This window comes from Phenylobacterium aquaticum, assembly GCF_022695515.1.
Lineage (GTDB): Bacteria > Pseudomonadota > Alphaproteobacteria > Caulobacterales > Caulobacteraceae > Phenylobacterium > Phenylobacterium aquaticum.
Map to the genome: position 1 here is coordinate 1 of NZ_JALDPT010000020.1, position 56390 is coordinate 56390.

A 56390-nucleotide genomic window follows, 5' to 3' on the forward strand; every position below is an offset into this window, starting at 1 on the left:
CCCGCCCGCGCGCGCGCGCGCGACCCCTGGACCCACCTGGCCGCGCACACGCCGGCCCGCATCGCGCTCGGTCGCGCCGGGCCGGGCCTGCCGACCCGCGAGGTGCTGGGCTTCGCCCTCTCCCACGCCCAGGCCCGCGACGCCGTCCACACCCCCTTCGCCGCCGATGAGGTCGCCCAAAAGATCGAAGCCCTGGGTCTCGCCGCCCTGGCGGTGGAGAGCGCCGCCCCCGACCGGGCGACCTATCTGCGCCGGCCAGACCTTGGCCGCCGGCTGTCCGACCGCGCGCGCGCCGTGCTGGCGGAGCTGAAACCCGCCCCCTGCGATCTCGCCCTCGTCGTCGCCGACGGCCTGTCGAGCGCCGCGGTCCACGCCCATGCCGCCCCCCTGATCGCCGCCCTCCTGCCCAGGCTCGAGGGCCTGTCGGTCGGGCCCGTCGCCATCGCCCGCCAGGGCCGCGTGGCCCTGGGCGACGAGATCGGCGAGGCCCTGGGCGCGCGCCTCGTCGCCGTGCTGATCGGCGAACGGCCGGGCCTGTCCGCGCCGGACAGCCTGGGCGTCTATCTGACCTTCGCCCCGCGGGTCGGTCTGACCGACGCCGCCCGCAACTGCATCTCCAATATCCGCGGCGAGGGGCTCGGCTATGACGAGGCCGCCTTCAAGCTGGCCTGGCTGATTGCGGAGGCCCGCCGCCTCGGCCTGACCGGCGTGGCCCTGAAGGACGAGAGCGATCTGGCCCGCCTGCCGCCCGCCGGCGCGACCCTCCTGCCGAAGCGCTGAGCGTCCGGGCGCCCCGGCGCCACGCAAGGCGGCGGCGCGGGCGCCTGGGACAGGCCCTGCAACTCTCGGTTTGCGCCTTCGCTGTTCCCATCACATCGTTCGTCGACCAGGATCTTTCAGGAGGCGGCGGTGAGCGAGATCAAGGAAGCGGGCGTCAGCTACGAGACCGTGGGCGCCGAATATTTCGAGAAGCGCGGACTGAAGCGCTATGCCGGGGTCTTCTCCTTGTGGGCGCTGGGGGTGGGCGCGGTGATCTCGGGCCAGTTCTCCGGCTGGAACCTCGGCATGGGGACCGGCGGCTGGGGCGGCATGTTCGTCGCCACCCTGATCATCACCGTGATGTATCTGGGCCTGACCTTCTCGATCGCCGAGATGGCGGCGGCCCAGCCCCATACCGGCGGCGCCTATTCCTTCGCCCGCGCGGCCATGGGCCCCTGGGGCGGCTTCATCACCGGCCTGTGCGAGAACGTCGAATACGTCCTGACCGCGGCGGTGGTCTGCTTCTTCATCGGGACCTATCTCAGCGCGATTTTCGGCACGCCGCCCGAGTTCCAGCCGGTCTATTGGATCGGCGCCTATCTGATCTTCGTGGGCGTCAATGTCGCCGGCGTCGCCCTGTCCTTTCAGGTCACCGTTGGGGTGACCCTGCTGGCCCTGGCGAGCCTGGTGGTGTTCTGGGCGAGCGCCCTGCCCCATGCCGACTTCTTCAAATACGCCATGAATGTCGGGCCGGGCGGCACGGAGCTTCCGAACGGCCACGGCCCCTTCCTGCCCGCGGGCGTCGGCGGCGCGCTCGCCCAGCTGCCCTTCGCGGTCTGGCTGTTCCTGGCCATCGAGCAGCTGCCCCTGGCGGCCGAGGAATCCCACACCCCGCAACGCGACCTGCCCAAGGGCATCCTCGCCGGCATATTCACCCTGATCATTTCGGCCCTGCTGGTGCTGTGGCTGAACTCGGCCATCGCGCCGGGGACCTTCCAGCTCGCCAAGTCCGGCCAGCCGATCCTGGACGGCTTCGCCGCCCTCTATGGCGGCGGCCTCGCCAAGGTGCTGTCGGCGGTGGCCGTGGCCGGTCTGGTCGCCAGCTTCCACGCGGTGATCTTCGCCTATGGCCGCCAGGTCTATTCCCTGTCGCGGGCCGGCTACTTCCCGCGGGCCCTGTCCGTGACCCATGGCGCGCGCAAGACCCCCGACATCGCGCTGTTCGCCGGCAGCCTGATCGGCCTCCTGGTCATGCTGGCGGTCTGGTTCGCCCTGGGGTCCGAGAAAGGATCGGCCGCCATCGGCGGGACCCTGCTGAACATGGCGGTCTTCGGGGCGATGTTCTCCTATGTGATGCAGGGCCTGAGCTTCATCCTGCTGCGCCGCAAGCTGCCGGACCTGGAGCGGCCCTATCGCAGCCCCCTGGGCGTGGCCGGCGCGGCGGCCACGGTCGTGATCTCGATCGTCACCATCCTCTACCAGCTGAAGGACCCGATCTACCGCACCGGGGTGCTGGGGGTGGCGATCTGGTTCGCCGTGGGCGCCCTCTATTTCGCGCTCCAGGGACGCCATCGGCTGGTGCTCTCCCCCGAGGAGGAGTTCGCCCTTGGCAAGGGCAAGAGCGGCTATAAGGCGCACTAGGGACGCCACGCCGGCGGTTGGAACAGAGCTAACGGCCTGTTTATCTTACGGACGTCATGAAAGGGGGCGCTTGCGGAGCCGCCCATGTTCACATCTGTGCCGCCCAACATCGAAGGATCTGGCCTCGCCGCCAGACTCGCGGGGTTGGCGCAGCAGGACATGCACGCCCTCATGCTCTGCGATCCCGAAGGGCGGCTGGTCTGGATCAATGAGGGATTCACCCGCCTGACCGGCTTCAGCGCCCAGGAGGCGCTCGGCCACCGGCCCGGCGCCCTGCTGGCCAGTCCGGACACCGACACCGACACCTTGGCGACCCTGCGGGCCCACATGGCGGCCTGCCAGCCCTTCCGGGCGGAGGTCGAGAACCAGGACAAGTCCGGCCGCCGCTTCTGGATCGACCTGCACGTCCGCCCCCTTCTGAACGCCTGCGGCGTGCTGGAGGGATTCAGCGGGCTGATGATCGAATCCGCCCCCCGGATCCACCTGCAGGAGCAGCTGAAGGCCGCCGCCGCCTCCCTGTCCTCCGCCGCGCAGCTGGCGAGACTGGGCGGATGGGAGGCCGACCTGCGCCGTCAGGTCATCCGCTGGAGTCCGGAGCTCAAGACCCTGCTGGGCCGGCCGGAGCCGGTCGAGCCGATCTCGAAGTCCCTGGAGATCTATCCCGACGAGACCCGCGACGGGATCACCGACCTGCTGACCAAGGCGATCGCGGCCGGAGAACGGATCGAGTTCGAGGCGCCGGTCCTCACCGGCTCTGGGGAGCAGATCTGGCTGCGGGTGATCGGCGAGCTCGAACTGGTCAACGGCCGCTGCGTGGCGGTTCGCGGCGCCAGCCAGGACGTCACCGCCCAGCGCCAGGCCAATGCCGAACTGCGCGCCTCGGAGCGCTTCGGCCGCGGGGTCATCGACGGCATCGGCGCCTTCCTGAGCGTGATCGACCAGGACGGCGCGATCGTCGAGGCCAACAAGGCGTTCCGGACCCTCGCCGCCCAGCTGAGCCAGGTCGAGGTCTACCCCATGGGCCGCAACCTGTTCACGATCCTGGCGGGCCTGCCCGGCCGGCATGGCGCGGCCCTGACCCGGGGGATCCGCGCGGTCCTGGCCGGAGAGCGCCCCACCTACAGCCGCGCCTATTCGTCCCGCAGCTGCGAGTGGTTCCGCCTGACCGCCTCGCGTTTCGATGGCGAGGGGCCGGTGCGCTGCGTGGTGATCACCCAGTCGATCGAGGACCTGAAGCGCCAGGAACGGCGGCTGATGGAGATGAACCAGCGGCTGAAGCGCGCCCGCGACGAGGCCCACTCCGCCAGCCAGTCGAAGTCCGCCTTCCTGGCCACCATGAGCCACGAGATCCGCACGCCCCTCAATGGCGTGCTGGGCATGGCCCAGGCCATGGCCCGGGACGAGCTGACCGATGTCCAGCGCGAGCGCCTGGGGGTGATCCGCCAGGCGGGCGAGACCCTGCTCGTCCTGCTCAATGATCTCCTGGACCTGTCCCGCATCGAGGCCGGCAAGCTCGATCTCGAGGACGGCGTCCTGGACATCCGCCAGATGCTGGCCGGGGTTCAGGCCACCTTCACCACCCTGGCCGCCGACAAGGATGTCTCGCTCGCCATCCATATCGCCCCCGAGGCCGAGGGCCGTTGGCGCGGCGATCCGACGCGGGTCCGCCAGATTCTCTACAATCTGGTGTCCAACGCCGTGAAGTTCACCGCCCGCGGCGCCGTCGAGGTGACGGTCAAGCTTGGCGCGCCAGGCCTTGTATTCTCGGTGTCCGACACCGGCCCGGGGATCGCCGACGACCGGATGGCGCGCCTGTTCGAGAAGTTCGTCCAGGCCGACGCCTCGACCACGCGCCGCTATGGCGGATCCGGCCTGGGGCTGGCCATCTGCCGTCAACTGGCCGATATGATGGGCGGAGAAATCGAGGCGCATAGCGAGCTGGACGTGGGTTCGACCTTCACCGTGACACTGCCGCTCGAACGGCTCGAGGGCGAAGGGCCGCCCCCGCTTGTCGAGACGCGGCAGGAGGCGCCGGACGGCCGTCTGGACCTCAGGATCCTCGCCGCCGAGGACAACCCCATGAACCAGATGGTCCTCAAGACCCTGCTGGCCCAGTTGGGGCTCGAGGTCCATTGCGTGGGCGACGGCCGCCAGGCGGTGGAAGCCTGGTCGCAGGGGCAATGGGACGCCATCCTGATGGACGTCCAGATGCCGGTCATGGACGGGCCCGCCGCCACGCGCGAGATCCGCCGCCGCGAGTCCGAGAGCGGCCGCGTCCGCACCCCGATCATCGCGCTCACCGCCAACGCCATGGCCCATCACCAGGCGGAATATCTCGGGGCCGGCATGGACGTCATGGTGCCCAAGCCCCTGGAGCTGGAGCGCCTTCTGCTGGCCATCCAGGACGTGCTCGACGAGGCCGACGCGGGCCAGATCGACATCGTCTGACGATCTGGACGCCGGGCCCGCCGGCCCTCATGCTTCCCCCATTGAATTAGATCATTTGGGAGGACGCACATGGACCTGCGCAATTTGGGACGCAGCGGTCTGAAGGTCAGCGCCATCGGCCTGGGCTGCAACAATTTCGGCATGCGGATCGATCAGGCCCAGACCCAGGCCGTCGTCGACGCCGCCCTCGAGGCCGGGATCAATTTCTTCGACACCGCCGACATCTATGGCGGCGCCCAGTCGGAAGTGTTCCTGGGCCAGGCCCTGGCGGGGAAACGCGACCGGGCGATCGTCGCCACCAAGTTCGCCAATCCCATGGGCGAGGGCGCCTACCGCCGCGGCGGCTCGCGGCGCTATATCGTCAGCGCGGTGGAGGCGAGCCTCAAGCGCCTCAACACCGATCGCATCGATCTCTACCAGATGCATGTCCCCGACGCGGACACGCCGATCGAGGAGACCCTGCGCGCCCTCGACGACCTCGTGCGCGCCGGCAAGGTGCTCTACCTCGGCAATTCCAACTTCTCGGGCTGGCAGATCGCCGACGCCGACTGGATCTCGAAGACCCAGGGCCTTGAGCGCTTCGTCTCGGCCCAGAACAATTACAGCCTGCTGGAACGCAATGTGGAGCGCGAGGTGCTGCCCGCCTGCGAGCGCTTCGGCCTGGGCTTCCTGCCCTTCTTCCCCCTGGCCTCGGGCCTCTTGACCGGCAAGTACCAGCGCGGCGAGGCGCCGCCCGAGGGCACGCGACTGGCGGCCTGGGGCGCCCGCGGCCAGGCGGCGCTCAACGAGCGGAATTTCGACAGGGTGGAGAAGCTGCAGGCCTGGGCGCTGGACCACGGCCACAGCCTGCTGGAGCTGGCCTTCGCCTGGATCCTCGGCCACCCGGTCGTGTCGTCGGTGATCGCCGGGGCCACCTCGCCCGCCCAGATCGCGGCCAACGCCAAGGGGGCCGACTGGAAACTCACCCCCGACCAGGTCGACGAAGTCGCCAAGCTGATCAGTTGAGATCGCGCGCCCTCCGGCCCGCATGGGCCGGAGGGCGCGGCTTCATCTTACGGCTTCTTGACGGCCTGCACCTCGATCTCGGCCAGCATGCCGGACGCCACCAGGGCGGCCACCTGGACCGTCACGCGGGCCGGCTTGTTGGGCTGGTCCTTGGTGCCGAAGTATTGGCTGTAGCCTTCCATCATGCCGGCGAAGTCCATCTTGCCGCCCTTGGCCGGGTCGCCGGCCAGATAGACGCGCATCATCACCACGTCGCCCATGGTCAGGCCCTGGGCGGTGAGGATGTCGGAGATCTTCTTCATGATGCCCAGGGTCTGGGTCTTGGTGTCGCCGAACTCCGGCGCCGTGCCGGCCGGGGCGCCGGCGTTCAGGGCCGGCGGGGTCTGACCCGAGACATAGACCGTGGTGTAGCCCGGCGGCACGACGGTGGCCGAGGCGATCGCCGCGGTCGGCGCGCCCACATGGACCACCTGGGCGGCGGCCGGCGCTGCGGCGGCGAGCAAGGGCAAGAGGGCGGCCAGCATCAGTTTGCGCATCGGGTTCTCCCATGTTCGCGCCGCGCGCCAGATGCGGCGGCGGTCGCGTGACTGCATCATCTCTAGGCGCTGGGGAGCGGCGAGACAGCTCTGCCTCGCTTTCGCCCGCCCAGGCGCCTGCCAAGGAGGCGCTCCGGCGCGCCGCGCCAAGACCGTAAGCCCGGTTACGCGCTGAAACCATGACCGCGGCCGGGCGGCCTGCGAATTGGTCCCTGTCCGGCCTCGGCGCCGCACCGACAGGCACGGTCATGCCAGTGAACACGTTCAGTCAAAGGCGAAATGTTCAATCCCAGGGCGCCAGGCGCTCAAATATTCCTCAAATATTCGAGTCACCGCCCAAGCTATCGTCATTCGGGAAGTTCCCAAGGAATGAACTCATAGCGAAATCAGCCCAAAAGTCGCCCAATCCGTGAGCATACGGCGATCATTTCAGCCACGAAATCGCCACGGCCCGAAGCGCAGCCGGGCTCTGATTGACACCCTACAGGATCCATGACGAGCCTTTATTAGACCTTAAACGCCGATTCAAAACTCGCGTTGGGCTCATAGTATGCGTCAACGATACAAATAAGACATGTCGAGGAAACACACGGGGCGGGCTCACAGTATTGTTGTGAGAATGCGTCTGTATGAGAGTTTCAAATTTTACAATTACCTCGAACGACTCGCAGATGTGGGTCCATTCGGCGTCATTGCTCGCATTCTTTGACACTACGACACGGGTTTCACCTGTCGATCGCGTCTCAAAAGGCGGAACTCATTCCGTCAGAACGCCGATCGGCGGTTCGATTTTCAGGTCCTGACGCCATCGGGACTTGATTCAGCGCGGCCCCAGACGGGCCGCCAATGATGAGGGGCAATAAGCATGACAAAAAAACAACGTATTGGATGGTTCGCGGGCGTCTCCTTGGCGAGCCTCGCAGCCGCCGTCGCCACCAGCGCCGCCGCGGCGGCCGGGCCGGCTGAAGTCGAAGAAGTCATCGTCACCGGCAGCCGGGTCACCGGCATGAAGGCCGCCGACAGCGCCGCGCCGATCCAGGTGCTCGGCGCCGTCGCCATGAAGCAGGTCGCCCAGCCCGACCTGATCCAGGCGATGGCTCAGAACCTGCCGTCCTTCAACGCCCAGGCCTATGGCGGCGACGCCGCCAACCTGACGCTGTCGGCCGCCCTGCGCGGCCTGAGCCCCAACCACACCCTGGTGCTGATCAACGGCAAGCGCCGTCACGCCACCGGCAACCTCGCCGTGCTCGGCGGCAGCCCCTATTCGGGTTCGGCCACCGCCGACCTGGGCCTGATCCCGGTCGGCGCCATCGACCACGTCGAAGTCCTCCAGGACGGCGCCGCGGCCCAGTACGGCTCTGACGCCGTCGCCGGCGTCGTGAACCTGATCCTCAAGAGCGCCTCCAGCGGCGGCGTCGCCACCGTGACCGGCGGCCAGTACTACAAGAATGGCGGCAAGTCGGGCGCCTGGTCGTTCAACAACGGTATGAAGCTGGGCGAGAACGGCTTCATCAACTTCACGGTTGAAGAGCGCTATCACGAGTTCAGCCGCCAGGGCGGCGCGGACCGTCGCCTGTTCAACCGCGACGGCACGCTGAAGTCCACGGTCAGCGCCGTCGACAAGGGCGTGCTGAACATGGCCGGCTCGCCGAACGTCAACAACATCATCGGCGACCCGCAGTACAATATCTACAACGGCTTCTTCAACGCGGGCTACGACCTGGGCGGGGGCGTCGAGCTCTACAGCTCCGGCAGCTACAGCCACCGCAACGCGGACTCCTACGAGAACTACCGCGTGCCCTCGAAGATCTCCGGCAAGACCTCGACCGGCGTGACCTACTACCCGCTGCCCAGCGGCTTCAACCCCACCGAGACCCTGGCCGAGGACGACTATTCGTTCACCGGCGGGATCAAGGGGTCGATGGACACCTTCACCTGGGACCTGTCGAGCACCTACGGCCAGGACGCCGACAAGATCTACACGAACAACTCGGCCAATGCTCAGCTGTTCCCGGTGCTCGCGGCGGTCTCGGCCACCCCGATCATCCCGCAGCGCGACTTCTATGACGGCCAGTTCAAGGCCACGGAGTGGACGACCAACGCCGACTTCGTGAAGACCTTCGAGATCGGCGCCGCCACCCCGCTGAACTTCGCGTTCGGGGCCGAGTATCGCAAGAACACCTACAGCATCGAAGCGGGCGAGCCCTCGTCCTACTACGGCGCCGGGGCCCAGTCCTTCACCGGCTATGACCCGTCCAACGCCGGCGAGCACAGCCGCCATGACTATTCGGGCTATGTCGACTTCGCCGTCGACCCGATCAAGGACCTGCACGTCGACCTGGCCGGCCGCTACTCCAAGTACAGCGACTTCGGCGACGCGACGGTCGGCAAGCTGACCGCCCGCTACGACTTCAGCCCGATGTTCGCCCTGCGCGGCACGATCAGCTCCGGCTTCCGCGCCCCGACCCTGGCGGAGGAATTCTATTCCGGCACCAACGTCTCGCCGTCCTCGGCGGCCGTTCAGCTTCCGGCGAACTCGGCCTCGGCCCTGATCGCCGGCTTCCAGCCGCTGAAGCCTGAAAAGTCCAAGAACTACAGCATCGGCTTCGTCGCTCACCCGATCGAGCGGATGCAGATCACCCTGGACGCCTATCAGATCGACATCACCGACCGCATCCAGACGACCGGCTTCCTCTACGGGTCGATCGTTTCGGGCGGGAAGAACAACGTCATCTCGCAGGCGGTGCTGGACTCCATCACGGCCCACGGCAACACGCTCGACTCCGGCATCTCCTACGCCGGCATCAACGTGTTCACCAACGCCGTCGACACCCGCACCAAGGGCGCCGAGCTGACCGTCACCTATTCCACCGACTTCGGCGAATACGGCCATGTCGATTGGACCGGCGGCTTCAACTACAACGAGACCAAGGTCACCCACCAGAACCCGCTGCCGGCCCAGGACTTCTCGGCCCTGCCGGCGATCATCACCCAGAACACCCTGCTGTCGTCCAGCGCCCTCACCGGCCTGACCACGGCGACGCCGAAGTTCAAGATCGTCGGCGGCGGCTACTGGACCCTCGGCAACTGGAGCGTGAACCTCCGCGAGTCGATCTACGGCAAGTCCTCGACCCTGGTGAGCACCGCCAACATCTTCACCAACCTGGAGATCCCCACGGCGGCCATCACCGACCTGACCGTGGCCTACAAGGTCACCCCGGCCCTCAAGGTCGAAGGCGGCGCCAACAACCTGTTCGACAAGAAGCCGCCGAACGTGCCCTACCTGTCGTCGATCGGCCGTCCGGCCAACGGCAGCAACGTCTATGACGCGCCCATGACCTCGTCGCCGTACGGGATCAACGGCGGCTACTACTACGCCCGTGTGACCGTCACCTTCTAAGGTCGCACGCCTAAGCCAAAGGCCGGGGCGGATCGGGGGAGACCTCGATCCGCCCCTTCCGTTTGCGCCCTATGCAGGCCCGACCTCGGGCGCGTATGGGAAAGACGCCGCAGACGGCCCATCAGGAAGACGACATGGCCTCCATGACCGCAGGCCCGGCCGCCGCGGCCGCCATCATCGAGCGCGCCGCCGCCCTGCTCGCCACCGACCCCGCCCGCGCCGGGCGCGAGGCCGAGTCGGTGCTCAAGGCCGATCCGCGCGACCCCCGCGCCGCCCTGATCCTGGCCTCGGCCCGGCGACGCCTCGGTGATCCCCGCGCGGCCCTGGCCATCCTAATCCCCCTGGCCCGCGCCTTCCCAAAGGCCGCCAACACCCAATACGAACTGGGCGTCGCCCTGGCCGCCGTCGGCGACGTCGCCGCCGCGGTCGCGGCCCTTCGCCAGACGGTCAGCCTCCACCGCGACCACGCCGACGCCTGGCGCGCCCTAGGCGACCTCCTGTTCCGCGACGGCCAGGCCGCGGCCGCCGAGGCCGCCTTCGCCGAGCACCGCCGCGCCGCCGTCACCGATCCCGCCCTGAAGCCGGCGGCCGAGGCCCTGTTCCGCGGCGATGTCGCCACGGCCGAGCAGATGGTCCGCCAGCGCCTCCTGACCCATCTGGACGACGCCGCCGCCACCCGGATGCTGGCCGAGATCTATGCGCGCCAGTCCCGCCACGGCGACGCCGAACTGCTGTTCGCCCGCAGCCTGGAGCTGGACCCCGGCCATGACGGCGCCCGCTTCAGCTACGCCGACGCCCTGTTCAAGCAGCAGAAGGCCACCCAGGCGCTCGCCCAGATCGAGGCCCTGGTCGCCCGCGCCCCCAAGGACCCCGCCTATCTCAACCTCTTGGCGGCCTGCCTGGCCCTGGTGGGCGAGGACGACCGGGTGATCGCCATCTTCGAGGATCTGCTGGGCGACTATCCCAAGCAGCCCCGGCTCTGGCTGAACTACGGCCACACCCTGCGCGCGGTCGGCCGCCGCGATGACGCGGTCGCCGCCTATAAGCGCTGCCTGGCGCTGGCCCCCGACCTCGGCGACGCCTACTGGAGCCTCGCCAATCTCAAGGTCGCCTCCTTCTCCGAGGCCGAGGAGGCGACCATGCGCGCCGCCCTGGCCAGGCCCGACCTGGCGATCGACGACCGGCTGCACCTGCACTATGCGCTGGGCAAGGCGCTCGAGGACCGCAAGGATTTCGAGGCCTCCTTCGGCCACTATGCGCAGGGCGCCGCCCTGCGCCGGACCGCCACGCCCTATGATCCGGAGACCACCACCGCGCTGATGCGGCGGTCAAAGGCGCTGTTCACCGAGGCCTTCCTGGGCGAGCGCCAGGACCTGGGCGCAGCCGACGAGGCCCCGATCTTCATCGTCGGCCTGCCCCGCTCGGGCTCGACCCTGATCGAGCAGATCTTGGCCAGCCACTCCCAGGTCGAGGGCACCATGGAGCTGCCCGACATCGGCCTGATCGCCCGCGGTCTCGGCGCCGACTATCCGGAGGCGCTGGCCCGGCTCGACGGTCCGGCCCTGAGGGCCCTGGGCGAGAGCTACATCGAGACCACCCGGGTGAACCGCAAGCTCGGCCGGCGGTTCTTCATCGACAAGATGCCGAACAATTTCCAGCATGTGGGCCTGATCCGGCTGATCCTGCCCAAGGCCAAGATCATCGACGCGCGCCGCCACCCGATGGGCTCCTGCTTCTCGGCCTTCAAGCAGCACTTCGCCCAGGGCCAGTCCTTCTCCTATGACCTCACCGACCTCGGCCGCTACTATGCCGACTATGTGGAGCTCATGGCCCATTTCGACGCCGTCGCCCCGGGCCGCGTCCACCGGGTGCTCTATGAGGACATGGTCACCGAGACCGAGCGGGAGGTCCGCCGCCTGCTCGCCTATTGCGGCCTCGCCTTCGAAGAGGCCTGCCTGAAGTTCTATGAGAACGACCGCACCGTGCGCACCGTCAGCTCCGAACAGGTGCGCCAGCCGATCTATCGCGGCGGCCTCGACCAATGGCGGGCCTATGAGCCCTGGCTGGGTCCGCTGAAGGACGCCCTCGGCCCGGCCTATGAGGGCTGGCGCGGCTAGAGCGCCTTGCCCATCCGCTTCAGCGGCACGGCCACCCCGGTCGAGGTCACGCTCTCGAACGGCTCGATCACCTCATAGCCGCAGGCGCGATAGAGCGGCTCGCCGGCCAGGGTCGCGGCCATCTCGGCGCGGCGGAAGCCCTCCGATCGGGCCGCGGCCTCGCAGGCGGCGAGGATCAGCCGACCCACCCCGCGCCGGACGAAGTCGGGGCTGGTGTACATGGCCCGGATCCGCGCGGCGTCCTTCGCCGGATCCAGCAGGGCCGCGTCGCGCCCCGCCGAGTGGTCGCCGCCGAACAGGGTCGCCCGCCGGCTCCAGCCGCCGCAGCCGGCCAGGGCGCCCGCTTCCTCCACCACGAAATAGGTGCGGTCGGCGACCAGCTGGGTGTCCAGCCCCATCACCTCGAACGAGGCCGCCAGCTGGGCGGGATCGAGGAAGCGCGTCTGCAGCTCCCCGATCGACCGGGCCATCAGGTCGCGCAGGGCGGGGAGGTCGGCCTCGGTCGCGAGGCGGAGGGTCAGGTCGGACATGGCGCTAGTCTAGACGGCGCCCCGGCGGCTCGGCGATGGTCCATCCGCCGCAAGGGTCGATTTCACCTCGCCTGGCCGCCGGCGAGCATGAGCCGCCCAGCTTGGCGGCGCCGCGACGATAGCCTATGCCAGGGACATGGCAGGCGCCGGCGTTTTCGATCTGTTCAAACTGGGCGTCGGCCCCTCCAGCTCCCACACCATGGGGCCGATGACGGCGGCGGCGCGCTTCGTCGCGCGGCTGGCCGACCTCGACCTCCTGCCCCGCACGGCGCGGGTGACCATCAGCCTGTTCGGCTCGCTCGCCCTCACCGGTCGGGGCCACGCCACCGACCGCGCGGTGATCCAGGGCCTGGCCGGTTTCCGCCCCGCCACCATCGACCCCGACGCCGCCGAGACCGCCCTGGCGCAGATCCGCGCCGAGTGCCGGCTGACCCTGGGCGGCGACGGCCCGGTCATCGGCTTCGACGAGGCCCGCGACATCCTCTGGCGCGGCCGCGAGCGTCGGCCCCAGCATCCCAACGCCCTCAGCTTCCAGGCCCTCGACGCCGACGGGACCGTCCTGGACGAGCGCACCTATTTCTCGGTCGGCGGCGGCTTCGTCCTCGACGAGGCGGAGATCGAGGCCAACGCCGCCCCGGCCCGGACCCTGCCCGAGCCCTATCCCTTCAATTCCGGCGTCGAACTGCTGGACCAGGCCGAGCGCGCCGGCCTGACCCTCGGCGCCTGATGCTCGCCAATGAGACCGCGACGCGGTCCGAGGCCGAGGTGTTCGAGGGGCTCGACGCCATCTGGGCGGCCATGGAGGCCTGCATCGAGCGCGGCCTGCGCCAGGACGGCTGCCTGCCCGGCGGGCTGCAGGTCCGCCGCCGCGCACGCCAGATCCACACCGACCTGACCGGCAAGGCCGAGCGCAATCTCTCCGACCCGTTGGCGGCCCTGGACTGGGTCAATCTCTGGGCCCTGTCGGTCAATGAGGAGAACGCCGCGGGCGGCCGGGTCGTCACGGCCCCCACCAATGGGGCGGCGGGCCTGTTGCCGGCGGTGCTGCGCTATTACGACCGCTTCTATCGCGGCACGGCGGAGGGTCGCCGCACCTTCCTGCTCACCGCCGCGGCCATCGGCGCGCTCTACAAGAAGAACGCCTCGATTTCCGGCGCCGAGGTCGGCTGCCAGGGCGAGGTCGGCGTCGCCTGCTCCATGGCCGCCGCCGGCCTCACCGCCGCGCTCGGCGGGACCAACGCCCAGATCGAGAACGCCGCCGAGATCGCCATGGAGCACAATCTGGGCCTCACCTGCGATCCCATCGGCGGCCTGGTCCAGATCCCCTGCATCGAGCGCAACGCCATGGGGGCGGTCAAGGCGATCGACGCCTCGCGCCTGGCCCTGCTCGGCGACGGCCAGCACACGGTCAGCCTCGACAAGGTCATCGCCACCATGAAGCGCACCGGCGACGACATGAGCGAGATCTACAAGGAAACCTCGCTGGGCGGCCTCGCCGTCAACATGGTCGAGTGCTGACAAGGCGCGCGCCATGGGCCACCCTCCCCCCATGACCCTGCTCCCGCTCCCCGCCCAGGCCGCCGACGTTCCGTTCCCGACCACGGCCTGGCCGCAAGGCGACCTGCCCGCCGGCCTCGACCGCACCCGCTTCGACGCCCTGATGGGCAAGGGCTTCGCCGATTTCGGAGAGACCCACGCCGTGGTCATCGTCCAGGGCGGGCGCCTCATCCATGAGCGCTATGGTCCCGAGCACGGGCCCGACAAGACCTGCATGTCCTGGTCCAAGGCCAAGTCGATCACCCAGGCCCTGGCCGGGATCCTGGTCGGCGACGGCAAGCTGGATATCCACGCCCCCGCCGACGTTCCGGAATGGAAGACGCCGGGCGATCCCCGCGGCGCGCTCACCCTCGACCTCCTGCTGCGCATGTCGAGCGGGCTGGAGTTCTCGGAGGTCTATCTGCCGGACCAGCCGTCCGACACCATCGCCATGCTCTGGGGGCCGGGCAAGGACGACGTCGCCCACTACGCCGCCGACAAGCCCTTGGCCCACGCGCCGGGGACCTTCTTCTCCTATTCCAGCGGCACGACCAATATCGTCGCCCGCACGCTCTCGCGGGCGATCGACGCCTATGGGCCGGACTTCGAGGCCTTCATGCGGGCCCGGCTGTTCGAGCCCCTGGGCATGACCAGCCCGGTCCCGAAGTTCGACGCCGCCGGGACCTTCATCGGCTCGTCCTTCTGCTTCACCACCGCCCGCGACTTCGCCCGCTTCGGCCTGCTCTATCTGCGCGACGGCGTCTGGGACGGCCGCCGCATTCTGCCGCAGGGCTGGGTCGACTACGCCCGCACGCCGACCTTCCAGCAGCCCGATTGCGAAGACGGACCCTATGGCGCCCATTGGTGGCTGGGCCTTGGCGGCCCCGGCAGCTTCTCGGCCAACGGCCACGAGGGCCAGTTCACCGTGGTGGTCCCCGACCTCGACCTGGTCTTCGTCCGCCACGGCCGCACGCCGATGGAGCTGCGCGACGGCCTGAAAGCCTGGGTCGGCGAGATGGTGGACCTGTTCCGCTAGGCGTCAGGCGCCGAAGTCGTCCCGGAACCGATCGATCTGGTGCATCCGCTCGTGCAGAATGGTGACGATGCCGACGGCGCCGTCATCCAGGCGCTTCCAATAGATCAGGTGCTTTTCGTACCGACAGACATAGCCGTCGACGCCGAACGCCGCCGGAATCGGTCGCCAGGGAAAGGCCCGGGCGGCAATGGCGTCGAACCGGGCGAACAGGCCGCCGATATAACGCTCCGCCTGGGCCTCGCCCCAGGTCTCCAGGGTGTAGGCGTAGATCTCGTCCAGGCGATGGGCCGCCGCCGACTGGATCCTGAAACGGCTCACCTCGCCGCGCGCTCACGCCCGCGCCGGATCACGCTCTCGGCGTCCAGCTCCACATAGCTGGCGTCGGGCTGGGCGAAGGCGTGTTGCAGTTCGGCCTTCAAGTGCTCGAAGGCCGCCGCCTCGTTGCGCTCCATGTCGCGCCGGATCAGATCGCGAACATATTCGCTGACGTTCTCGTAGGCCCCGTCCTCGGCGACATTGGCGGCGACGAAGTCGCCAAGCCGGCCACTGACCCGGACATTCAGCGTCATGGTCTTGGACATGAAAGGCCTCCCACAGCAATTGTCCTCAATATAAGGAATATTCTGGACGCCACAACGCCCCGCTACAGGCATCGGGGCCTTGAGCCCTGCCGCACATCCTGCTCCAACTGAGGGGCCGCGACGTGCGCGGCTGGAGCCAGGACGCCCTTCATGACCGCCGCCGTCTCGCCCCGCGTGGAGCTCACCCTTCGGGGCGTGATCCTGGGGATCCTCATCACCCTCGTGTTCACGGCGGCCAATGTCTATCTGGGCCTCAAGGTCGGTCTGACCTTCGCCTCCTCGATTCCGGCGGCGATCATCTCCATGGCCCTGCTGCGGGGCTTCAAGACCTCGACCATCTTCGAGAACAACATCGTCCAGACGGTGGCCTCGGCGGCCGGCGCCATGGCCTCGGTGATCTTCGTCCTGCCCGGCCTCGTCATGATCGGCTGGTGGACCGGCTTCCCGTTCTGGACCGCCTTCGGCATCTGCGCGGCCGGCGGGGTGCTGGGGGTGATGTACACCATCCCCCTTCGCCGGGCGCTCGTCACCCAGTCGCCCCTGCCCTATCCGGAGGGCGTCGCCGCCGCCGAGGTGCTCAAGGTCGGCTCAGGCTCGCGCGGCCAGGAGGGCGAGGCGGCGTCCGAGGGCAAGGCGGGCCTGGCCGCCATCACCCTGGGCTCCGTCGTCTCGGCCCTGTTCGCGCTGGGAACCGCCATCCGGGTCTTCGCGGGCGAGGTCGCGGTCTATTTCCGGGTCGGGACCGGCGGGGCGGCCACCGGCATCGGCGCCTCCATGTCGCTCGCCCTGCTGGGCGCAGGACACCTGATGGGGATCTCGGTCGGCATCGCCATGCTGACCGGCCTCGTCATCGCCTGGGGCGCGGCCGTTCCCATCCTCACCCACATGGCCCCGGCCGCCGGCGCAGCGGCCGACATCGCCACCGGCGTCTGGTCGCACAAGGTCCGCTTCATCGGCGCGGGCGCCATCGCCGTCGCCTCCATCTGGACGCTCGGCAAGCTGATCATCCCCGTGGGCCAGGGCCTGGCCTCGGCCATGGCCGCCCAGAGCCGCCGCAGCGCCGGCGAGGGGGCCGACCTGCCCCTGGTCGAGCGCGACATGCCGATCTTCTGGGTGGGCGCCGTGTCGCTCGCCTGCCTGATCCCCATCGCCCTGGTGGTGGTCAAGTTCATCGGCGGCGGGGCGCTGGCGCCTCTGACGGCGTCCCTGACCGTGGCGTCGCTCGCCTATATCGTGGTCGGCGGCTTCGCCGTCGCCGCGGTCTGCGGCTACATGGCCGGCCTCATCGGCTCGTCCAACAGCCCGGTGTCGGGCCTGGCGATCCTGGCCGTGCTCGGCTCGGCTCTGACCATCGCCGCCATCGCCAAGCCGCTGATCGGCGCCGGCGACCCCAAGCCCATGGTCGCCTTCGCCCTGCTGGTCACCAGCATCCTGCTGGCCGTCGCGGTCAGCGCCAACGACAACCTCCAGGACCTCAAGACCGGCCAACTGGTGGACGCCACGCCCTGGCGCCAGCAGGTCGCCCTGGTCATCGGGGTGATCGCCGGCTCGGCCGTCATCCCGCCGATCCTCGAACTCCTGAACCATGCCTACGGCTTCGCCGGCGCCACCCACGGCATCTCGGCCCAGCCCCTGCCCGCGCCCCAGGCGACCCTGATCTCGACCCTGGCCACCGGGGTGATCGGCGGCAAGCTCGACTGGGGCCTGATCGGGGTCGGCGGCCTGCTCGGCGCCGCCCTGGTGGCCGTGGACGAGATCCTGCGCCTGGCCACCCGCAACCGCCCCGGCGGGGCGCTCAGCCTGCCGCCGCTCGGCGTCGGCATGGCCATCTATCTGCCCGCCACCGTGACCTTCCCGGTGGTGATCGGCGCCACGGCCGGCTGGATTTATGACCGCCTGGTCGAGCGCAGCCCCCACGGCGAGATCGCCAAGCGGCTCGGCGTCCTGACCGTCTCCGGTCTGATCGTCGGGGAGAGCCTGTTCAATGTGGCTCTGGCCGGCCTGATCGTGGTCACCGGCAAGGGAACGCCGCTGGCCCTGGTCGGCGACGCCTTCCAGGACAAGGCCGCCTGGATCGCCGCCGCCGCCTTCCTGGCCACGCCGATCGGGCTTTATCTGTGGAGTTCGAACCGGGCGAAGCGGGTCTGATCCTCCCCCGCAAGGCGGGGGGCTATTTGAGCGATCCTTCTCCCCTTGCGGGAGAAGGTGTCGTCCGGATGGACGACGGATGAGGGGTCTTGCTCCCCTTTCAGCTGACGTCTGCCAGCCTCCATCCGGCGAAGTCTAAGAAACCCCTCATCCGTCAGCTTCGCTGACACCTTCTCCCGCAAGGGGAGAAGGGGAGACGTCGACAAGGGCCGCCCGATCTAGGGGGAAGGCAATGGCCCATGCGCTTTCACCGCCACGGCCAGCTCCTCACGCATCATCGCCTTCAGCCGCTCAGGCGCCAGAATCTCGACCTTGTCGCCCCAGGTGAACAGGTGCCAGGCGAGCTCGCGCATGCCGCCGGCCTGGAAGGTGGCCAGCACCGATCCGTCGGCCTGGCGCTCCAGCGTCTGGGTCGGGTGGAAGCGCCAGCCCAGCGCCTCCTCCGCCCCGTGGGGCAGGATGCGCAACCGCACCTCCTCCACCGCGTCCTGATAGATGCCGAAGCTGCGGGTGACGAAGGCCTGCAAGGTGAAGCCCTCCGGCCGGGTTCCCGGCGTCGGACTGACCTTGATGTCGCGGATGCGGTCTAGCCGCCAGGTGCGCGGCTCCGCGCCGCCGCCCTCCGCCCCCACCAGATAATTGGCGCGGCCGAACAGCAGGCCGAAGGGGGTGACCTCCCGCTCGCGCCCCGGCGTCGAGCCCCCCTCATATTTGAACTTCAGCCTGCGCAGCGACATGATCGCCTCGCGCACCGGGCCCAGCACGGTCTGGTCCTCGAAGGGCCTGGGCCCCGCCTGGAACGACATGATCTCGGCCTCCAGCAGGGCCTCCATGTCCGGCGCCAGCTTGCGCCGCACGCCCGCCCGCACCGCCGACAGCACCTTCTGCTCCAGGCTGGTCAGGGCCGCCGCCCGGGTGGTGGCGCCCAGGGTCTTGAAGTTCTCCGCCGCCGCGCGCAGGGCGGCGAACTCATCGGCGGTGGGGGCCTGGAAGATGCCGTCGAGGCCGGCCGGAATGCGGAACCGGCGGGTCGGCGGATCGTCCACCTCCTCCATCTGCGGAAAGGCCTCGCGCACCGCGTCGCGCATGCGCTCGGCCGTGCGCCGCCCGACCCCCATGGCCTGGGCCATCTCGTCCAGGGTCAGGCCCTCGGCGGACGAGGCCAGCAGGCGGGCCAGCTCCAGCAGCCGTGTCGCCTTCTCGTGCCGCAAGCGCCGATCTCCCCTTCGAGGCCCCGACCCTACCGATCCGCGCGCGCGGCTACCAGCGGGCGCGGGGCTGAGCGGTGATCGCCGCGACGAAGCGCGCCAGCCCGTCCGCCAGGGCGGCCGACAGGTCCGGATCGGCGACAATCCCCCCCGCGTCCAGGCTGCGCCCGCGCAGGTTCAGGATAACGAAAGCCTCCTCCACCAGCCGGGCCGACATGGTGGCCAGGATCTCCTTCAGCTGGGCCGGCGCATGCACCGAGCCCGGCGAGGTGTTGATCAGGATCGTCGGCGTGTCGGCGAACTCCAGGCTGGAGACCAGCCAGTCCAGCCCGTTCTTCAGGGCCCCCGGAACCCCGTGCGCATATTCCGGCGAACAGATCATCAGGCCCTCGCTCGCCCCGATCACGCGGCGCAGGGCCAGGACCGCCTCGGGCGGCGTCTCGGTGTCGAGGTCCGGATTGAAGTGCGGCAGGCCGGCCAGGCCGTCATAGATCACGACCTCCACGCCGGCCGGCGCCAGCCGCGCCGCGGCCTGCAGGGCCGAGCCGTTGGAGGAGACAGCCCGGAGGCTGCCGCAGAGGGCGAGCAGACGCATGGAGGCAACCTCGCGAGTCGACGTCCGTTGTTAAGCCGAGTCGGTTCGCTGTCCCGGACCCCGAAAAACGAGAACATAGCAAAAACCTACGACCGTTTCTGACGCATCACGCCCCTAGGGTGATCCTCGCCGAAACGAAAGGAGCTGCTCATGCCCAACGTCGCTCACCTCCGCCCCGCCCGCTCGATCCGCCCGGAACCGCTGTTCCTGTTCGACGCGCGCCGGCCCCAGGTCGCCGCCGACGCCGGCATGATCTCCAAGGTCATCACCCACGCCGATCTCTGCACCCGCATGGCCGGCGGCCGCATGAAGCTGCGCCTCAGCGCCGAGATGGTCGAGAGCCTGATCGCCCAGGGCCGGCTCTCCGCCGCCGATCATCGCCTCTCCGACCTGACCGTGGTCTGGGACGAGAGCCAGGGCGAGGTGGTCTCGGTCCGCGACGACGCCCGCGTCCGCGACGCCGCCGCCCGCTGGGCCGAATGGGACAATCTCTGGGACGAGGAAAGCTACGCCGCCGAAGAGCCCCGCTCGGTCGCGGCCTGAAAAAACAGAACGGCGCCCGGTCGCCCGGACGCCGCCCCTCCCCGTGCATTGGGCTTTCCCGCCGGTGGGAAGAAAGCCCGGCGGGGTCAGTCCAATCCGATCTAGTACTTCACCGTGAACGACGCCCCGAAGGTGCGGGTCTGGCCGGGGAAGCGGACCACGACGTTCGCGTTCGAGCTGACGGCGGTCCAATAGTACTCGTCGGTCAGGTTGCGGCCCCAGAGCGCGGCCTCCCACTTGTCGTCGAGCGAATGGATGCCGATGCTGGCGTTCAGGGTGCTGTAGTCCGGGATGCCGAACAGCGGATTGCCGTCCAGGTCGGCGTGCGACTTGGTCTGATGGTGGCCGTTGATCGCCACCTGCAGGCCCAGCTTGTCCGTCAGGTCGTGGTTGTACAGCGCCGTCAGGCTGCCCTGGAAGGTCGGGCTGTACAGGAACGGCTTGCCGTCGAAGCTGGTGGTCTTGCCGGCCGCATTGATCCCGACATAGCCCTTCACCTCGGTGTGCAGCCAGGTGCCCGACCCCATCAGGGTGAGCGACGGGGTGACGCGCCAGGTGACGTCGCCGTCGAAGCCGTAGGCCTCGGACTTCGGCACATTGGCGAGGCGGGCCAGCGCCGTATAGATCGGGTCGGCGAAATAGACGCTGAGCTGCTTGTCCTTGTAGTCGTAATAGAAGGCCGAGAGGTTGGCCTGCACCCGGCGCTCGAACAGCGCCGCCTTGATCCCGGTCTCATAGGCCAGCAGCAGTTCCTGGCGGGCCGGCGCGTCCTGGGTCGAGATATTGGCCGCATTGATCGGCGTGGCCCCGGCCTTGGCGCCGCGCGACACCGCCCCGTAGAGCAGCACATTGTCGGCCGGCGTCCAGTCCAGCGACACCCGCCAGGCCACATTGTCCTCGTCCAGCTTGGAGGTGACGATGCCGAAGCTGTGGGTCGTGGGGTTGAAGGTGTTGCACTGGCCCTGGGTGATCGGCGCCACCAGCCCGTTGGCCGCGAAGAACAGGGCGCGGTTGGTGACATTGACGTTGGGCAGCATGTTGCCGTTGAAGTCGCGGCTGCAGCCGGCGAAGTCCTGCTTGTCCTGGGTGTAGCGGATGCCCGCGGTCAGCTTCAGGACGTCGGTCAGCTTGTAGTCGCCATTGGCGAAGACGCTCTGGGTGGTGGTCTTGATGTTGCCGACGTCGCGATAGGTGCGGAACGCCTGGCTGGCCTGCAGCGGGGTGTAGCCGCCGGAATTGAACGGCGTGCCCAGCAGGGTCAGGGTGTAGTAGCGGATGAACGGCACATTGGCGTTCTGGCCGAGCAGGGTGCGGTTGGAGTCGAGGATGGTGTCCTTGCCGTAATAGGCGCCGACCAGCCAGTTGGCCTTGTCGGTGTGGCCCTCGGCGTGCAGCTCCTCGGCGATGGATTCGATGTCGCCTTCGGCGTGCTGGACCAGGATCTCGTAGGGCGCGCGACCAGTCGAACACCGCATCGCGCTTCAGCTTGTTGTAGCTGGTCAGCGAGACGATCTTCACATCGTCGCTCAGGTCATAGCCGACCCGCAGCTTCACCGCGTTGAAGGTGTTGTTTTCGCGCAGGGGCCCGCCGATGCCCAGGCCCGTGCCCACGTCCGTGGCGCGCTGGCTGTAGGGCGCCCAGTCGGCCTGGTCGGCCGAGGTCGGCACGTGGGTCGAGATATAGGTGGCCAGGCCCGGCGCATTGAACAGACTGGTGGTCCCGCCGTTCGCGGGGTCCGTCGCCGGGGTGAAGCCGATGCCCTGGGCCGCCACCGTGTCGGACTGGTTCTTCCACCAAGTGTAGCTCAGGTCGACCTTCAGGGCGTCGGTGGGCTCGAAGGCCAGGGCCCCGCGCACGCCATAGCGATGGACCTCGCCCAGCTTCTCGCCGCGGGTGTTGGACTTCTGCCAACCCTCGTCGCTGTCGTCGGTGCGGAAGGCCAGGCGGCCCTGGACCTTGTCACCCAGCGGGCCGGAGATCATGCCCTCGATATTGTGGGTCTTGTAGTTGCCCACCTCGGCGGAGATCTGCGCCTGGAAGGTGTCGGTCGGCTTGTTGGTGACGAAGTCGATCAGGCCGGCCGTCGTGTTGCGGCCATAGAGCGTGCCCTGCGGGCCCTTCAGCACTTCCACCCGCGCCAGGTCCATGACCGGGCCGGTGTTCATCATCGGATAGGCGTAGGCGACTTCGTCGACATAGGTGCCGACCGTCGAGGTCGCCGACATGTTGATCGTGTTGAAGCCGATTCCGCGCAGGGTGTAGGTCGGCACCCCCTGATAGCTCTGCGACACCGAGAAGCTCGGCACCACGCTGGCCAGGTCCTTCACATTGGTGACGTGCAGCTTTTCCAGCTGGTCGCCGCGGAAGGCCTGGATGGCCATGCCGACGCTGTTGGCGGTCTCTTCGCGGCGCTGGGCGGTGACGACGATGGCGTCGACCGTGGTGGCCTGGTCGGTCTCCGCGGCGGCGGCGGCGTAGGCCGGCGCGACGCTCAACAGCGCCCCGGCGGAGGCGCCAAGCGCCAGCATGGCGCGGAGGGTGCGGGTCTGGATCATCTGTATCTCCCCAATCAAGCCCGGCCGCCTCGCGTGGGCGTCCGTGGTCTGTCGGGGGGAAGCTCCCCAAACCGGGGGCCTGGAACAAGCTATCGAAGCTGATAGGTCCGCAGCGAAACCCGCGCCCCTGTGCTCTTGGCGCGACAGGTCCCGCTACGGCAGCGGCTCAGAGCCCCAGCACCAGCCGGGCCATGATGTCTCGCTGGATCTCATTGGAGCCGCCATAGATCGAGGCCGCGCGGTTGTTCATGTAGCGCGCCATGCTGGTCAGGCCGTGCTCCGGCCCGACGAACGGCAGGTTCGAGCCCGGCGCGCGGGCCTCCAGCTGCTCGACCCCGGCATAGTGGGCCAGGCCCTCGATGGCGATCTCGTCCAGCCGCTGCATGGCCTCGGTGCCTTGCGTCTTCAGCATGGACGAGGCCGGCCCCGGATTGTTGCCCGAGGCCAGCGCCGCCAGCACCCGGTGCTCGGTCATCTCGATGGCGTCGAGCGCCACCCCGGCCGCCGCCAGCTTGGCCCGGAAGGCCGGATCGTTGATCAGCGGCCCGCCGCCGTCGCCGGCCTCCTCTCGCGCCAGGGCCTTGAGCCGTTCGAACGAGACCTTCAGCCCCGCCGCCGAGCCGCCGCCACGCTCGAATTCCAGGAGGTACTTGGCCACCGTCCAGCCGGCGTTCTCCGCCCCGATCCGGCTCGAGACCGGCACGCGGACATTGTCGAAGAACACCTGGTTCACCTCATGCTCGCCGGCCAGGGTGATAATCGGCTTTACGCTGATCCCGGGCGTGTCCATCTCCAGCAGCAGGAAGGTGATCCCCGCCTGGGGCTTGCCCTCCGTCTGGGTGCGGACCAGGCAGAACATGCGGTTGGCCCAGTGGGCGTGGGTCGTCCAGATTTTCGACCCGTCGAGCACATAATGGTCGCCGTCCAGCCGCGCGCGCAGCTGCAGGGCCGCCAGGTCCGACCCCGCGCCCGGCTCGGAATAGCCCTGGCACCAGTAGTCCTCGCCGGCCAGCATGCGCGGCAGGTAGTAGGCTTTCTGTTCGTCGGTGCCGTAGCCCATGATCACCGGCCCGACCATCTTCAGCCCCATGGGCGCCAGGCTCGGCGCGCCAGCCCGCGCGCATTCGGCCGCGAAGATGTGGCGCTGCATCTCGTTCCAGCCGGGCCCGCCATATTGCACCGGCCAGGCAGGGGCGACCCAGCCCTTCTGGTGCAGGATCTTCTGCCAGGCGAGGCTGTAGGCCTTGTCCATGAACACGCTGGTCGCCCGACGGCCGGCCTGGCGCAGCTCCGGCGTCAGGGCCTCGTCGAGAAAGGTTCGCACCTCGTCGCGAAACGCCAGGTCCTGCGGTGAAAGATCGAGATTCATGGCGCGCTTCCCCAGCGGCGCCGTTTCCCGACGCCGCGTTCAGGTCTAGGCATCGCCACTATGGCCCGCGGGATCAAGCTATCGGGAGTGATAGGCCAGCAACCGGGCCGTGTTCAGAGAGCGAAACATGCTGCCGACTGACGCAAGATCGATGGGTCTGGCCCAGGCCGACGCTCTGGCCCGCGACGTCGCCGCCTTCGGGCGCGAGGTGGGCCTGCCCTTCATCGCGGTCAGCGCCGACATCTCCAGTCCCGACCCGATGCTGGGCGCCGACGGCCGTCCGCTCGCCGAGACCCTGTTCCGCTGGATCGATCCGGACATGGCCTATTGGCGCGACCGCGGTTTCGCCCTGCGCTCGCCCTTCGTGCTCGCCGCCCGCTACATGGCCGAGCCCTTCTATTTCGCCGCCGGGCGGTTCGCGACCTGGCGGCCGGCGCCGCGGCTGGAGGCCATTCCGGTCGAGCAGACGGCCCGCGATCATGGCGTGGCCGGGGCGCTGATCGCGGCGGCCCATCTGCCGGGCGGTCTGATCGGCGCCGTGGTCTGGGCCACCCCGGACCCCACCGTCGATGTCGCCGGGATCTTCGCGCGGGAAGGCGCGCGGGCCCACATCCTGGTGCTCAAGCTGATGGCCGCCTATCACGAGGCCCGCGGCGCCCTGCCGGCCATGGCCGAGGGCACGGCGCGCCTGACCCGGCGCGAGATCCAGTGTCTGAAATGGGCCGCCGCCGGCAAGACCGACGCCGTGATCGCCGAACTGATCGGCATCTCGGCCCCGACCGTGCGCTTTCACCTGAAGAACGCCGCCCAGAAGCTGCAGGTGGTCGGCCGCGCCCAGGCCGTGCGCGAGGCCGCCGCCCTGGGCTATGTCGGCGGCGGGCTCAATCCCGCCCGCCGGGCCGCCCCCTGATCAGGCCGGCGCGCGGGCGTATTTCGCCGCCATCTGGGCCATCACCTCGTCGAACTCCGCCACGATCTCGGAGATGATCTGGGCGACCGGCTTGACGGAGTCGATGCGGCCGGCGACCTGGCCCGACAGGGCGATCGAGGCCTCCATATCGCCGCCGAAATAGAGCGCCTGGGAATTCCGGAACTCCGGGGCGACGCCGTTCTCGCCGGGCTCCCGCTCCAGCCGGCTGGTCTTCTCGGTGCGCAGGGCCCGGCAGGCGGGGCCGGGGCCGAAGCGGTTCAGGAACACCGTGTCGGTCTCCTTGGCCGCGACGATGGCGTCCTTCCAGTTCTGGTGCACCGGGCTCTCGGCGGCCGAGACCATGCGGGTGCCCATCTGGATCCCCTCGGCCCCGAGCGCGAAGGCCGCCGCCATGCTGCGCCCATCGACCATGCCGCCCGCCGCGATGATCGGCACGTTGAAGGTCGAGCAGACCAGGGGCAGCAGCACCATGGACGAGACGTCGCGGGCATTCTTGAACCCGCCGCCCTCCGCGCCCTCGACCACCAGCCCGTCGACCCCGGCCTCGATCGCCTTGGCCGCCGCCGCCAGGGACGGCACGACGTGGAAGACCGTCAGGCCGGCCTCCTTCAGCGCGCTGCAATAGCGGTTGGGATCGCCGGCCGAGGTGGTGACGAACTTCACCCCCTGGTCGACCACGAAGGAGACGATGTCGGCGTCGCGGACATAGGCCTGGGCGATGTTCACCCCGAACGGCTTGTCGGTCAGCTGCCGCATCTTCTTCACCTCCTCGCGCACGGCGGGCAGGTCGCCGGACGAGGTCTCGATGATCCCCAGCCCGCCGGCGTTCGAGACGGCGGAGGCGAGCGCCGAGCGGGCGATCCAGCCCATCGGCGCCTGGATGATCGGATAGTCCACGCCCAGGAGTTCGGTGATGCGGGTCTTGATCTTCATGGCGGGGCGTCCTCCCAAACGCGCGTTTGAATGGACGCCATTAGCCAGGGTCGCGGGGCCGCGCGTCAAGCCGGCCTGTTCAGCGCGAGACCTCGAAGGTGAGCGTCGTGGTCATGGATTTCGCCGTCGGCGCCGCGCCCTCGACCCGCGGCGGATACTGGGCCTGGATCACATAGACCCCCGGCTGGTCAAAGCTCACCGCCTCTCCGGCCCCGCCCTTCGTCACGCCGGACCAGGTGAAATGCTGCGCAGCATAGGCGTCGCCCGCCCGCACAATGGAAAGCTGGGCGCCCACCACCGGCTGGCCGTCGTTCAGCACCTGGAACCGGAAGGCGTCGCCGGCATAGAGGTCGTTGGGGTGGCTGAGGGGCGCGATCTCAAGCCCCTGGCCCACCGGCTTGGGAAAGGCCTTGGGCGCGCCGCGGGTGACATAGAGGTCGGCGCGCAGGGTCCCGACCGAGGTCAGGGTCTCGGCGCTCGGCGGCACGGCGGCCTCGTCGATCGGGCCGTCCGCGCGCGGGGCTTCCCCCGGCGGCGGGGCCGGACGCGGCGGACCGCCCGGCCCGCGCACCATCCGCCAGACCCCGTCGATCTTGGCCCATTTGGCGCTGCGGCCCGCCCGCTCCCCGGTGGAGATCCGCCAGGTCCCCTCGGTCGGCAGCGGCGCCTCCAGCACCGCCATCTCCTTCAGCACCGTGACCGCGGCGATCTTGACCGCTGCGCCGTCCGGGCCCGTGACCGTGAAGTCGCCCGCGCCGCGGATCGGGAAGTCGGGCACGAACATGTGCGCCTCCTCCGACATGGCCGCCTGCACCGTCACCATGTCCCGGTGCGGCGCGAAGGTCAGCGGCGCCAGATAGGGCATGTGCCCGGCGCTGGCCGCGGACCCCAATGCCAGGACCGTCAGGCCCGCCGCGAAACCGATCAGACACCGCATCTGCGCACTCCGTGAGAACAGACCGCCTTGCTAATGCGACCTATTCTCATTAGCAAGAGCCGCCCGCTTTCAGTTCCGGACCCTCCATGCCGTCGCCCGTCCTGCTCTCCGCCCTGATGTCCGCGTCCGCCGTCGCCGCCCAGCCGCCGGCCGAGCCCGAGACCTTCCGGTTCCACGCCGACCACGTGCTGGGAACCTCGCTCGACATGGCGGTGACGGGGTCCAGCGCCGCCGAGGCCCAGTTCGCCTTCGCCGCCGCCCAGGCCGAGATCGCGCGCCTGGACCAAGTGCTGTCCGGCTGGCGAGACGACAGCGAACTCGCCGCCCTGAACCTGACCTCCGAACGCCAGGTCTCGGCCGACCTGTTCGCGGTGATCGGCGCCTGCGAGACTTGGCGGGTCCGCTCGGACGGCGCCTTCTCCGCCCGCCTCGGTCTCGTCGAGGCCGCCTGGTCCTCAGCCGACCGACGCCTCGACGCCTGGGCCCTGTGCGACAGGGCGCAGGCCGCGTCCGCTCCGGTGACCCTCGACCCCGCCCGCCGCTCGGTGAGCCGCCCTGACGGCGTGCGCTTCGCCCCCGACGGCCTGGCCAAGGGCTATATCCTCGACGCCGCCCTCGCCGCCGCCCGGCGCGCGGCGCCCTGCGCCCAGGGCCTGATGATCGACATCGGCGGCGACCTGGTCTGCGCCGGCGACCGCGCCTGGCGGGTGGGGGTCTCAGATCCGGCCCGCCTGCAGGACAACGCCGCCCCCTATGCGACGCTCAATCTGCGCGGCCAGGCCCTGGCCGTCAGCGGCCCCGGCCTTCGCGACCGCCATGTCGCGGGCGAGGCGATCTCCCATCTCCTGAACCCGGCCACCGGCCAGCCCGCCCCCCGCGCCCAGGCCGCCGTGGTCGCCCCCCGCGCCGTCGACGCCGACGCTCTGGCCACCGCGCTCGCGGTCCTGCCCCCCGCCGACGGCCTGAGGCTCGCCGCCCGCACGCCGAGCGCCGAGGCCCTGATCCTGGCCGCCGACGGAACCGTCCATCAGACCGAGGGCTGGTCGGCGATCACCTGCCAGACCTCCCCGCCCCTGCCCGCCGGCTTCCAGCTGGAGGTCGGCTTCGACCTGCCCAAGGTGGCCGTGTCGAACTACAAGAAGCCCTATCTGGTGGTCTGGGTGACCGACGCCGACAAGGCCCCGGTCAAGACCCTGCTGATCCTCGGCGCCAAGGGCGAGTATCACGAGGACAATTATGTCTGGTGGCGGCGCTATGGCCGCAAACAGCCCGGCCTGCTCGACGCCATGGCCAAGCCCACCCGCGCGCCCGGCCACTATGCGGTCGGCTGGGACGGGACCGACGACAAGGGCGCCCGCGTCCCCCAGGGCCGCTACATCGTCCACGTCGAGGCGACCCGCGAGCACGGCGGCCACACCTATGAGACCTTCGAGGTCGATCTGGGCGCCAGGCCGGTTGAGACCAAGGCGCCCGCCAAGGACGAGCTGGGCGCTGTCGCCGTGCGCTACGGGAAGACGAAATGAAGGCCGACGCCAAGCGGCCGCGCGCGAGCCTCAAGGTCGAGATCTATCGCCAGTCGCGCCTCTGGCACGGCTATCTCTCGGCCTTCGCCTTCCTGGCCCTGATCTTCTTCGCCGGCACCGGCCTGATCCTGAACCATCCCGAATGGGTCCCGACCAAGCCTGACCCGCGCCCCGTGGAGCGGACCGTGACGCTCACCCCCGCCGAGCTCGCCGCCGCCAAGGCCGCGCCCGACCCGGCGAAGGCGCTCACCGCCGCCCTGGCCGCCAAGATCAAGCTGCGCGGCGCTTACCAGTCCGGCGAATTGCTGGACGACGAGGCCCAGATCCGGCTCGAGGGCGTGACCGGCTCAACCGACATCCTGGTCGATCTGAAGTCCGGCCGGGCCGAGGTCAGCCTGGCGCGCGCCGACCTGGTCACCACGATCAACGAACTGCACCGCGGCAAGAACACCGGCGCGGTCTGGAAGGCGATCATCGACGCCTCGGCGATCCTGGTCCTGGCGCTCTCCCTGATCGGCTATGTGCTGTTCTTCTCCCTGCGCTTCCGCCTGCGCACCAGCCTGATCCTGACGGCCGCCAGCCTCGCCGTCCTGTTCGGCGCCTTCTGGCTGTTCGTCCCCTAGGCTCTAGAGTGCTCGCCTCAGAATCCTTCTCCCCTTGCGGGAGAAGGTGTCGGCGCAGCCGACGGATGAGGGGTCGCACTTCGATCGCAACAGCCCCTTGCCGCCCGATCACATCCGCCTTTCAACCCCTCATCCGACCTCCTTCGGAGGCCACCTTCTCCCGCAAGGGGAGAAGGAGTTTGGGTCCTGACGCAGGGCCAAGGCTGGGCTAAAGCCTGACGAGCTGGATCAGGAGCGCCCCATGTCCCTCGCCGACTTCGTCCGCGGCCTGCCCAAGGCCGAGCTGCACATGCACATCGAGGGCAGCCTGGAGCCGGAGCTGATGTTCGCCCTGGCCGCGCGCAACCGCATCGACCTGCCGTTCAAGTCGGTGGAGGCGGTTCGCGCCGCCTACGCCTTCTCCAACCTTCAGGACTTCCTCGACATCTACTACCAGGGCGCCCAGGTCCTGCAGACGGAGGCGGATTTCCAGGACCTGGCCATGGCCTATTTCCGCCGACTCGCCGCCGACGGCGGGGTCCATGCGGAGATGTTCTTCGACCCCCAGACCCACACCGACCGCGGCCTGCCCTTCTCCGTCGCCATCAACGGCCTGCTGGCCGGCATGGCTCAGGCCGAGCGGGAGCTGGGCGTCACCTCCAAGCTGATCCTCTGCTACCTGCGCCACCTGGATGAGGACGCCGCCTTCGCCACCTTAAAGGCCGCCGAGCCCTGGCTCGACCGCATCGCCGGCGTCGGCCTGGATTCCTCCGAAGTCGGCCATCCGCCCTCCAAATTCGCCCGGGTGTTCGAGGCCTCCCGCGCCGCCGGCCTGAAGCTGGTCGCCCACGCCGGCGAGGAAGGCCCGCCCGCCTATGTCTGGGAGGCCCTGGACCTGCTGAAGGTCGACCGCATCGACCACGGCAACCGCTCCCTGGAGGACGCCCGCCTGACCGAGCGCCTCGTCGCCGAGGGCATGACCCTGACCGTCTGCCCGCTCTCCAATCTCAAGCTCTGCGTGGTCGACGACCTCGCCGCCCACCCCTTGAAGCGCATGCTGGACCTGGGCCTCAAGGCCACGGTCAATTCCGACGACCCGGCCTATTTCGGCGGCTACCTGCTGGACAACTATCTGCGCACCGCCGAAGCCGTCGGCCTCACCCGCGCCGAGCTCGTGACGCTCGCCAAGAACAGCTTTGCGGGGTCGTTCCTCGACGATGCGGACAAGGCCGCGCGCATCGCCCAGATCGACGCCTACGCCGCCGCGAACTAAGCCGCGAAGCTCAGCCGCAGCGTCGCCAGGCTCGTCTCGCGGATCGGCGTCAGGTCCATCCGCGGATCCAGCAGCAGCTGCATGGACAGGCCGAACAGCAGGGCCCCGGTCATCAGGGCCGCCGCATCGGCGTCTATGCCGGCGCGGATCGAGCCCTCCGCCTGGCCCTTGAGGAACAGGGCCTCCAGGGCCTGCTCCACCCCCTTGTGCGCCTCGGCGAAAGGCGCGCGCAGCTCCGACACATCGGCCACGGCCGAGGCCAGCAGCACGAAATAGGCCCTCAGCTCTCCGTCGCGATCCAGCGCCGAGAGGAACACCTCGACATAGGTCAAAACCGCCTCCAGCCCCGGCAGGGTCTCGATCTGGCGGTCCAGCAACAGGGCGCCCAGGCGGCCCTGCAGCTGGGCGATCATCGCCTCGATCAGCCCCTGCTTGGACCCAAACCTCTGGGTCACCAGGCCGCGGCTGTAGCCCGCCCGCGCGCCGATGTTCTCGAAGGTCGCCGCCCCCATGCCGCGCTCGACCACCAGTTCGGCCGCCGCCGCCAGCAGCCGGCGCTCGGACTCGTCCCGGCGCTCGGCCTGGCTGCGTCGGGTTTTCGTGGGCGCTTCCGTAACGGACATGTTGCAAAGTCTATTTACTTGTTGGACAACTAGCAAGTGGACGCCGCGCAGACGCATCGACACACCAGGGAAGCACGCCAGGAACCGCCCCATGACCATTTCGTCCGATATCGCCAACACGATCGTGGACCCTCGCGCCTATGCCGATGGCGACCGGGTCGACCAGGCCTTCGCGCAACTGCGCAAGGAGCAGCCCCTCGACGTCGCCCAGCCCGAGGGCTTCGACCCCTTCTGGGTCGTGACCCGCCACGCCGACATCCTTGAGGTCGAGCGCCAGAACGAGCTGTTCCACAACGGCGACCGCTCGACCGTGCTCACCACCATCGACGCCGACAAGAAGGTCCGGGAAATGATGGGCGGCTCGCCCCACCTGGTCCGCTCCCTGGTCCAGATGGACAACCCCGACCACATGGCCTACCGGCGCCTGACCCAGGGCTCCTTCGTGCCGCAGAACCTGCGCGTGCTGGAGACCCGGATCCGCGAGATCGCCAAGGGCTTCATCGACCGCATGATCGAGAAGGGCGAGGAATGCGACTTCGCCCGTGACGTGGCCTTCCTCTATCCGCTGCACGTGATCATGGAAGTGATCGGCGTGCCGGAGTCCGACGAACCGCGCATGCTGAAGCTGACCCAGGAGCTGTTCGGCAGCGCCGACCCGGACCTGAACCGCACCGGCTCCGATATCCAGGACACCGACGCCGGCGTCGACACCATCCAGTCCGTGGTCATGGACTTCATGATGTACTTCAACGCCATGACCGAGGATCGCCGGGCCAATCCGCGCCAGGACCTGGCCAGCGTCATCGCCAACGGCCAGATCAACGGCCAGCCCCTCGGCCACCTGGAGGCCATGAGCTACTACATCATCGCCGCGACCGCCGGCCATGACACAACCTCTTCGACCACCGCCGCGGCCCTGTGGGCCATGGCCGAGAACCCCGACCAGTTCAAGAAGGTCGCCGCCGACCAGAGCCTGATCCCCGGCCTGATCGAGGAATCCATCCGCTGGGCCACGCCGGTGAAGCACTTCATGCGCACCGCCACCGACGACGCCGAACTGGCCGGCAAGAAGATCGCCAAGGGCGACTGGCTGTTCCTGTCCTATCCGTCCGGAAACCGCGACGAGGCGGTGTTCGACAAGCCCTTCGAGTTCCGGGTCGACCGCACGCCCAACAAGCACGTGGCCTTCGGCTACGGCGCCCACGTCTGCCTGGGCCAGCACCTGGCGCGGATGGAGATGCGCATCCTCTGGGAAGAGTTCTTCAAGCGCGTCGCCAGCGTCGAGATGAACGGCACGCCCAAGCGCATGGCCGCCAGCTTCGTCTGCGGACCCAAGTCCGTGCCGATCCGCTTCAAGCTGCACTGAGGCGGGTCATGTCAGACGCGCCCTACAAGACCTGGCAGTGCCGCACCTGCGGCTACATCTATGACGAAGAAGCCGGCGATCCGGGCGAGGGCCTCGCGCCCGGCACCCGCTGGTCGGACATTCCCGACACCTGGATCTGCCCGCTCTGCGGCACGCCCAAGGCCGACTTCGACATGATCGAGCTCTGACCCTCTTCTCCTCTCCCCGCGGAGCGGGGCGAGGGGGTTCCTCACCACACGTCCACAAAGCTCCGCCGTCCGGGCACGGGCGGCGGACAGCTTTTCAAGCCCCGCATCAGCCAGGCGCGGGTCTCGGCCGGATCGATCACCGCATCGATCTCATTGACCTGCGCGACGCTGATCGCCTTGCCGGTCTCGTACATGCGCCCGACCAGCTTCTGGAACAGGGCCTCGCGCGCCGCCGGATCGGCCTCCGCCTCCAGCTCCTTGCGGTAGCCGAGCCGCACCGCCCCCTCCAGACCCATGGGTCCGAACTCGGCGGTCGGCCAAGCGATGGTGAAGGCCGAGGCCGAGAAGTCGCCGCCGGTCATGGCCTGAGCGCCAAGGCCGTAGCCCTTCCTCAGCACCACCGCGAACAGTGGGACCGAAAGCCCGGCCGCGGTCACGAACAGCCGCGAACCCCGGCGGATCGCCGCGGTCTTCTCCGAGTCCGGCCCGACCATGAAGCCGGGCGTGTCGCACAGCGAAACCACCGGAATGCCGAAGGCGTCGCACAGCTGCAGGAACCGTCCGCCCTTCTCCGCGCCGGGTGAGTCGATCGCCCCGCCCAGATGGCGCGGATCATTGGCGATCAGGCCCATGGGCCGGCCCTCGATCCGCAGGAAGCCGGTGATCAGGCCGACCCCATAGCCGCCGCGCAGCTCGATCCACGAGCCGGTGTCGGCCAGGGTCTCGATCACCCGGCGCGCGTCATAGACCCGGACCCGGTTCTCGGGGATCAGGTGGCGCAGGGTCCGCTGGTCGGCGCAGGTCCAGTCCTTCACCGAACCCTGGAAGATCGACAGCACATGCTTGGCGGCCACCACCGCCGCCGCCTCGTCCTCGACCAGCAGGTCCAGCGCGCCGTTCTCCCACTGGACCTCGGAAGGGCCGATCTCGTCCGGGGTGAAGACCCCCAGCCCGCCGCCCTCGATCATGGCCGGACCGCCCAGGCCGATATTGGAATAGCGGGTGGCGATGGTCACGTCGGCGCAGCCGAAGAACACGGCATTGCCGGCGAAGCAGCGGCCGGAATTGATGGCGATCCGCGGCGCGGTCCCCGACAGCCGCGCAAAGGTCGTGAAGCTGGTGGTGTCCAGCGACGAGGCCGAGAGCCCGCCGACATCGACATCCCCCGGCCGCCCGCCGCCCCCCTCGGTGAACCAGATCACCGGCGCCTTCCAATGCTCGGCGAACTCCAGGATCCGGTCGGTCTTCTTGTGATTGAAGTGGCCCTGGGTCCCGGCCAGCACCGTGAAGTCATAGGCCAGGCCCACACAGCGGGCCTTGTCCTCATCGAACAGCCCGCCGTTCACCTCGCCGACCCCGGTGATGATGCCGTCGGCCGGGGTGTTGATCTGCAGGTCCTCGACCGAGCGCCGGCGCTTCTGGGCGGCGATGGCCAGCGCCCCGTATTCGTTGAAGCTTCCGGGATCGAACAGGTCGTCGAGGTTCTCCCGCGCCGTCCGCTGGCCGGTCCGCCGCCGCCGCGCGACGGCGTCGGGGCGGTTCTCGTCGAGGGTCAGGGCGTAGCGGTTGCGCACCTCCTCCAGGTCCGGCCGGATCAGGTCGAGATCGATGTCCTCGGCCGCCTCGGCCAGTTCGCCGGCGTCGGAGGGGGCGATGAAGGCCAGGGGCGCGCCGGTCTCCACCACCGCCCCGATCGCCAGCGGCAGGCGGCGCACCACCCCGCCGGCGGCCGCCGTGACCACGTGCTGCATCTTCATGGCTTCCAGCACGGCGATGGCCTGGCCGGCGCGGACCGTCTCGCCCTCGGCGGCCTCCAGGGCGACCAGGGTGCCGCGCAGGGGAGCCGGGGTGGCGACCGTGCCCGCGGGCCCGGCCTCGAACACCGGGACGACGGGGCGCGACGTCTCGGCGTCCTCCGCCGGCGTCAGCTCCGCGGCCCGCGCGGCCAGCAGGCCCAGATTGGCCTCGATGAACCCGGTCGAGGCCTGGCTGTCGGCCACCTCCGGCCGCTCCAGCAGGGCGCGCAGCAGCGGCAGGCTGGTGTCCGCCCCGGTGATCACGAACTCGGCCGCCGCCCGCGCCGCCTTGGCCAGGGCGACCCGCAGATCGTCCGAGGTGCTGTGCACGATCAGCTTGGCGATGAGGGAATCAAAGGCCGGGCTGGTCGCATAACCGCCCCGGCCATAGCCGTCGACCCGAACCCCTGGACCGGACGGCGGCTCGTAGCGGACCAGGGTTCCGCCCCCGCCGCCGCCCAGGGTTCCGTCGGCGGACAGGGTCTCGAGATTGACCCGCAGCTGCACCGCATAGCCGCGCGGCTCAGGGACGCCGTCGGCCAGACCCAGCTCGGCGAGCGTGGCGCCGGCGGCGATCTTCAGCTGAATCTGCACGAGGTCGAGGCCGGTCACTTCCTCCGTCACCGTGTGCTCGACCTGCAGCCTGGGGTTCACCTCCAGGAAGGCGACGGTCTCGCGATCGTCGGCGTCGAGCAGGAACTCGACCGTCGCCAGGCCCTTCAGCCGGGCGGCATGGGCGAGCGCCAGGGCGGCGGCGGCCAGGCGGGCGCGGACCTCGTCCGGTACGGCGGGCGCCGGCGCGATCTCGATGATCTTCTGGTGCCGGCGCTGCAGGGAGCATTCCCGGTCATGGAGCGTGACCGCGGCCTCGCCGTCGCCGACCACCTGCACCTCGATATGGCGGGCGTGGCCGATATAGCGCTCGGCGAACAGCCGGCCGTCGCCGAAGGCCGCCTCGGCCTCCCGCTCGCAGAGATCGAAGGCCGTGGCGGGATCCTCGCCGGCCGGGACGCGACGCATGCCGCGTCCGCCGCCCCCGGCCACCGCCTTGAGCATCAGGTCGACCTCGGAGCCCAGGGCGTCCTGGAACGCCCGCACCTCGGCCAGCGTCGCCCCGCCGCCGGTGGCGGCCGCCAGCGGCACGCCCTCCTGTTCGGCCAGCTCGCGGGCCCGGGCCTTGTCGCCGAACAGGTCGAGGGTCTCGGGATCAGGCCCCACGAAGATCAGGCCCGCCGCCTGGACCGCACGGGCGAAGGCCGGCGATTCCGACAGGAAGCCATAGCCCGGATGCAGGCTGTCGCAGTCGGCGGCGACGGCCGCGGCCACCACGGCGTCGATATCGAGATAGGCCCGCGGCCCCGTCCCCGGCAGACCCACCTCGACGTCGCCGGCCCCGCGGTGGGGCGAGCCCGCATCGTCCTGCGACCAGCAGGTCACGGAGGCGATCCCCAGCTCGGCCGCCGCGCGGGCGATGCGGATGGCGATCTCGCCGCGATTGGCGATGAAGAGCTTGCGAAGCGGCATGGAGCGTTCCCGGGCGTGGTCTTGTTTTTTCCAACTAGACCTTGGCTCGGCGGCCCGGGGAAGCGGTCATTTACCCTGCTCGAGCAGTCCTCTTGCCAATTCAGAAGCTTAGGCGCACAGTTTCCGCCCAAGGGCTCCTCGCCGGCGGAACGGTGAGGGGCCCTTTTCATTTTCGGGCCGCTTCCGACGCGCGCCGCGAGGACGAGCATGAGCACCAACCGCCAGGGCCACATCCGCCTGACCTCCCATCCGGGGGCAGGAACGGCGAGCCGATTCCCCCTGCACTGGGGCGCCCCCACCGCGCGGGAGCGCGGACCGGTGATCGCCACGGTCAACGCCGGCGCCGACCGCAACGCCATCGGGGCGCATGGCGGGGCCTATTCGATCTATCGGGCCTTGGCGATCTCGTCCGGCGCCATGAGCTCCCTGGTCCGCCCGGACCTGACCGACACCTCGCCGGTGGTGGAGATCGGCCCGCATCCGCAGTGGAGCGATCCCGCCAGGATCGTCAGCCTGGACCCCTGGGGCCACCGGGTCGCCCAGGACTTCGCCGCCGAGATCGCCGAGGGCCTGGACATCCGCCCCTCCATCGCCATCACCCGGGCCCGCATCACCCTGCCGGAGATCCAGGAGGCGATCGCCAAGGGCCGGCTGCCGGTCGACGGAACCGTGGTGCGCGCCGAGGGCGACATCGCCGTCACCAAGGCGGCGCTGGATCCGGTCTGGTGGCTGCCGGGCATCGCCGAGCGCTTCGGCGTCTCGGAGACCAAGCTGCGCCGCACCCTCTTCGAGGAGACCGGCGGCATGTATCCGGAGCTGGTCACCCGGCCGGACATCTCTGTCTTCCTGCCCCCGATCGGCGGCATCACCCTCTACATCATGGGCGACCCGGCCCTGATCGGCCGCGCGCCGCTCACCTGCCGGGTGCATGACGAGTGCAACGGCTCCGACGTGTTCGGCTCGGACATCTGCACCTGCCGCCCCTATCTGACCCACGGGATCGAGGAATGCGCCCGCCAGGCCCAGGCCGGCGGGGTGGGCCTGATCGCCTATAACCGCAAGGAGGGGCGGGCGCTGGGCGAGGTGACCAAGTTCCTGGTCTATAACGCCCGCAAGCGTCAGCCCGGCGGCGACCAGGCGGCCACCTATTTCGAGCGCACTGAATGCGTGGCCGGCGTCCAGGACGCCCGCTTCCAGCAGCTGATGCCCGACGTGCTGCACTGGCTGGGGATCAGCCACATCGACCGCTTCGTCTCCATGTCGAACATGAAGCACGACGCGCTCACCGCCAGCGGCATCACCATCGGCGAGCGGGTGCAGATCCCCGACGACCTGGTGCCCCAGGACGCCAATGTGGAGATGGAGGCCAAGAAGGCCGCCGGCTACTTCACCACCGCGCCGGCCCCCACCGCGGCGGACCTCGGCAAGGTCATCGGCCGCGACCTGAAGGACTTCTGACCTGCAAGCCGCCCGAAGCCTGCTGACCGCCGCCGCCGTGCGAGAGCGCGGCCACGAGATGCTGCGCCTGGCGCTCGCCGGCGCCCTGCCCGACTGGCGGGTCGAGCTCGCGCGGCTCGAACCCCTGGCCGACCTGACCGCCGCCGTGATCCGCGGGCGCTATCCCGATCTGGCCGTGCCCTTCCACGCCCGCTGGCGCCACTTCGTGGTCAGGGGCCAGGACCTGTGGGCGGAGATGGACGCCCGCACCGACTGGACAGACCGGGCCGAGCGGGCCCGGGCCGCCTTCGATCTCGCCATCACCTCGGTGCTGCTGGACGCGGGCGCCGGCATGGCCTGGCGCTATCACGACGCGGCGACTGACAGCGTCTCGGCCCGCTCCGAGGGCCTGGCCGTGGCCTCCTTCCGGCTGTTCGAGTCCGGGGCCTTCTCCGGCGATGTCGAACCCCTGCAGGCAGACGCCCTGGCGGAGCTGTCGACCCACACCCTGGCCGCCGGCTTCCAGGTCAGCGACGTCAATCCCCTGGTGGGGTTGGAGGGCCGCGCCGCCCTGCTGCGCCGGCTGGGAGAGCAGACCCTGGCCCGGCCCGACCTGTTCGGCCTGAAATCCGCGCCCCGGCCCGGCGGGCTCTATGACCTGCTGGCCGGCCGCGCCGTGGACGGACGATTGCCGGCGACCGCCATACTGGAGGCCCTGCTGGAAGGACTGGGGCCGATCTGGTCCGGCCGGCTGACGGTGATGGGCCTGCCGATGGGCGACACCTGGCGCCATCCGGCGATCATCCGGCCCGACTCCACCGACGGGCTCGTGCCCCTGCACAAGCTCAGCCAGTGGCTGGCCTACAGCCTGATCGAGCCGCTGGAGGCGGCCGGGATCACGGTGACCGACATCGACGGCCTGACCGGCCTGGCCGAATACCGCAATGGCGGTCTGTTCCTCGACGGGGGCGTGCTGGTCGCGGTCGATCCCGTGGCCGCCGCCCTGCCGCTGGAGGTCTCCGATCCCCTGGTGGTCGGCTGGCGGGCCATGACCGTGGCCCTGCTGGACGAGATCGCGCCCATGGTGCGCGAGCGCCTGGGGGTGACGGCGCAGGCCTTTCCCCTCGCCTGCGTGCTGGAGGGCGGCACCTGGGCCGCCGGCCGCCGGCTCGCCGCCGAGCGCCGCGCCGACGGCGGCCCGCCCCTGGCCATCCTCAGCGACGGCGCCGTTTTCTAGGAGTGCGCATGAAGAACGTGACCGTGGTCGACCATCCCCTGGTGCAGCACAAGCTGACCCGCCTGCGCGACCGGGAGACCTCGACCAAGACCTTCCGTGAGCTGACGCGGGAGATCTCGACCCTGCTCGCCTATGAGGTCACCCGCGACCTGCCCCTGACCCACAAGATGATCGTGACGCCCATGGAATCGATGGGCAGTCCCGAGATCGCCGGCAAGAAGCTGGTCTTCGCCCCCATCCTGCGGGCCGGGGAAGGCATGCTGGAGGGGATGCTGATCCTCGCCCCCTCCGCCCGTGTCGCCCATATCGGCCTCTATCGCGACCCGGCGACCATGGTGGCGGTGGAATATTATCTGAAGGCGCCCGAGACGCTCGCCGAGCGCACGGTCATCGTCATGAACCCCCTGCTCGCCACCGGCGGCACGGCCAGCGCGGCGGTGGAGCGGCTGAAGGAATCCGGCGCCGCCGACCTGAAGTTCGTCTGCATCCTGGCCGCCCCCGAAGGCCTGGCCCGCTTCACCGCCGAACACCCCGACGTGCCGGTCTGGACCGCGGGCATCGACCGCGAACTGGACGCGCGAGGCTACATCCTGCCGGGCCTCGGCGACGCCGGCGACCGGCTCTACGGCACGCGGTAGCAGACGCCCCCTCCGCTCATCCCCGCGAAGGCGGGGATCCAAGCGGCGGCGCGGCGCGCCGGCCTTGCCGGACCGACCGTGGATCAGCTGGCCCCGGCGACCTTGGCCGCCTCGGTCTTGCAGTCATAGCTGAGGTCCGGCAGACGGCAGACATCGGGCCAGACGCCGGACGCCCGCCAATAGGCCACCAGTCCCAGCTCATTCGCCAGACGCATGGCCCGCGGATCCCGCCACATCGCCTCGGCGGGCGGATTGAACAGCACGACGGTCGAGCCGTCGGTGGTCCCGCGCAGCCGATGGGCCGCCGCGAAGGTCGTGTCGAGATCTCCAAGGCGGGCCAGGAGCAACATGGCGTCGACCTGAACGATGCTCCGCTGGGCGAAGGCCAGCCGGACCAGGGCGGCGTGGGCGGCCGGCGTCAGGGCCGCGCCCTTCAGGGGCAGATTGGCGCTCAGGGTCCGCCAGTCGGCGATCTCGGCGGGGGTCATGCGCGACCCCTTGGCGGGCAGGTCGGCGGCGAGCGCCCGGGCCTCGGCGATCCGGCCCGACCAGAGCAGGGTGCGCATCGACACCCGCCAGGAGCCGGCATAGGTCGGAAACCGCGCCACGGTCGCCGCGGTCAGGGCCTCCGCCTGGCGATCCCGTCCCATGCCGCTCCAGGCATAGGCGAGGCCCGAATTGATCAGCGGCGAGATGGGGTCGAGCGCCCAGGCCCGCTCCCGCTCGGCCGTCGATTCCTCCACCCGACCGGTCTCCACGAGCAGATCGGCGAGGGCGGAATGCAGTTCAGGATCGACGGGAGCGGCGGCGAGCCCCTTCCGCAACAGGCGCTCCCGCGTCAGCCATTCATGGTGCGGGATCATGCGGGCCTGGGCGGCGAATGCGACCCCGTCCCGGGGATTGAGCTCGAGGGCGCGCTGGGCGGCCCTGCGGCCTTCGGCCAACAGCGTCGCGGCCTCGGCCGGTGGAACGCCGCGCTCGGCGATGTAGGAATCGACCAGGGCGAGACCCGAATAGGCGCGCGAGAAGGTCGGCGCCTCGGCGGTCAGCCTCTTGAACTGCTGGCGCCACAGGACGAGCTCCGGGCGGTCCTGCCGCCGAAGCCCGGCGCAGGCCGAAAGATAGGTGCTCAGGGCCTCGGTCGGCAGGCTCGCGACGCCCGACTGGCCGGCGCAGCGCACGACGTCGCTGACCTGGGCGGCGATGCGCTGGCGCAGGCTCGTCCGGTCGCCAGGGTCATCGACATTGAGCGACCAGAGGCTGCGACTGGCGCGCGCCGAATCCAGAATGAGCCCGACGTGCAAACCCGGTCCGTCGGCCCGGATGGCGCCGCTGAGCAGCAGGCCCGCACCCAGACGGCGCGCCCGATCCTCCGCGCGCGCGCCGCTGAACCCTTCAAAGGCGGCGGGTGCGATCAGGTCGCCTTGATTGGCAGGACCTGGGCCTGGATGTCGTCCTGCAGACCGCGGGCGAAGGCCGCGGCGCCCGGGTCTCCCCCCGCGTCGAAGGCGAGCAGCGCCAGCCGGGCGGGATGGGAGGAGCCCCTCCAGACCGCCATGGAGAGCAGCACCGCCAGCACCGCCAGGATCGCGAGCCCGCCCCATCGCAGAAGCCGGGGCGACAGCCGGGGTCGGGCCGGACCCGAGGCCGGGTCGGCGAAGCCGAAGACTTCGATCCGCTCGCTCATCTTGTCGAGGGCGATCAGCCCCCGGGCCCGAAGCCGCGCCGCCCGGTCGCCGCGCAGGGCCCGCCGGGCGTCGGCTGAAAACAGCGGGGCGTTGGGCGAAGCCTTCGCCTGGATCCGGGCGGCGACATTGACGCCATGGCCCAGCAGATCGCCATCCGGCGCTTGCCGCACCTCGCCCAGGTGAACCCCGATCCGGACCGCGGCCGGGGCCTGGGCGGCCAGGGCCTCGGCCAGGTCGAAGGCTCCGGACGCTGTCGGGAACTCCAGCATGAAGCCGTCGCCCGCGCTGTTGAACACCCGCCCGCCATGGTCCGCGGCGAGGCGGGCGATCAGGGTGCGCAGCCTGTCGAGGTCACCGAGGGCGCCGGTCTCGTCGGCCTCAACCCGCGCCGAGTACCCGACCATGTCGATGGCGACGATCACCGCAAGCTTTCGGCCCTGCAGATCCGGAGACGTCGGCGCCATGTCAGAGACCACGTCGATCGCTCCATCGTTATTCGCCCACCCTATCACGGCGGGGCGAGCTTTGGGCGTCGCCGTCAAGTTCCCGCCACGGCCCGAAGCCTCTGGGTCGACAGGATGCGCACCCCGGAACGGTCCAGACGCAGGAGGCCCTCCCCGACCCAGGCGTGGAGCTTGCGATTGACCTTCTCGCGCGAGGCGCCGACCCGCCGGGCCAGCTCCGTCTGGGTCACCGCCACCAGTCCCTCTCCCGTCGCGGCCTCCAGGAGGGCGCGCGCCAGCCGGCCGCCCAGGTCCAGGACCTGTCGCGCTTCGAGGTCACCGTCCACCTGCCGAAGGCGAAGGCTCAATCCGGCGATCAGGGCCAGGGCCGCCTCGGGATGATCGGCCAGGACCTCGAGGAAGGCTTGGCGGCTGACCTTCAGCGCGCGGCAGGCGCGCAGCGCGGTCAGATCCGCGGATCGGGCGCCGCCGTCCAGCACCGCCATCTCGCCCACGATTTCCCCGGGGCCCAGGGCTGCGATCACCGTCTCTGCGCCCCCCGCCGACAGGGTCCGCACCTCGATCGCGCCCTGGAGGATCAGATAGGCCGCGTCCCCGGGATCGCCCTGGCGCGCGAGGTCCTGGCCCGGCTCAAGCGTGACCACCGTCCCGCCTGTTGCGAGTCGAAGCAGGCTCGGAGGGTCGAGAACCCCGAACACCGGACTTTGGGCGAGCGCACGGGCGACGTCTTCGGGCCTGGCGAACGGGACTGAAACCATGACGAGACCCCAGGCGCGACGAGACCCCGGCCTGGCGAGGCGAGGGCCCGCCGGGGCGGCTGTTGACGCCGCCAGACCCTGGCGCTCGGCGTTCAACGCGAAGTCTGGGCGAATTCCCGGCGCGCCGCCAGGGTCGCCGCGCGCTGAGCCTGGACCTGGGCGACCATGGACTGGGCGACATCGCGACGACAGGCGGCGATCGTGCCGCCCACGGGATTGGCGCGGCAATAGGCGTCGGCCTGAGCCTGGATGCGCTGCTGGAGGTTCCCATAGGCCGCGACGCTCGCGAGGTCGGAGGCGGCGTAGGCGACCCGCGCCCGGTCCTACCGATCCTGGGATTGGGCGTGGGCGGCCGCGGCGCCGGACGCGACGACAAGGGCGAGGGCGGCGATAAAGAGGCGTTGCATGACGAGGGCTCGCTGAGAGGACGGCGCGGATTGCGCTGGCCCTTCGTCTAGGCCCGGGAGGGGGTGCCGGGGTGTGACCGCGGTCACACCCCGGACGCCCGCCCTATTCCGGCAACCGCGCCTCGTACTCCGCCTTGAGCTCGCTCCAGTGGCGCCAGAACGGCCCCGGCTCGCGGTTCGACAGGCGGTCGGCCAGGAGGTCGAGGTGGGCGTGCCAGCCGGCGCTGACATTGAGCAGGGCGCTGCGTTCGATCAGGCGGCGGTGGGTGACGGTGAGCAGGATCTCCGCCCCCTGCGGCTCCAGCTCGAAGGTCACCTCGCCCTCGCCCCAGGTGAAGGCCAGCAGGCGCGGCGGATCGAGGCGGGTGATCCGGCTTTCCATGCTGTGCTCGGCGCGCATGCCCTCGGGCCGCTCCTCCTCGTGCGGGGTGAGTTCGCTGTTGCGCCAGGTCAGCTCGACATGGCCGCCGGCCTTCAGCTCCATGGGCCCGGAGGCCAGCCATTGGCGGCGCAGGTCGCTCTCGGTCAGATAGGCCCAGACCCGCTCGATCGGGCCGGGCAGCAGCCGCTGCATCCGCACCGTCGTCGTCTCGGTGCGCACGCCATAGGGGCTCAGGGTCGCAAGGTCACTCATCACCGTCTCCTTTGGTTTTCTGGGAATCTTCGCGCCGGAGCAGGCCCTCGAGAATGTCGAGGCGGCTGGTCCAGAACTGTTCGTAGAAGCCGATCCAGTCGTGGGCGCCGGCGAGCGGCCGGGCCTCCAGGGCGCAATAGTGGGTGCGGCCGGCGATCCGCCGGCGGACCAGGCCCGCGCGCTCCAGCGCCTTGATGTGCTTGGAGGCCGCCGCCAGCGACATGTCGAAGGGCTCCGCCAATTCGCCCACCGTGCGCTCGCCCTCGGCGAGGCGGCGCAGCATGCGTCGGCGGGTGGCGTCGCCCAGGGCGTGGAAGACGGCGTCGAGCTGTGGGGCTTCTAATTCAACCATACGGTTGAGATAAAACCCGCCAGATCCAATTGTCAACCGTTCGGTTGATTATAGGGTCTGGGTCGACGGCATGGCCGCAGGAAGACCGAACCACGAACCTCACGAACGACACGAACGGGTCAGTGCTGGCCCAGATGGCCGGATAGGCGCGTTCGTGAGGTTCGTGAGGTTCGTGGTCGATGTCTTGGGGCTGTGGCCGCGCCCGCCGCGCGGGGATGAGCGGATCTGGGGCTGCGAGGAGAATCCATCTAGCGGCACGCATTATGTCAATATATGGTCGCCCTGCCTGGGTCGGACGCTGAAGCCGGTCCCGTTCGGAGGATCGCGTCATGAAGCGTTGGATCGGCGTGCTCGCCGTGGTGGTCGTGGCCGCCGCGGTGCTCTGGCACTACAAGCTGGATCTGATCGTCAAGCTGGCCGTGATGCGCCAGCCGAAGATCGAGGCCAATCATCCGGTCAACTGGGCCCAGGGCCCGCAAAGCCCGCCTGTCGTCCTGCCCGGCCAGACCCGGCCGCCGAACATCGTCTTCATCCTGGCCGACGATATGGGCTTCAACGACATCACCTTCAACGGCGGCGGTGTCGCCGGCGGGGTCGTGCCCACCCCCAACATCAATTCGATCGGCTCGGGCGGGGTCGACTTCATCAACGGCTATGCGGGCAACGCCACCTGCGCGCCCTCACGCGCCGCGATCATGACCGGCCGCTATCCGACCCGTTTCGGCTTCGAGTTCACGCCCACCCCGGTGAACTTTTCGCGCATGGTCGGCACCTTCAAGTCGCCCGGCGCCCTGCACCCGCCGCACTTCGCCGCCGACAAGGTGAAGGACACGCCCGACATGGAGTCCGAGGCCGTGCCGGCGTCGGAAGTGACCATCGCCGAGCTGCTCAAGGGCCGCGGCTATCACACCATCCATCTGGGCAAGTGGCACCTGGGCGGGACCAAGGGTTCGCGCCCCGAGGACCAGGGCTTCGACGAAAGCCTGGGCTTCATCTCCGGCGCCTCGCTCTATCTGCCGGTCAAGGATCCCAACGTCGAGAACTCCAGGCAGAGCTTCGATCCGATCGACAGGTTCCTGTGGGCCAGCCTCCCCTGGTCGGTGCAGTACAACGGCTCCAAGCCGTTCCACCCGAACGCCTACATGACCGACTATCTGACCGACAATGCGATCGCCGGCATCAAGGCCAACCGCAACCGGCCGTTCTTCATGTACCTGGCCTATAACGGCATCCACACGCCGCTGCAGGCCACCAAGGCCGACTATGACGCCCTGCCCCAGATCAAGGACCACCGCCTGCGGGTCTATGGCGCCATGGTGCGCAACCTGGACCGCAATGTCGGCCGGGTGCTGGCCGAGCTGAAGGCCCAGGGGCTGGACGACAACACCATCGTGATCTTCACCAGCGACAATGGCGGGGCCAACTATATCGGCCTGCCCGACATCAACCGGCCCTATCGCGGCTGGAAGGCGAGCTTCTTCGAGGGCGGGGTGCACGTGCCGTTCTTCATGCGCTGGCCCGCCCAGCTGCCGGCCGGGACCCGCTATCCCAACCCCGTCGCTCACATCGACATCTTCGCCACGGCCGCCGCCGCCGCCGGCGCCAAGCCCCCGGCCGACCGGGTGATCGACGGCGTCGACCTCGCCCCCTTCGCCGAGGGCAAGGCCCAGGGCCGGCCGCACCAGACCCTGTTCTGGCGCTCGGGCGATTATCGCATGGCGATCTCCGGCGACTGGAAGATCCAGACGCTCGACCAGCGCAACAAGACCTGGCTGTACAATCTGGCCACCGACCCGACCGAGAAGGTCGACCTGTCGGCCAAGGAGCCGGCCAAGGTGGCCGAGCTGAAGGCCCTGATGGCCGCGCAGGACAAGCAGTTCGTCAAGCCGATGTGGCCGTCGTTGCTGTCCGGCGCGATCCCGATTGACCATCCGCTGGGCGTGCCCGACAAGCCGGACGACGAGTACATCTACTGGGCCAACTGATGCGGTACGGCGTTCTCCTGGCGGCGGCTCTGGCGATCGCGCCGGCCGCCTGCGCCCCGGCCCCGCCCAAGGCCTGCCAGGCCAACCTGGCGGTCCCCGACCCGGCCCATCCCCGGGCCGGCATGGTTCGGATCCCAGGCGGGACCTTCCAGATGGGCGCCGCCGGCGTGCGGCCCGAGGAGGGGCCGGCGCACCCGGTGACGGTGGGGTCCTTCTGGATCGACCGCACCGAGGTGACCAACGCCGACTTCGCCCGCTTCGTCGCGGCCACCGGCTATCGGACGCTCGCCGAGCGGCCCCTCGACCCGAAGATCTATCCCGGCCTGACGCCCGCCCAGATGCAGCCCTCGTCCCTGGTGTTCGTGGGCGCCGAGCCCGGCGTCGACCGCGGGAACCCGGCGGCCTGGTGGCGGGTGATCGCGGGCGCCGACTGGCGTCACCCCAAGGGGCCGGGCAGCAATATCGTCGGCCGCGACACCCTGCCGGTGGTGCAGATCGGCTATGAGGACGCGCTCGCCTACGCCCGCTGGCTGGGCCGCGACCTGCCCACCGAGGCCGAGTGGGAATACGCCGCCCGCGGCGGGCTGGACGGCGCGGCATACGTCTGGGGCCAGCAGAAACAGCCCGGCGGCAAGCCGCTCGCCAACACCTGGCAGGGGGTGTTCCCGGTCGTGGACGCCGGGGCCGACGGCTACAAGGCCCAGGCCGCCCCGGCCGGCTGCTTCAAGCCCAACGGCTATGGCCTCTACGACATGGCCGGCAATGTCTGGGAGTGGACCAAGGACCTGTTCGCGCCGCAGGTTCAGCCCACCGAGAGCGCCCTGCAGGCCGCGCCCGGCGGCCCGCCCCAGCATCTGATCAAGGGCGGCTCGTTCCTGTGCTCGGACGACTACTGCTTCCGCTACCGCCCCGCGGCGCGCGAGGTCGGCCGCCCGACACGGGCGCCTCGCACATCGGCTTCCGGACGGTGGTGCGGGAATAGGCCTCCCTTACCCCCGCGCCTTGGTGCGGATGTTCAGCTGGCCGGCCAGGCCCGCCTTGCGGTGGTGCTCGATGGCGTGCATGCCGGGCGACATGGCCATGGCCTGGAAGGCGGCCAGGGACGGATATTCGACAAGGGCGACCATGTCCCACAGCTCTTCCACCTCGCCGATCATCAGGCTGGTGACGTCGCCGCTGAACAGCATGCGCCCGCCCAGCTCGGCGACCAGCTTGGAGACGCCGGCGCCATAGCGGGCATAGGCCTCGCGGCCCGAGAGCTCGGGCTCGGAGCCATCCTCATAGGCGGCCTTGTCGCGGAACTTCAGCAGGTTGACCATGACATAGGGCCCGTCCTCCGGCGCGCCGAAGAAGGCTTGGATCTGTTCCATGCCGGGGATGACGGCGTTCTCGACCTTCATGGCTCAACCTTTCTTCGCATGGGCGCGGGCGGCCAGGGCGTCGACCAGTTCGACGATCTCGGCCGGGGAATCCTCCTGCAGGAAGTGGCCGCCATGCAGGATCACGTGGGGCTGGCCCTTGGCGCCCGGCACGCGGGCCTGGAACACCTTCTCCCCGCCGCCGCTGACCGGGTCGGCGTCGGAGAAGCAGGTGACCACCGGCTTGTCGAAGGCCTCCAGCACCTTCCAGGCCGCGAGATTCTCGGCCACCTGGGCGTGCTCGGGCGTCACCGGCACCAGGGTCGGGAACTGGCGCGCGCCTTCCTTGTAGCTCTCGTCCGGGAACGGCGCGTCATAGGCGGCGACCTCGGCGGGGGTGAGCTCGCGCACCGAACCGCCCTGCAGCAGGGCGCCCACCGCCATGATCGGGATCTTCTGGCTGAAGGCGAGCCAATTGGCGAAGCCCTCGGTCATGCCCGTCCCCGTCGGCAGGCCGGTATTGGCGATGGCCAGGGCGGCGAAGCGCTCGGGATAGGCCGCGACCAGGCGCAGGCCGATCAGCCCGCCCCAGTCCTGGCAGAACAGGGTGATGTCCTTCAGATCCAGGCCGGTCAGCCACTGGCTGGTCCAGTCCACATGGCGTCCATAGGTGTAGTCGGCCCGGTCGGCCGGCTTGTCCGAGCGGCCGAAGCCGATCAGGTCCGGCGCCAGCACCCGGTGGCCGCGGGCGACCAGGCCCGGGATGATCTTGCGGTAGAGATAGCTCCAGGACGGCTCGCCGTGCATCAGCAGCACGGGCGCCGCGTCCCGGGGCCCCTCGTCCACATAGGCCATGCGCAGGACCGTGCCGTCGGCGTCGGTCACCTCGGCGTAGCGCGGCGCGAAGGGCCAGTCGGCCAGCCCCTCGAAACGCTCGTCCGGCGTGCGCAGGACCTTCATCAGCCTCTCCCTCATTGACATCGCGCCCCGATGGGCGAATTCTATTGGCAATAACAGTGTCATTATATGCGGCCGTGTCAACCGCCGCCGACGCCGAACCGGGGACGAGACCATGAAGGCGCTTCGCAACATCCTGATCGGCGCCCTGTGCGTCGCCCTGCTGGCGGGCGCCGGCCTGTGGCTGGCGCGCGGGCAGATCGCGCTGAAGCTCTATCGGCGCGGCGCCGAGCAGGCGATGGCCGCCAATCCCCTCGCCAGCCTGCCCGACGGCCTGCATGTCGGGCTCTGCGGCTCCGGCGCGCCCCTGCCCGACCCGCACCGCGCCGGGCCCTGCACGGTGGTGATCGCCGGCCAGCGGATGTTCGTCGTCGACATCGGCGACGGCGCCACCCGCAACCTCACCCTGATGGGCCTGCCCGCCGCCAAGGCCGAGGCCCTGTTCCTGACCCACTACCATTCCGACCATATCGGCGGCCTGGGCGAGCTGATGCTGCAGCACTGGGCCGGCGGCGCCGCGCAAAAGCCGCTCGACATCTACGGCCCCCAGGGCCTGGAGAGCGTGGTCGGCGGCTTCCAGGCCGCCTACGCCCTCGACCGCGGCTACCGCATCGCCCACCATGGCGAGAAGGTCGTGCCCCCCGCGGGCTTCGGCGGGACGCCCCACCCCTTCGAGGTCGCGCCCGACAGCCCCGACATTGTGCTCATCGACACCCCCGACCTGAAGGTCACCGCCTTCCCCGTGAAGCACGATCCGGTGCATCCGGCCGTCGGCTACAAGTTCGTCTATAAGGGCCGCAGCCTGGTGATCAGCGGCGACACCGCCCCCTCGCCCCGCGTCGAGGCCGAGGCCAAGGGCGTCGACCTCCTGGTCCATGAGGCCCTGTCCGACCGGCTGGTGAACCTGCAGCGGGAGGCCGCCATCGCCGCCCATCGCGACAACATCGCCGCCATCAGCCACGACATCCTGGGCTATCACACCACCCCGGAACAGGCCGCTGACCTGGCCGAGCGGGCGGGCGCCAAATATCTGCTGCTCAACCACCTTGTCCCCGGCATTCCGATCGCCGGGCTGGAGGGACCGTTCCTGGGCGACGCAGCCCGGCGCTTCCACGGGACCCTGCGCCTGGGCCACGACGGCGACTTCATCTCCATGCCGGCGGGCGGAACCGGGATCACCCGCACCGACCGCCTGATGCGCATCCGCTGAACCGGAGACCCTCCATGACCGCCTCCATCGCCCTCTTCGGCGCGCCCGGCTCGCCCTACACCCGCAAGATGCTGGCCGTGCTGCGCTACCGCCGCATCCCCTATCGCCTGCTGCCCCGCACGCCCCGCGCCCTGGAGGGCCTGCCCCGGCCCAAGGTCCAGCTCTTGCCGACCTTCTTCCTGCCCAACGACCAGGGGGAGCTGGAGGCGGTCACCGATTCCACCCCGATCATCCGCCGGCTGGAACAGGACCATGAGGGCCGCAGCGTCCTGCCCACCGACCCGGCTCTGGCCTTCCTCGATGAGCTGATCGAGGACTATGCCGACGAGTGGCTGACCAAGGCCATGTTCCACTATCGCTGGGCCTATGCCGACGACATCCGCAAGGGCGCCGCCGTCCTGCCCGGCTGGTCCGACTATTGCGTGCCGGACGCCGTCCTGGCCGAGCGTGGCAAGATGATCTCGGAACGCCAGATCAGCCGGCTCTATGTGGTGGGCTCCAACCCGACCACCGGCCCGGTGATCGAGGCCAGCTACAAGCGGTTCCTGACCCTTCTCGAGGACCACCTGCGCGGCCACCTCTATCTAATGGGCGCCCGTCCCGGCGCCTCCGACTTCGCGGTGTTCGGCCAGCTGACCCAGCTCGCCCACTTCGACCCGACCCCCATGGCCGTGACCCTGGACGTCGCGCCCCGCGTGCTGGCCTGGTCGGGCAATATGGAGGACCTGTCGGGCCTGGAGCCCGCGGAGGCCGACTGGATCGCTACCGATCCCCTGCCCACGACGCTTTCCGCCCTGCTGGCCGAGATCGGCCGGACCTACGTCCCCGTCATGCTGGCCAACGCCCGGGCGCTCGCCGCCGGCGAGACCGAGGTCAAGACCACCGTCGAGGGCCAAGCCTGGACCCAGTCGCCCTTCCCCTACCAGGCCAAGTGCCTGCAATGGCTCAGGGCCAGCCACGGCGCCCTGCCGGCGGACAGCCGCGCCCGCGTGGACGCCTGGCTGGCGGGCTCCGGGTGCGACCTCCTGTTCCGCTGAGGGCAGCGGACTGGCGGAACGGCGCGGGGCCCGATAATCAGGGCCCAGCGTAATTGTCGGAAGGATCCGCCTTGGCCCGCGCGGCGCGTGTGACAGACCCGAAGGACCAGCCCCCCGCCCCCCAGGAGCAGGACGGCCGCCGCCTGCGCTCGATCGACAGCCGCGCCCGCATCGTCAAGGCGATGCTGGAGCTGATCGAGGAGGGCGTCATGGCCCCCGGCGCCGAGGCCGTGGCCGGCCGCGCCGAGGTCGGCCTGCGCACCGTGTTCCGGCACTTCAAGGACATGGAGAGCCTCTACCGGGAAATGTCCGACGTCATGGAGGCCGAGGTCAGCGCCTTCTCCAAGACCCCGTTCAAGTCCACCGAGTGGCGCGAGAAGCTGGTCGAGCTCGTCGACCGCCGCGCCTACGCCTTCGAACGCATCGCCCCCTTCAAGCGCGCCTCCGACATCCACCGCTACAAGTCCGAATTCCTCGACGCCGACAACTCCAAGCTGGTCGTGGCCCTCCGCCGCATCCTCCAGCGCGAAATGCCCCCGGAGATCCTGGCCGACACCACGACCTTCGAGGCGCTGGACCTGCTGCTCTCGTTTGAGACCTGGTCCCGGCTGCGCCGCGAGCAGGGGCTCAGCGTGAAGCGGGCCCGCGAAGTGCTGGCCAACGCCGTGCGGAAGGTGGCGGGGTAGGCTCCGACCTGCCCCCTACCATTGAGGATCTATGTTCCTCATCAGCTTGGGATCAGCGGATCGCGCGCGCGTCGCCGGCCCAGACCGTCGGAAACGCCTCGGCGCGGATCGCGGCTGAAAACGCCTGGACGTCGAAGGTCGCGAGGCCATGGACGTGGAACGAGTCCCGCCGGATCATGGCGTCGATCTCGCCTCGGTCCTGAGCGAAGGCGAGGATGAAGCCGCCCGCGCCGGACTCGAGCGGGCCGGCGGCCAGGATACGGCCCGCCGTGACTTCATCGGCCAGCCACTGACGATGGCTGTCGAGATGGGCCTGCACCTCGTCCTTCGGCCGGACGTAAGTCAGGGTGATGGCGTACAACATCAGGGAACCTCCTCTGAACCGGTCAGGCCGCCAGCGTCCGCGCGACGATCTCGGCGATCTGGGCCTGGGCCGCGTCCATGGCTTCGCGGCTGGCGTCCGGCCCGCGGCTCAGCTTCTCCGCACGAATGACCTGGACCGCCTCGACGCCGAGGAAGCGGAAGAACGCCTGCAAATAGGACTCCTGGAAGTCCATGGCCGCGCCAGGGCCCGCCGAGTACAGACCGCCGCGCGTGGAGGCGATGATCACCCGCCGCCCGGCGGAAAGACCCACGGGTCCTTGCTCGGTATAGCGGAACGTCCGGCCGACCTGGGCGATCCGGTCGAGCCAGGCCTTGAGCTGGCTGGACACGGAGAAATTATACATCGGCGCGCCGACGACGATGACGTCACTCGCCAGGAACTCCGTCACCAGCGCTTCCGAACAGGCATGTTCCGCCAGCGTCGCCGCGTCGAACCTGCGTTCGCCCAGGGCGCGGAAACCCGCCGCGATGTCGCCGGTCAGGTGGGGGATCGGATTGGCGACGAGGTCGCGGCGGACAAGCTTGGCGTCGGGCGCCCCGCGCAGAAGGTCCCGCACGATGGCGGCCGTGAGGCGGTGCGACGCCGACGCGTCGCCCAGGATGCTGGAGTCGAGATGTAGGATCTGCATGGCTTGCTCTCTGAAATGATCGAACGAGCCGGGAGATACGCCGCACACCCCATCCGCATTAGAGAGACAATCTGGTAATCACTGTTCTATTCATGGAACAGTTGGCGGACGCGGAGGCAGGGATGGACGACCTCAACGATCTCGCTCTGTTCGCCGCCGTCGCGCGGCAGGAGAGCTTCACCGCCGCGGCCCGAAGACTTGGCGTGCCGAAATCCCGGGTCAGCCGCCGGGTCGCCGCGCTTGAGAAGCGGCTCGGCGTTCGCCTGCTTCAGCGCTCGACCCGGGCGGTCCATGTAACGGACGTCGGCCGAGCCTTCCTGGCCCATTGCGAGGCCATGACCCAGTCGGCCCGCGCGGCCCTGGAAGTCGCCGAGCACGCCGGCGACCGGCCAAGCGGGCGCCTCCTCGTCAGTTGCCCGATTGGCGTCGCCCATATCTTTCTCGCGGAAATTCTGCCGAACTTCCTGAAGGCCCATCCGGATGTGCGGCTCGAACTCGACCTGACCAACCGGCGGGTGGACGTGATCGGCGAAGGCTATGACGTGGCCCTGCGCGTGCGATCGGTGCTTGAGGATTCGGAGCTCGCGCTGCGGAGTTTCGGCGTGAGCGAGCAACTGCTCGTGGGAAGTCCGGAATTCGTCGCCGAGCATGGTCCGTTCCCGGATCTGGCTTCGCTGGGCGGCGTCCGCGGCATGGGCCCGGCCGGCCGGGGCGACGAGCGTCCCCGCTGGCGGCTGCGCGGAACCCAGGGCGATACGGTCGATGTCGAATACAGGCCGGTATTGCTGACCGACGACGTCTATCTCCTGCACCAGGCCGCCCTGCGCGGCGCCGGACTGGCCCAGACGCCGTTCAACCTGTGCGCCGCGGCCCTGCGAGACGGGCGCCTCATCGAGGTGCTGCCCGATCATCGGCTCCCATCCCACCAACTGCACGCGGTGTTTCCGTCGCGGCGCGGCCTGGCGCCGTCGGTCCGCGCCTTCCTGGAATTCCTGGCGGCCGAGCTTCCTTCCAAGTTGGACGCGGCCTGCGAGCTCTATCGGGAAACGGCAGAGGACGTCTTGGCCTCAAGACGGGAGAGGCGTCCGTCGGCCCGTCCCTAGATGACCGGCAGCCACTGCCCCTGAACAGGTTGCCTCAGCTTCGGATCGCCGAAGACGTCCCGCCAGCCGACAGCCGCCGCTGCAAGTCCCAGTTCCTCGACGCCGACATGTCCAAGCTGGCCGCGCCCCTGCGCCGCATCCTGCAACGCGAGACGCCCCCGGAGATCCTGGCGGATGCGACTACCTTCGAGGCCCTGGACCTGCTGCTGAGCTTCGAGACGTGGTCGCGGCTGCGACGGGAGCAGTGACACTGCGTGAAGCGGGCCCGCGAAGTGCTGGCGAACGCCGTGCGGAAGGTGGCGGGGTCGGGTCTTGCGAGAGCTAAGCCGGCTTCGGCCGCTCGTTTCGCCCGGCGCGATCAACCAGTTCGGACCAGAACCGTATCCACTTGATACCCGCCGGCAGCGGAAGGCGCGGATCGCCGAACTCTCGCTCAAAATAGTCGGCCAAGTTCGCGCCGTAATAGATCACGTCGGACTGGTAGACCGAGAAAACTGGGTTCCCTGCTTCATGGGGCGCCGCAGGAATATAGCGATGCGAAACGAGGGGGATCATCTTCGGCGCCCGCGCGACCACCGCCCTTAGGACCTCTCGGCGCGCGTCTGCGGTCGCCGGCCTGTCGCCCCACTCGGGCCACCACAGGTCGTTGTTCTCGACATCGAACAGCAGCCCTTCCAGCGGCCAATTCAAGCTGGTGCGGATGGCCGCTTCGTCCGTTCGCCAGTCGGGCGCGTCAACCGGTCGACGGTCCAGAAGCAAAGCCACCAGATCAGGCGGGAACTGCAGGTCGAATCTCTGCTGGGCGGTGTCCAAGTCTTCCTGCGTATAACCCTTTGTCCAACGCTCCCGGACTGGACCGTCGTGGAGTGCTGGCGCGACAAACTGAATTTTGACGTCAACCGGTTTCGACGGCTTGGAGGGACCTGCCAAGTGGCTCGCGCTCCCACATCCACTCAGAGCGCCGCCAAGCATGACCATCACCGCGCGGCGGCTTCGCACAACCATAGGGCAACACTAGGTCGCGACGCGGGAATGGCAAGTTCTCGGTCTGTCGCAGTCCTGCCCTCACTGAATGACCGGCAGCCACTGCCCTAGAACACGTTGCTTCAGCTTCGGATCGCCGAAGACGTCCCGCTGGCCGACGTCCACCGCCACATCGTGCCGCCACCGCTTGCCGTCCGCGCTTTGGGCCAGCACGCGATAGGGCCTGCCGACCTGGGCGTAGCCGCCCCGCCCGCCCACAACGGACGGCCCGCCGATCCAAAGCTTCCGAAGGCTCAGCAGGGTCTGCTCACGGTTCTTCAGGAAGAGCTCGATCGCCTTGAAGTCCTCAGCCGGCGTCGGGGTGATCAGCCGATAGGCCATGGGCCCGAAGACCACCGCGGCCACAAACAGCCAGAGGATGGGTGTCGTCGGACTCAATTGCGGCTCCCCTGGAACGCACCGGCGATCCTAGCGTGCGGCGGCCCGCCCGCAAGGATGGGGGGCGCCCTGCTCAGGCGAAGATGGCCACGGTCTGGCGCATGGCCAGGACCGGCGCGCCCTGATCATCCCAGACCGTCATGTCCTGAGCCGAATAGCCGTCGACCGCGGTCTGGGCGGTCGAGCGCACCAGCCACCAGCCGGACGCGCTGCGCGGCGCGTCCGACAGGACGTCGATGGACCAGGTCATGGTGCTGATCGGGCCGCCGCCCGGCTGGAACTGGATCACCGCGGCGGGCGGCAGGGCGTCCGCCAGGGCGATCAGGGGGGCCAGGGTCGGGGGCGTGGCCGCGTCCCTGTGCTTGAGCCAGACGACCATGTCCGGCTTCGCCCCCGGCGTCATGGGGCGCGCGCCCGCCGCGAGCCGGCTGTCGAAGTGTTGCAGGAAGCGGCGCTGATCGCTGGGTTCGAAATAGGTCGGCCCCTCCTCCGGGCCCGGCACGGCCGGCGCCGGCAGGTCGACGTGATGGAGCTGCGACGCGCGCCCGGCGCCGAAGCAGAGAAGCCCCCGCACGGCGAGCACCTCGTCTCCATGGAGGTCGACGCTGTAGAAGGCGGCGGACTTGCCCCGGCGCAGCAGGGTGGGCGCGATCCGCAGGCGCCCTCCGGCCGGCCCGACGAAGGCGAACTGGGCCGATCGCAAGGGCGGCAGGGCCTCGCCGGACCGCTGCGCCGCTTCCCAGCAGAGGGCCGCCGAAAGGCCGCCAAAGGCGGTGCGCCCCTGGAGCCAGTCGTCGGGCAGGACCATCGAGAACGCCCCGGCGTCCGCCTCCATCGTCGACATCAGGTTCGCGAAGCTGCTTGCGGACATGTTTGGATCTCTGAGACGGAAGGCGCCGACGCCCGTCGGATCGGCTGGGGAAGGCGCCAGCGGCGCCGTGATTTCAGGACGCGCCCTCGGCGGCGCGGCGTTCGAGCAGGGCGTTCACCTCGCCGTCGGCGCCGGGACCGGGGCGGTACTTGACGCGATCCTGCGCCACAGCCTGGCCGGTCTGGGGATCGACCAGGGCCAGGCGCAGCTCGCGGCCGCTGTCTCGATCGACCACCTCGATGGTCGGCGCGCCATAGCCTGAGGCATCCCAACGATCCCCCCATTCCCGCAGGGCGGTGATCACCGTCCAGAGGTCACGCCCCTTCTCGGTGAGGCGATAGGCGTCGCGCGGCGGGCGCTCCTGATAGCGCGTGCGCTCGACGATGCCGTTCTGCTCCAGCCCCTTCAGGCGCATCGACAGGGTGGTGTTGGGGATCCCCGTGCTCGCTTGGAATTCGTCATATCGCGACAGGCCCAGGCCCAGGTCCCGCAGCAGCAGCAAGGTCCAGCGGTCGCCGATCATCTCCAGCGCGCCGGCGACCGAGCAGCGCATGCCGGCGAAAGATTTGGCTCTCAATTGACGCGCCCCCTAGTCACTCCCATAATAAGAGTAACCTGCCCGAACGCCCTTGGCAACCGCCGAGACGCGGCCGGGCCGCCAGCCCAACGCGAAAGAGCGCGCACCATGACCGACAAGCCCGCAATCCTCATCACCGGCGCCTCCAGCGGCATCGGGGCGACCTATGCCGACCGCTTCGCCCGACGCGGTCACGACCTCGTCCTCGTGGCCCGCGACGGGGCGCGCATGGAGGCCATGGCCGCCCGACTGCGCCAGGACACCGGGGTGGCGATCGACGTCCTGCCCGCCGACCTGACCAAACCAGACGAACTGTCAGTGGTGGAAGCGCGGCTGCGCGACGATCCCGCCATCGGCGTCCTGGTCAACAACGCCGGGGCGAGCCTGGGGGGTGGATTTGTCCAACAGTCCACGGAGGCTATCGCTCAGCTGGTCGCGCTCAACACCACGGCCCCGGTGCGACTCGCCAGCGCCGTCGCGCCGCGCTTCGCGCGCGCCGGCAGCGGGGCGATCATCAATATCGGCTCGGTGGTCGGACTGGCGCCGGAGCTGGGCATGAGCGTCTATGGCGCGACCAAGGCCTTCGTACTGTTCCTGTCCCAGGGCCTGAGCGTCGAGCTGGGGCCCCGGGGCGTCTATGTCCAGGCCGTGCTGCCCTCGGCCACGCGCACGGAGATCTGGGAGCGGGCGGGCGCCGACGTGAACGCCTTGCCCGCGGTCATGGAGGTCGGCGAACTGGTGGACGCCGCCCTGGTCGGCTTTGACCGTCGCGAAGCCGTGACCATACCGCCGCTGCACGACGCCACCCAGTGGGAGGCCTTCCAGGCCGCGCGGCAGGCCATGCTGCCCGGC

The 56390-nt window shown here is 69.6% G+C and carries 51 protein-coding genes and 3 pseudogenes (1 of these 54 running past the window's edge); 28 read left to right on the forward strand and 26 right to left on the reverse strand.

Features of this window, described 5'->3' with window-relative positions; genetic code table 11:
- From eutC to MQH10_RS15040, 4 genes are all read left to right on the forward strand, one after another.
- A partial coding sequence (eutC, locus tag MQH10_RS15025) for an ethanolamine ammonia-lyase subunit EutC (protein WP_272886961.1) occupies nucleotides 1-780 on the forward strand: 780 nt, incomplete at its 5' end.
- 129 nt (nucleotides 781-909) lie between these two features.
- The gene (locus tag MQH10_RS15030) at nucleotides 910-2400 is read left to right on the forward strand and encodes an amino acid permease (RefSeq protein WP_242564844.1); all 1491 of its coding nucleotides are present in this window, start codon (nucleotides 910-912) and stop codon (nucleotides 2398-2400) included.
- An 84-nt stretch (nucleotides 2401-2484) separates the two neighbouring features.
- The gene (locus MQH10_RS15035; protein ID WP_242564845.1) at nucleotides 2485-4848 is read left to right on the forward strand and encodes an ATP-binding protein; all 2364 of its coding nucleotides are present in this window, start codon (nucleotides 2485-2487) and stop codon (nucleotides 4846-4848) included.
- 69 nt (nucleotides 4849-4917) lie between these two features.
- Nucleotides 4918-5853: an aldo/keto reductase gene (locus MQH10_RS15040; protein WP_242564846.1), complete on the forward strand. Its 936-nt coding sequence runs from the start codon at nucleotides 4918-4920 to the stop codon at nucleotides 5851-5853.
- A 47-nt stretch (nucleotides 5854-5900) separates the two neighbouring features.
- Here MQH10_RS15040 and MQH10_RS15045 read toward each other — a convergent pair whose 3' ends face one another.
- Nucleotides 5901-6389, reverse strand: coding sequence for a RidA family protein (locus tag MQH10_RS15045; RefSeq protein ID WP_242564847.1), 489 nt, complete (start codon nucleotides 6387-6389; stop codon nucleotides 5901-5903).
- A gap of 907 nt (nucleotides 6390-7296) precedes the next feature.
- On the opposite strand from MQH10_RS15045, the gene MQH10_RS15050 reads away from it, so the two are divergent.
- Nucleotides 7297-9789 carry a TonB-dependent receptor plug domain-containing protein gene (locus MQH10_RS15050; protein WP_242564848.1) on the forward strand — a complete coding sequence of 831 codons (2493 nt, stop codon included), beginning with the start codon at nucleotides 7297-7299 and terminating at the stop codon, nucleotides 9787-9789.
- A gap of 134 nt (nucleotides 9790-9923) precedes the next feature.
- Nucleotides 9924-11906 (forward strand): tetratricopeptide repeat-containing sulfotransferase family protein, encoded by a 1983-nt coding sequence (locus tag MQH10_RS15055; protein ID WP_242564849.1) that lies wholly within the window; start codon nucleotides 9924-9926, stop codon nucleotides 11904-11906.
- Here the strand turns inward: MQH10_RS15055 and MQH10_RS15060 are convergent.
- Nucleotides 11903-12436: a GNAT family N-acetyltransferase gene (locus MQH10_RS15060; protein ID WP_242564850.1), complete on the reverse strand. Its 534-nt coding sequence runs from the start codon at nucleotides 12434-12436 to the stop codon at nucleotides 11903-11905. The genes MQH10_RS15055 and MQH10_RS15060 overlap by 4 nt on opposite strands.
- A gap of 136 nt (nucleotides 12437-12572) precedes the next feature.
- Between MQH10_RS15060 and MQH10_RS15065 the strand changes: the two are divergent.
- Together MQH10_RS15065 and MQH10_RS15070 are read left to right on the forward strand one after the other, a co-directional pair.
- Nucleotides 12573-13954, forward strand: a pseudogene (locus MQH10_RS15065) (L-serine ammonia-lyase).
- A 13-nt stretch (nucleotides 13955-13967) separates the two neighbouring features.
- On the forward strand, nucleotides 13968-15008 hold the full coding sequence (locus MQH10_RS15070) for a serine hydrolase domain-containing protein (RefSeq protein ID WP_242564851.1): 1041 nt from the start codon (nucleotides 13968-13970) through the stop codon (nucleotides 15006-15008).
- A 3-nt stretch (nucleotides 15009-15011) separates the two neighbouring features.
- On the opposite strand, the gene MQH10_RS15075 is transcribed toward MQH10_RS15070, so the two are convergent.
- Nucleotides 15012-15326, reverse strand: a complete 315-nt coding sequence (locus MQH10_RS15075) for a type II toxin-antitoxin system RelE/ParE family toxin (protein ID WP_242564852.1) — start codon at nucleotides 15324-15326, stop codon at nucleotides 15012-15014.
- On the reverse strand, nucleotides 15323-15589 hold the full coding sequence (locus MQH10_RS26865) for a ribbon-helix-helix domain-containing protein (RefSeq protein WP_419720779.1): 267 nt from the start codon (nucleotides 15587-15589) through the stop codon (nucleotides 15323-15325). Before MQH10_RS26865 ends, MQH10_RS15075 begins: the two co-directional genes overlap by 4 nt.
- Before the next feature lie 150 nt (nucleotides 15590-15739).
- Here MQH10_RS26865 and MQH10_RS15085 point away from each other — a divergent pair, with 150 nt between their 5' ends.
- Nucleotides 15740-17737 (forward strand): OPT family oligopeptide transporter, encoded by a 1998-nt coding sequence (locus MQH10_RS15085; protein ID WP_242564853.1) that lies wholly within the window; start codon nucleotides 15740-15742, stop codon nucleotides 17735-17737.
- Between the two features lie 218 nt (nucleotides 17738-17955).
- On the opposite strand, the gene MQH10_RS15090 is transcribed toward MQH10_RS15085, so the two are convergent.
- Complete coding sequence (locus tag MQH10_RS15090; RefSeq protein ID WP_242564854.1) at nucleotides 17956-18948, reverse strand: helix-turn-helix transcriptional regulator; 993 nt, start codon at nucleotides 18946-18948, stop codon at nucleotides 17956-17958.
- Nucleotides 18949-18997: 49 nt separating this feature from the next.
- Entirely contained in the window at nucleotides 18998-19540 is a 543-nt protein-coding gene (locus MQH10_RS15095; RefSeq protein ID WP_242564855.1) for an NADPH-dependent FMN reductase, read from the reverse strand.
- A gap of 150 nt (nucleotides 19541-19690) precedes the next feature.
- Between MQH10_RS15095 and MQH10_RS15100 the strand changes: the two genes are divergently transcribed.
- Nucleotides 19691-20083, forward strand: coding sequence for a hypothetical protein (locus MQH10_RS15100; RefSeq protein WP_242564856.1), 393 nt, complete (start codon nucleotides 19691-19693; stop codon nucleotides 20081-20083).
- A gap of 101 nt (nucleotides 20084-20184) precedes the next feature.
- On the opposite strand, the gene MQH10_RS15105 is transcribed toward MQH10_RS15100, so the two are convergent.
- The 3 genes and pseudogenes from MQH10_RS15105 to MQH10_RS15115 form a co-directional block, all read right to left on the reverse strand.
- On the reverse strand, nucleotides 20185-21558 hold the full coding sequence (locus tag MQH10_RS15105) for a TonB-dependent receptor domain-containing protein (protein WP_242564857.1): 1374 nt from the start codon (nucleotides 21556-21558) through the stop codon (nucleotides 20185-20187).
- A gap of 661 nt (nucleotides 21559-22219) precedes the next feature.
- Nucleotides 22220-22465, reverse strand: a pseudogene (locus tag MQH10_RS15110) (TonB-dependent receptor plug domain-containing protein); the annotation flags it as partial.
- A 340-nt stretch (nucleotides 22466-22805) separates the two neighbouring features.
- Nucleotides 22806-24008, reverse strand: a complete 1203-nt coding sequence (locus MQH10_RS15115) for an acyl-CoA dehydrogenase family protein (RefSeq protein WP_242564858.1) — start codon at nucleotides 24006-24008, stop codon at nucleotides 22806-22808.
- A 127-nt stretch (nucleotides 24009-24135) separates the two neighbouring features.
- Between MQH10_RS15115 and MQH10_RS15120 the strand changes: the two genes are divergently transcribed.
- Nucleotides 24136-24918 carry a helix-turn-helix transcriptional regulator gene (locus tag MQH10_RS15120; protein WP_242564859.1) on the forward strand — a complete coding sequence of 261 codons (783 nt, stop codon included), beginning with the start codon at nucleotides 24136-24138 and terminating at the stop codon, nucleotides 24916-24918.
- Here MQH10_RS15120 and MQH10_RS15125 read toward each other — a convergent pair whose 3' ends face one another.
- Together MQH10_RS15125 and MQH10_RS15130 are read right to left on the reverse strand one after the other, a co-directional pair.
- Nucleotides 24919-25872 carry an NAD(P)H-dependent flavin oxidoreductase gene (locus MQH10_RS15125; protein WP_242564860.1) on the reverse strand — a complete coding sequence of 318 codons (954 nt, stop codon included), beginning with the start codon at nucleotides 25870-25872 and terminating at the stop codon, nucleotides 24919-24921.
- 79 nt (nucleotides 25873-25951) lie between these two features.
- Nucleotides 25952-26809 (reverse strand): DUF4198 domain-containing protein, encoded by an 858-nt coding sequence (locus tag MQH10_RS15130; RefSeq protein ID WP_242564861.1) that lies wholly within the window; start codon nucleotides 26807-26809, stop codon nucleotides 25952-25954.
- A gap of 86 nt (nucleotides 26810-26895) precedes the next feature.
- Between MQH10_RS15130 and MQH10_RS15135 the strand changes: the two genes are divergently transcribed.
- The 3 genes from MQH10_RS15135 to MQH10_RS15145 all read left to right on the forward strand — a co-directional run bounded on the left by MQH10_RS15135 (nucleotide 26896) and on the right by MQH10_RS15145 (nucleotide 30207).
- Nucleotides 26896-28332 carry a DUF2271 domain-containing protein gene (locus MQH10_RS15135; protein ID WP_242564862.1) on the forward strand — a complete coding sequence of 479 codons (1437 nt, stop codon included), beginning with the start codon at nucleotides 26896-26898 and terminating at the stop codon, nucleotides 28330-28332.
- Entirely contained in the window at nucleotides 28329-28955 is a 627-nt protein-coding gene (locus MQH10_RS15140; RefSeq protein WP_242564863.1) for a PepSY-associated TM helix domain-containing protein, read from the forward strand. Before MQH10_RS15135 ends, MQH10_RS15140 begins: the two co-directional genes overlap by 4 nt.
- Before the next feature lie 241 nt (nucleotides 28956-29196).
- On the forward strand, nucleotides 29197-30207 hold the full coding sequence (locus tag MQH10_RS15145) for an adenosine deaminase (RefSeq protein WP_242564864.1): 1011 nt from the start codon (nucleotides 29197-29199) through the stop codon (nucleotides 30205-30207).
- Here the strand turns inward: MQH10_RS15145 and MQH10_RS15150 are convergent.
- Entirely contained in the window at nucleotides 30204-30830 is a 627-nt protein-coding gene (locus MQH10_RS15150) for a TetR/AcrR family transcriptional regulator (RefSeq protein ID WP_242564865.1), read from the reverse strand. The two genes, MQH10_RS15145 and MQH10_RS15150, sit on opposite strands and share 4 nt — an antisense overlap.
- A gap of 91 nt (nucleotides 30831-30921) precedes the next feature.
- On the opposite strand from MQH10_RS15150, the gene MQH10_RS15155 reads away from it, so the two are divergent.
- Both MQH10_RS15155 and MQH10_RS15160 read left to right on the forward strand, forming a co-directional pair.
- Nucleotides 30922-32196, forward strand: coding sequence for a cytochrome P450 (locus tag MQH10_RS15155; RefSeq protein WP_242564866.1), 1275 nt, complete (start codon nucleotides 30922-30924; stop codon nucleotides 32194-32196).
- Nucleotides 32197-32204: 8 nt separating this feature from the next.
- Nucleotides 32205-32384: a rubredoxin gene (locus MQH10_RS15160; RefSeq protein WP_242564867.1), complete on the forward strand. Its 180-nt coding sequence runs from the start codon at nucleotides 32205-32207 to the stop codon at nucleotides 32382-32384.
- Nucleotides 32385-32425: 41 nt separating this feature from the next.
- Here MQH10_RS15160 and MQH10_RS15165 read toward each other — a convergent pair whose 3' ends face one another.
- Nucleotides 32426-35704 (reverse strand): acetyl-CoA carboxylase family protein, encoded by a 3279-nt coding sequence (locus tag MQH10_RS15165; RefSeq protein ID WP_242564868.1) that lies wholly within the window; start codon nucleotides 35702-35704, stop codon nucleotides 32426-32428.
- A gap of 207 nt (nucleotides 35705-35911) precedes the next feature.
- Between MQH10_RS15165 and MQH10_RS15170 the strand changes: the two genes are divergently transcribed.
- Genes MQH10_RS15170 through upp form a run of 3 tightly spaced genes read left to right on the forward strand, consistent with a single transcriptional unit; the run spans nucleotide 35912 to nucleotide 39016 of the window.
- Nucleotides 35912-37162, forward strand: a complete 1251-nt coding sequence (locus MQH10_RS15170) for a GTP cyclohydrolase II (RefSeq protein WP_242564869.1) — start codon at nucleotides 35912-35914, stop codon at nucleotides 37160-37162.
- Between the two features lie 22 nt (nucleotides 37163-37184).
- Nucleotides 37185-38378, forward strand: coding sequence for a DUF1688 family protein (locus tag MQH10_RS15175; protein WP_272886964.1), 1194 nt, complete (start codon nucleotides 37185-37187; stop codon nucleotides 38376-38378).
- Nucleotides 38379-38386: 8 nt separating this feature from the next.
- Entirely contained in the window at nucleotides 38387-39016 is a 630-nt protein-coding gene (gene upp / locus MQH10_RS15180) for a uracil phosphoribosyltransferase (RefSeq protein WP_242564871.1), read from the forward strand.
- Nucleotides 39017-39099: 83 nt separating this feature from the next.
- On the opposite strand, the gene MQH10_RS15185 is transcribed toward upp, so the two are convergent.
- The 3 genes from MQH10_RS15185 to MQH10_RS26465 all read right to left on the reverse strand — a co-directional run bounded on the left by MQH10_RS15185 (nucleotide 39100) and on the right by MQH10_RS26465 (nucleotide 41926).
- Nucleotides 39100-40320, reverse strand: a complete 1221-nt coding sequence (locus MQH10_RS15185) for a tetratricopeptide repeat protein (RefSeq protein WP_242564872.1) — start codon at nucleotides 40318-40320, stop codon at nucleotides 39100-39102.
- Nucleotides 40321-40430: 110 nt separating this feature from the next.
- Entirely contained in the window at nucleotides 40431-41180 is a 750-nt protein-coding gene (locus MQH10_RS15190) for an adenylate/guanylate cyclase domain-containing protein (protein ID WP_242564873.1), read from the reverse strand.
- Between the two features lie 62 nt (nucleotides 41181-41242).
- Nucleotides 41243-41926 carry a Crp/Fnr family transcriptional regulator gene (locus MQH10_RS26465; RefSeq protein WP_272886962.1) on the reverse strand — a complete coding sequence of 228 codons (684 nt, stop codon included), beginning with the start codon at nucleotides 41924-41926 and terminating at the stop codon, nucleotides 41243-41245.
- Nucleotides 41927-41988: 62 nt separating this feature from the next.
- Here MQH10_RS26465 and MQH10_RS27265 point away from each other — a divergent pair, with 62 nt between their 5' ends.
- Nucleotides 41989-42384: a hypothetical protein gene (locus tag MQH10_RS27265; protein ID WP_242564874.1), complete on the forward strand. Its 396-nt coding sequence runs from the start codon at nucleotides 41989-41991 to the stop codon at nucleotides 42382-42384.
- 52 nt (nucleotides 42385-42436) lie between these two features.
- Here the strand turns inward: MQH10_RS27265 and MQH10_RS15210 are convergent, their stop codons facing one another.
- On the reverse strand, nucleotides 42437-42967 hold the full coding sequence (locus tag MQH10_RS15210) for an SRPBCC family protein (RefSeq protein WP_242564875.1): 531 nt from the start codon (nucleotides 42965-42967) through the stop codon (nucleotides 42437-42439).
- The gene (locus tag MQH10_RS15215; RefSeq protein ID WP_242564876.1) at nucleotides 42960-43319 is read right to left on the reverse strand and encodes an ArsR/SmtB family transcription factor; all 360 of its coding nucleotides are present in this window, start codon (nucleotides 43317-43319) and stop codon (nucleotides 42960-42962) included. Before MQH10_RS15215 ends, MQH10_RS15210 begins: the two co-directional genes overlap by 8 nt.
- 329 nt (nucleotides 43320-43648) lie before the next feature.
- On the opposite strand from MQH10_RS15215, the gene MQH10_RS15220 reads away from it, so the two are divergent.
- Together MQH10_RS15220 and MQH10_RS15225 are read left to right on the forward strand one after the other, a co-directional pair.
- Complete coding sequence (locus MQH10_RS15220) at nucleotides 43649-45304, forward strand: sulfatase-like hydrolase/transferase (RefSeq protein ID WP_242564877.1); 1656 nt, start codon at nucleotides 43649-43651, stop codon at nucleotides 45302-45304.
- 152 nt (nucleotides 45305-45456) lie between these two features.
- Nucleotides 45457-46185, forward strand: a pseudogene (locus MQH10_RS15225) (formylglycine-generating enzyme family protein); the annotation flags it as partial.
- 108 nt (nucleotides 46186-46293) lie between these two features.
- Here the strand turns inward: MQH10_RS15225 and MQH10_RS15230 are convergent.
- Together MQH10_RS15230 and MQH10_RS15235 are read right to left on the reverse strand one after the other, a co-directional pair.
- The gene (locus MQH10_RS15230; protein ID WP_242564878.1) at nucleotides 46294-46704 is read right to left on the reverse strand and encodes a DUF1330 domain-containing protein; all 411 of its coding nucleotides are present in this window, start codon (nucleotides 46702-46704) and stop codon (nucleotides 46294-46296) included.
- A gap of 3 nt (nucleotides 46705-46707) precedes the next feature.
- On the reverse strand, nucleotides 46708-47622 hold the full coding sequence (locus MQH10_RS15235; protein WP_242564879.1) for a haloalkane dehalogenase: 915 nt from the start codon (nucleotides 47620-47622) through the stop codon (nucleotides 46708-46710).
- Between the two features lie 112 nt (nucleotides 47623-47734).
- Here MQH10_RS15235 and MQH10_RS15240 point away from each other — a divergent pair, with 112 nt between their 5' ends.
- From MQH10_RS15240 to MQH10_RS15250, 3 genes are all read left to right on the forward strand, one after another.
- The gene (locus MQH10_RS15240; protein WP_242564880.1) at nucleotides 47735-48829 is read left to right on the forward strand and encodes an MBL fold metallo-hydrolase; all 1095 of its coding nucleotides are present in this window, start codon (nucleotides 47735-47737) and stop codon (nucleotides 48827-48829) included.
- Between the two features lie 14 nt (nucleotides 48830-48843).
- Nucleotides 48844-49866 carry a glutathione S-transferase family protein gene (locus tag MQH10_RS15245; RefSeq protein ID WP_242564881.1) on the forward strand — a complete coding sequence of 341 codons (1023 nt, stop codon included), beginning with the start codon at nucleotides 48844-48846 and terminating at the stop codon, nucleotides 49864-49866.
- Between the two features lie 71 nt (nucleotides 49867-49937).
- Nucleotides 49938-50552 (forward strand): TetR/AcrR family transcriptional regulator, encoded by a 615-nt coding sequence (locus tag MQH10_RS15250; RefSeq protein WP_242564882.1) that lies wholly within the window; start codon nucleotides 49938-49940, stop codon nucleotides 50550-50552.
- Between the two features lie 52 nt (nucleotides 50553-50604).
- On the opposite strand, the gene MQH10_RS15255 is transcribed toward MQH10_RS15250, so the two are convergent.
- Complete coding sequence (locus MQH10_RS15255; RefSeq protein ID WP_242564883.1) at nucleotides 50605-50916, reverse strand: YciI family protein; 312 nt, start codon at nucleotides 50914-50916, stop codon at nucleotides 50605-50607.
- 22 nt (nucleotides 50917-50938) lie between these two features.
- Complete coding sequence (locus MQH10_RS15260) at nucleotides 50939-51565, reverse strand: FMN-dependent NADH-azoreductase (protein WP_242564884.1); 627 nt, start codon at nucleotides 51563-51565, stop codon at nucleotides 50939-50941.
- Nucleotides 51566-51666: 101 nt separating this feature from the next.
- On the opposite strand from MQH10_RS15260, the gene MQH10_RS15265 reads away from it, so the two are divergent.
- Complete coding sequence (locus MQH10_RS15265; RefSeq protein WP_242564885.1) at nucleotides 51667-52668, forward strand: LysR family transcriptional regulator; 1002 nt, start codon at nucleotides 51667-51669, stop codon at nucleotides 52666-52668.
- Between the two features lie 29 nt (nucleotides 52669-52697).
- Complete coding sequence (locus MQH10_RS15270; RefSeq protein WP_242564886.1) at nucleotides 52698-52916, forward strand: hypothetical protein; 219 nt, start codon at nucleotides 52698-52700, stop codon at nucleotides 52914-52916.
- 73 nt (nucleotides 52917-52989) lie between these two features.
- Here MQH10_RS15270 and MQH10_RS15275 read toward each other — a convergent pair whose 3' ends face one another.
- The 4 genes from MQH10_RS15275 to MQH10_RS15290 form a co-directional block, all read right to left on the reverse strand.
- Entirely contained in the window at nucleotides 52990-53481 is a 492-nt protein-coding gene (locus tag MQH10_RS15275; protein ID WP_242564887.1) for an SMI1/KNR4 family protein, read from the reverse strand.
- 252 nt (nucleotides 53482-53733) lie between these two features.
- Nucleotides 53734-54090 (reverse strand): hypothetical protein, encoded by a 357-nt coding sequence (locus tag MQH10_RS15280; protein ID WP_242564888.1) that lies wholly within the window; start codon nucleotides 54088-54090, stop codon nucleotides 53734-53736.
- Nucleotides 54091-54163: 73 nt separating this feature from the next.
- A complete protein-coding gene (locus MQH10_RS15285) occupies nucleotides 54164-54961 on the reverse strand; it encodes an acyl-CoA thioesterase (protein ID WP_242564889.1) in 798 nt (265 codons plus the stop codon).
- Nucleotides 54962-55034: 73 nt separating this feature from the next.
- Nucleotides 55035-55538 (reverse strand): winged helix-turn-helix transcriptional regulator, encoded by a 504-nt coding sequence (locus MQH10_RS15290; RefSeq protein WP_242564890.1) that lies wholly within the window; start codon nucleotides 55536-55538, stop codon nucleotides 55035-55037.
- A gap of 108 nt (nucleotides 55539-55646) precedes the next feature.
- Here MQH10_RS15290 and MQH10_RS15295 point away from each other — a divergent pair, with 108 nt between their 5' ends.
- On the forward strand, nucleotides 55647-56390 hold the 5' portion of the coding sequence (locus MQH10_RS15295; RefSeq protein ID WP_242564891.1) for an SDR family NAD(P)-dependent oxidoreductase. It continues 36 nt past the right edge of the window; only the first 744 of its 780 coding nucleotides appear in the window; it begins with the start codon at nucleotides 55647-55649; its stop codon lies off the right edge, out of view.

Coding starts and splice junctions, on each gene's coding strand:
- MQH10_RS15235 (WP_242564879.1), bottom strand. CDS start 47,622: ATGAAGGTCCTGCGCACGCCGGACGAGCGTTTCGAGGGGCTGGCCGAC.
- MQH10_RS15155 (WP_242564866.1), top strand. CDS start 30,922: ATGACCATTTCGTCCGATATCGCCAACACGATCGTGGACCCTCGCGCC.
- MQH10_RS15095 (WP_242564855.1), bottom strand. CDS start 19,540: ATGCGTCTGCTCGCCCTCTGCGGCAGCCTCCGGGCTGTCTCCTCCAAC.
- MQH10_RS15150 (WP_242564865.1), bottom strand. CDS start 30,830: ATGTCCGTTACGGAAGCGCCCACGAAAACCCGACGCAGCCAGGCCGAG.
- MQH10_RS15070 (WP_242564851.1), top strand. CDS start 13,968: ATGGGCCACCCTCCCCCCATGACCCTGCTCCCGCTCCCCGCCCAGGCC.
- upp (WP_242564871.1), top strand. CDS start 38,387: ATGAAGAACGTGACCGTGGTCGACCATCCCCTGGTGCAGCACAAGCTG.
- MQH10_RS26465 (WP_272886962.1), bottom strand. CDS start 41,926: ATGGTTTCAGTCCCGTTCGCCAGGCCCGAAGACGTCGCCCGTGCGCTC.
- MQH10_RS15170 (WP_242564869.1), top strand. CDS start 35,912: ATGAGCACCAACCGCCAGGGCCACATCCGCCTGACCTCCCATCCGGGG.
- MQH10_RS15085 (WP_242564853.1), top strand. CDS start 15,740: ATGACCGCCGCCGTCTCGCCCCGCGTGGAGCTCACCCTTCGGGGCGTG.
- MQH10_RS15215 (WP_242564876.1), bottom strand. CDS start 43,319: ATGGTTGAATTAGAAGCCCCACAGCTCGACGCCGTCTTCCACGCCCTG.
- MQH10_RS15210 (WP_242564875.1), bottom strand. CDS start 42,967: ATGAGTGACCTTGCGACCCTGAGCCCCTATGGCGTGCGCACCGAGACG.
- MQH10_RS15140 (WP_242564863.1), top strand. CDS start 28,329: ATGAAGGCCGACGCCAAGCGGCCGCGCGCGAGCCTCAAGGTCGAGATC.
- MQH10_RS15135 (WP_242564862.1), top strand. CDS start 26,896: ATGCCGTCGCCCGTCCTGCTCTCCGCCCTGATGTCCGCGTCCGCCGTC.
- MQH10_RS15145 (WP_242564864.1), top strand. CDS start 29,197: ATGTCCCTCGCCGACTTCGTCCGCGGCCTGCCCAAGGCCGAGCTGCAC.
- MQH10_RS15260 (WP_242564884.1), bottom strand. CDS start 51,565: ATGCAGATCCTACATCTCGACTCCAGCATCCTGGGCGACGCGTCGGCG.
- MQH10_RS15130 (WP_242564861.1), bottom strand. CDS start 26,809: ATGCGGTGTCTGATCGGTTTCGCGGCGGGCCTGACGGTCCTGGCATTG.
- MQH10_RS15040 (WP_242564846.1), top strand. CDS start 4,918: ATGGACCTGCGCAATTTGGGACGCAGCGGTCTGAAGGTCAGCGCCATC.
- MQH10_RS15125 (WP_242564860.1), bottom strand. CDS start 25,872: ATGAAGATCAAGACCCGCATCACCGAACTCCTGGGCGTGGACTATCCG.
- MQH10_RS15220 (WP_242564877.1), top strand. CDS start 43,649: ATGAAGCGTTGGATCGGCGTGCTCGCCGTGGTGGTCGTGGCCGCCGCG.
- MQH10_RS15285 (WP_242564889.1), bottom strand. CDS start 54,961: ATGTCCGCAAGCAGCTTCGCGAACCTGATGTCGACGATGGAGGCGGAC.
- MQH10_RS15255 (WP_242564883.1), bottom strand. CDS start 50,916: ATGTTGTACGCCATCACCCTGACTTACGTCCGGCCGAAGGACGAGGTG.
- MQH10_RS26865 (WP_419720779.1), bottom strand. CDS start 15,589: ATGTCCAAGACCATGACGCTGAATGTCCGGGTCAGTGGCCGGCTTGGC.
- MQH10_RS15165 (WP_242564868.1), bottom strand. CDS start 35,704: ATGCCGCTTCGCAAGCTCTTCATCGCCAATCGCGGCGAGATCGCCATC.
- MQH10_RS15055 (WP_242564849.1), top strand. CDS start 9,924: ATGGCCTCCATGACCGCAGGCCCGGCCGCCGCGGCCGCCATCATCGAG.
- MQH10_RS15160 (WP_242564867.1), top strand. CDS start 32,205: ATGTCAGACGCGCCCTACAAGACCTGGCAGTGCCGCACCTGCGGCTAC.
- MQH10_RS15100 (WP_242564856.1), top strand. CDS start 19,691: ATGCCCAACGTCGCTCACCTCCGCCCCGCCCGCTCGATCCGCCCGGAA.
- MQH10_RS15035 (WP_242564845.1), top strand. CDS start 2,485: ATGTTCACATCTGTGCCGCCCAACATCGAAGGATCTGGCCTCGCCGCC.
- MQH10_RS15120 (WP_242564859.1), top strand. CDS start 24,136: ATGCTGCCGACTGACGCAAGATCGATGGGTCTGGCCCAGGCCGACGCT.
- MQH10_RS15105 (WP_242564857.1), bottom strand. CDS start 21,558: ATGCGGTGTTCGACTGGTCGCGCGCCCTACGAGATCCTGGTCCAGCAC.
- MQH10_RS15245 (WP_242564881.1), top strand. CDS start 48,844: ATGACCGCCTCCATCGCCCTCTTCGGCGCGCCCGGCTCGCCCTACACC.
- MQH10_RS15240 (WP_242564880.1), top strand. CDS start 47,735: ATGAAGGCGCTTCGCAACATCCTGATCGGCGCCCTGTGCGTCGCCCTG.
- MQH10_RS15230 (WP_242564878.1), bottom strand. CDS start 46,704: ATGAAGGTCGAGAACGCCGTCATCCCCGGCATGGAACAGATCCAAGCC.
- MQH10_RS15115 (WP_242564858.1), bottom strand. CDS start 24,008: ATGAATCTCGATCTTTCACCGCAGGACCTGGCGTTTCGCGACGAGGTG.
- MQH10_RS15045 (WP_242564847.1), bottom strand. CDS start 6,389: ATGCGCAAACTGATGCTGGCCGCCCTCTTGCCCTTGCTCGCCGCCGCA.
- MQH10_RS15060 (WP_242564850.1), bottom strand. CDS start 12,436: ATGTCCGACCTGACCCTCCGCCTCGCGACCGAGGCCGACCTCCCCGCC.